This window comes from Achromobacter mucicolens (assembly GCF_902859725.1).
Taxonomy (GTDB): domain Bacteria; phylum Pseudomonadota; class Gammaproteobacteria; order Burkholderiales; family Burkholderiaceae_B; genus Achromobacter; species Achromobacter mucicolens.
Genome location: NZ_CADIJP010000005.1, coordinates 227631 through 282998, shown reverse-complemented (window position 1 = coordinate 282998; position 55368 = coordinate 227631). Strand labels below are relative to the sequence as shown.

The window sequence follows — 55368 nt, the reverse complement described above, 5'->3', positions numbered from 1 at the left end:
TGCCCACCGCATGGAATTCATCGATCAGGTCATAGATGGGCCGCCACGGCAGCACCGCGCTGACCGCAATGCGCAGCTGCACCTCCCACCCCGTTGCGATGCGCTTGACCCGGCTGGCCAGTTCGTCCAGCGACTGCAGCAGATGCCGGCCGTCCTTGAGCAGCGCCTCGCCTGCCGGCGTCAGCAGAGCCCGATGCCCCGAGCGGTCAAACAGCAGCACGTCCAGGCCATCTTCGAGCTTGCGGATGGAATACGTGACGGCGGAGGGCACCTTACCCAGTTCGCGCGCGGCCTTGGCGAAGCTGCCGTGGCGCGCGATGGCATCGACGAGGACGAGGAGTTCGGGCGTGATGGGCTGCATGGAATGGCGCCAAAAGTGTGGATTCAAATAATTTGAACGAAGTCATCAAAATATAGCGCCAAAACCCGTGGCCCGGGCGCGCAGAATATCACTCATGCCGGGGTTGCAGCTAAACGGCAAGGCGGAAAGCCCAGCCAGGACGCAGCCCTAACCATTCATATTATTGAAACAGGAGTTCACCATGCTTACGATCCGCCGCGCTGCTGAACGGGGTCACGCCAACCACGGATGGCTCGATTCGTTCCATACCTTCTCCTTTGCCAACTACTACGATCCGGCTCACATGGGCTTTGGCGCGCTGCGCGTCATCAATGACGACCGCATCGCCGCGGGCCGCGGCTTCGGCACGCATGGCCACCGGGACATGGAGATCATCACGTATGTGCTGGATGGCGCGATCGCTCACAAGGACAGCATGGGCAGCGGCTCGGAAATTCAGCCCGGCAACGTCCAGCGCATGAGCGCCGGCCGCGGCGTGATGCACTCGGAGTTCAATCCCCGCCCCGATGCCGAAACGCACATGCTGCAGATCTGGATCGAGCCCAACGTGACTGGCATTGCGCCGGAGTACGAAGAGCGCGCCTTCAGCGATGCGCAAAAGCGTGGCCGTCTGCAGGCGCTGGTGTCGGGCGACGGCATCGACGGATCGATGAAGATCCATCAGGACGCGCGTCTGTACGCTGGCCTGTTCGATGGCGACGAGTCGGCCTCGCTGCCGCTGGCCGCCGGCCGCCGCGCCTGGGTCCATGTGGCCCGTGGCAGCGTGACCGTCAACGGCGCCGCGCTCAATGCCGGTGACGCCGTGGCGATCACGGACACCGGCAGCGTCGAGCTGTCGGGCGGCAAGGACGCTGAAGTGCTGGTGTTCGACCTGGCCTGACGTCAACCGCCGGGCGGATCCCGGAATCCGCCTGGCTCATCCAATTACCCCCCATTACCTGCACCGAGGCCATTAAGATGGCCCCAGGCCAATCCATTGCGGAGCATTGCACCATGTCGACCCTGTCCCAAGCCGGCGAAAGCCAGATCGAAACCGTCGTGGTGCCGCGCACCAGCGACCTGGGCGGATTCTCCGTCCGCCGCGCCATCCCTTCCATGCAGCGCCGCAGCGTTGGCCCGTTCGTTTTCCTGGACCAGATGGGGCCGGCGGACTTCGACATCGGCGCCGGCATCGACGTGCGGCCGCATCCGCATATCGGGCTGTCCACCGTCACCTACCTGTACGAAGGCTCCATGGTCCACCGCGACGGGGCAGGCAACACGCAAACCATCCTGCCCGGTGAGGTGAACTGGATGACCGCCGGGCGGGGGATCGTCCACTCCGAACGCTCCTCGCCGGAAAGCCGCCTCGCGCCGCAGCGGCTCTCGGGGCTGCAGATCTGGGTTGGCCTGCCCAAGGCGCACGAAGAAACCGATCCGGGTTTCGTGCATTACGGCCTGGATGCGCAGCCGGTGGTCGAAGGCGAGGGCGTGCGCGCCCAGGTCGTCGCCGGTTCGATGTTCGGCAAGACCTCGTCGGTCAAGACGCTGTCGCCCCTGTTCTACGGCGACCTGCAACTTCAGCCGGGGGCCACGACGGTGCTGCCGGCCGAGCACGAAGAACGCGCGGCCTATCTGGCCAGCGGCACGGTGGAAATCGACGGCCAGGAGTACGACAGCGGTCGCCTGGTGGTGTTTGCCCCGGGCAAGCCGGTGCAGATCCGCGCCAAGACCGCCGCCCGCTTCGCGCTGCTGGGCGGCGAACCGCTCGACGGTCCGCGCTTCGTGTGGTGGAACTTCGTGTCCAGCAGCAAGGACCGGATCGAACAGGCCAAGCAGGATTGGCAACGCACGCGCTTCGATCAGATCGTGCCCGGCGACGAGACCGAATACATTCCGCTGCCGGAACCGCGCAACTGAGCGGGGCGGGATGACAATGCGTGATGGGCGGCGTAATGCCGCCCCATGATTGTGTAACTTTTATCGTTTATTTTTAAGGGTTACACTGTCGCCGGAGATCACCATGAACACCAGCCACGCACCCGAATTCCGACAACTGGGCGACCACGTCGCCCTGGACATGATCAACACCGTCGAGCAGAGCAGCGCCGGCCCCGTCGACCGATGGCAGTCGGACGCGGACGTCGCGGGCTGGCTGTCGCTCGCGGGTGTCGCCGCCGCGCAGGGCGCCGCGCCGTCCGGTTTGCTGGAAAGCGCGCGCGGCCTGCGCGAAACCGTCCGAGAGCTGGTCGCCCAGCGCAAGGCGCACGCACCGCTGGTGCTTTCCGCATTGAATCGCGCGCTGGCGGCGGGCGGCAGTCATCTCGAGCTTGCGCCGGCAGACGATGGCAGCCTGGTGGTGTCGCGCCGTTATCCCTCGCAGACGGCGGCGCAATGGCTGCTGCCGGTGGCAGAGGCGGCAGCCGATCTGCTGGCGCATGGCGACTTCGGCCTGGTGCGCAAATGCGAAAGCGATGCGTGCTCGCTCTGGTTCTACGACCGAACGCGCTCGCACAAGCGGCGCTGGTGCAGCATGGCGTTGTGCGGCAACCGGCACAAGGTGGCGGCGTTCCGGCAGCGCGAGGCGGCGGACGCCAGCGCCAAGGCGAAATGACAACGATCGATGGTTTCCAGCCCGGCTCATGCCGGGCTTTTTCATGGCGGCGCCAAATTATCCTTACGTAACCAGTAAAACTAATATTGACAGGTTACTCAAAATGCGTAGACTGTGCCGTGAAGCTTCGAAACCCCATCGTCATTTCTTGCCCGAATAGCGGAGATCCTCATGAACGCCCAGCCCGACCACACCGTCCATTACCGCCATGCGCAAGCCGACGGCCTGCGCTTTTTCTATCGCGAAGCCGGCGACCCGCAAGCGCCCGTACTCCTGCTGCTGCATGGCTTTCCCACGTCGTCGCATCAGTTCCGCAATGTCATCCCGCAGCTGGCCGCGCACTTTCGCGTCATCGCGCCCGATCTGCCCGGCTTCGGCTTCACCGAAGTCCCGGCCGAGCGCGGGTACCGCTACACCTTCGACAACCTGGCCAGATCGCTGGAAGCGTTTGTGGACGAACTGGGGCTGACCCGCTACGCCATGTATTTCTTCGACTACGGCGCGCCAACCGGATTGCGGCTTGCGGTGGCGCACCCCGAGCGCGTGACCGGCCTCGTTTCGCAGAACGGGAACGCGTATCTCGACGGCCTGGGCGACGCGTGGGCGCCCATCCGCGCCTACTGGAACGACCCGTCGCCCGCAAACCGCCAGACCATTCACGACGCCATTCTGAACTTCGAAGGCACCAAGTGGCAGTACGTGCACGGCGTGGCGGATCCGGACAGCGTCGCGCCCGAAGGCTATACGCTGGACGCGGCCCTGCTTGAACGGCCGGGCAACAAGGACATCCAGCTCGATCTGTTTCTGGACTATGCGAACAACCTGACGCAATACCCCACGTTCCAGGCGTTCTTCCGTCAGGCCCAGGTGCCGACGCTGGCAATCTGGGGGCGCAACGATCCGTTCTTCATTCCGCCGGGCGCCGAGGCCTATCGTCGCGACAATCCGGATGCCGTGGTTGAACTGCTGGACACCGGCCACTTCGCGCTGGAAACTCACGGCCGGTACATCGCCCAGCGCATCATCGATGTGTTGGGGCGCTGACCGGCAAGGGCGGCGCCGTCTGGCGATAAGATGCGCTACCCGTGCATCAACAACAAACGGGAGGGAGACATCATGCGTTGCAATACCCATAATGCGCTGCGCGGATTGGCCGCGCTGGCGTTGATCCAATGCGCCATGCCGGCGCACGCCGCCGGCTATCCGGCCAAGCCCATCACTTTCATCGTGCCGTATACCGCCGGCGGGACGACCGATCTGGTCGCGCGCACGGCGGGACAGAAGGTGGCCGAGAAACTCGGGCAGCCCGTCATCGTCGAGAACCGTCCTGGGGCGGGCGGCAACATCGGGATGGATGCCGTTGCCAAGGCGGCGCCGGACGGCTACGTCATCGGCTTTGGCGCGATCTCGACGAATGCGCTCAATCCCTTCGTGTACCCGAAGATGCCGTTCGATCCGACCAAGGATTTCACGGGAATCAGCATGCTGGGCGCCTCGTCCGTGGTACTGGAGGTGGGGCCGTCCGTGAAGGTGGACAGCGTCAAGGATCTGGTGGCCTACGCCAAGGCAAATCCCAACACGTCGTACGGCACGCCCGGCACGGGCACGTCCATGCACCTTGCAGGGGTGATGTTCGACCAGGTGACCGGGGCTGGCATGCAGCACGTGCCCTACAAGGGCAGCGCCCAGGCCTTGAACGATCTGCTGGGCGGGCACCTGCCCGTGATGTTCGACAACCTGCCCGCGTCGCTGCCGCATATCAATGCGGGCAAGATCCGCGCGCTGGCGGTGACGGGCAGCAAGCGTGCGCCGGCGTTGCCAAACGTGCCGACGCTGGCCGAGCTGGGCTATTCGGGGGCGGTGGTGGATCCGTGGTTTGCGGTGTATGGGCCGGCCGGCATGTCGCCCGAGGTGACGCGCGCGTTGAGCGAAGCGTTCCAGGCGGCGCTCGCCATGCCGGACGTCAAGGACAAGCTGGAGAAGGCCGGCTTCATGCCCTATGGCTCGACCCCGCAGGAAGTCGAGCGTCTGACGCAAAGCCAGCACGAGGCCTTCAAGGCCTTGTCGCAGAAGGTGAAGCTGTCGGCGGATTGATCCGCCAGACGCGGCCCCGGCGCGGCTGGCGCCGGGATCACCGCTAGCGGCCGCGCGCCAGCGCCTGTTCGCGCTGCTCTTCAAGCGCCTCGCGGCGGATGAAGTCGCGCACGAAGGCGTCGGCCGGGTGATGGTGCAGGTTGTAGGGCGTGTCCCACTGAGCGATGCGGCCCTTCGCCATCACCCCGATGCGGTCGGCGATGGCGAAGGCTTCGGCCTGGTTGTGGGTGACCAGGATGGCGGTATGGCCCGTGGTCTTCAGGATCTCGCGCACCTCGAAGGCCAGGCGCTCGCGCGTGTCCACGTCCAGGTTCGAGAACGGTTCGTCCAGCAGCAGCAGGTCAGGCGACGGCGCCAGCGCGCGCGCCAACGCCACGCGTTGCTGCTGGCCGCCAGAGATCTCGTGGGGATAGCTGCTGGCGGCATGCGCCAGGCCGACGAGTTCCAGCATTTCCTCGACGCGGCGGGCGCGATCCTGCCGCGACAGCTTGCGCAATCCGAACGCCACGTTCAGGCCAACGGTCAGATGGGGAAAGAGCGCGTAGTCCTGGAACATCATGCCCACGCGGCGCAGTTCGGGCGCAACCTGTTCGGTGGGCGATGAGATGACCGTGCCGTCCAGCAGGATTCGGCCGGCGCGCACCGGCTCGAAGCCGGCAATGGCGCGCAGCACGGTGGTCTTGCCGCAGCCGGATTCGCCCAGCAGGCAGCCGATGTGGCCGGCGGGCAGGCCCAGCGACAAGTCCTGCACGATCGGCTTGACGCCCGCGGGCGTCTCGTAGGCGAGGGAGATATGGTCGATTTCTAACAGATCGGGCACGATGTTCAATGTCCCATTTTCAGATTGGTGCGCGCCAGCAGGATGACCGGCAGCAGGCCGGCCAGGACGATGGCCAGCGCGGCCACGGCGCCTTCTTCGTACGTGCCGCGCGCGGCTTCCGCGTACAGCCACGTGGCGAGGGTGTCGAAATTCATGGGGCGCAGCAGCAGGGTGGCGGGCAATTCTTTCATGGCATCCACGAACACCAGCAGCGCGCTGGCAGCCAGCGCCGGACGCAGCAGGGGCAAATGGACGCGGCGCAGGGTGCCGGCCGACGTTTCGCCCAGGAGGCGCGAGGCCTGCTCGAGCGACGGCGGGATGCGCGCCAGCCCGGCTTCCACCGCCCCGGTCGAAATCGCCAGGAAGCGGATGGCATAGGCGCAGACCAGCGCGCCCATCGAGCCCATCAGGAACAGGCCCGTGCCGCCGAAGACGCGCGCCACGGCGGTGTCGATCCAAACGAACGGGGTGAGAAGGCCAATGGCCAGCACGGTGCCGGGCACCGCGTAGCCCAGGCTGGCGACGCGGGCGCACGCGCGGCCCGGGTTGAACCCGGCGCTTTCGCGCAGGCTGCGGCCCGCCCACGCAACGATCAGGCCGCACAGCAGGGTGACGACCGTGGCGCTGGACGCGACGATGAGGGTGTTGGTCAGGCCGCCGATCAACTGGTCCGAGACGCCGCCCACCAGATGCAGGCGCTTGTAGGTTTCCACGACCAGATACAGCGCCGGCGCGGCGAAGCCCACCAGCACCGGAATCCAGCCCAGCACGGCCGCCACCGCGGCAGCGGCGCCGCGCAGCCGGCGCGGCTGCATCGGACGCATGCGCTGCGTGTTGGCATAGCGCTGCCGCTTGCGGCCGTGGCGTTCCAGCAGGATCAGCCCGATGACGATCGCCAGCATGGTCAGCGCAATCTGCGCCGCGCCGGCCAGGTCCGAACGGGTCACCCAGGTGGTGTAGACGGAGACGGTCAGCGTTTGCACGCCGAGAAATTCGGAGGCCCCGATATCGTTCAGCGTTTCGAGCAGCGCCAGGCTCACGCCCACCACGATCGCGGGACGGGCAAGGGGCAGGGCGACGCGGCAGAACACCGCCACGCGGCCCGCGCCCAACGTGCGGGCCGCTTCAAGCAGGCCGGCCGCCTGCGTCATGAACATGACGCGGGTGCTCAGGTAGACGTAGGGATACAGCACGAAGCCCAGCACGAAGATAGCGCCGTAGATGGAGCGCAAATCGGGCAGGCGAAACTCGCGCGGGCTGTCGTAGCCCAGCAGGGCGCGGATCGCCGACTGGATGGGGCCGATGGGATGCAGCAAGTCCAGGTACGCGAACGCGATGATGTAGGTCGGCACGGCCAGGGGCAGCAACAGCGCCCAGGTCAGCATCCGGCGCGTCGGAAATTCGTAAGCGGTCACCAGCCAGGCGGCCCCGGTGCCCAGCAACGTCACGACGATACCCACGCCGGCCAGCAGCATCACCGTGTTTGCCAGCGCCTGCGGCAGCACATAGGTGGCCAGGTGCTGCCAGTGCCCGAGGCTGCCGCCCAGCGCCCACCAGCCCAGCGTCAAGACCGGCGCAAGCACCGCCAACGCGATCAGGCCGGCGCCAACCAGCCAGCCGGTTCCGCGTTCAGACCAGCGCAGCCGCAGCGGCCTGGGCAAGGATTCTGTATACATGCTTCAAAGTCGGTTGCATCAAAGGCAAGGCCTGTTCCCCCCCAAAAAAGCGGGAACAGGCCCTACGCGCGGCCCCGGTTCAGGGGCACGCGCGTGTTGTTGCCGTGTTCACGCGCTGCACGCCGGCAGCGCGGTGCGGCAGCTTATCAGTTATCGAAGCCGACCTTGTCCACCAGTTCGCTGGCTTGCTTGCGATGCTTGGCGATCTCGGTCAGGGGCAGGGGATCGACCTTCAGTTCACCGAAGCTTGCGATCACCGGGTCCAGCTTCACGCCCTTGCGGACGGGGTACTCATAATTGGCCTGTGCGTACATGGCCTGGGCGGGTTCGGACACCAGGAAGTCCAGCAGCTTGACGGCGTTGGCCTTGTTGGGGGCGTGCGCCGCGACCGCCGCGCCGCTGACGTTCACGTGCGTGCCGCCGCTCTTGGCATTGGCGAACGTCGGGCGGATGACCTTGATGGCGTCGCCCCACTTGCGGGCGTCGGTGCCGGGCTCGGCGTTCTTCATGTGGCCAACGTAGTAGGCGTTGGCCAGGCCGATGTCGCAGATGCCGCCCAGGATGTCGCGCGCCACGTCGCGGTCGCCGCCAGCGGCCTTGCGGGCCAGGTTGGCCTTGACGCCGCGCAGCCACTTTTCGGTGGCTTCGGCGCCGTCATGCGCGATCATGGAGGCAACCAGCGCGGTGTTGTAGGGGTGCTGGCCCGAGCGGATGCAGACCTTGCCCTTCCACTTGGGGTCGGCCAAGTCTTCGTAGCGGAAGGCTTCGAGCTTCAGGTCCTTTTCCACGTACAGCACGCGGTCGCGCAACGACAGGGCATACCATTTGCCATCGGCGCCGCGCAGGTTGGCGGGAATGACCGAATTGAGGGTGTCGGACTTGACGGCTTGCGTCACGCCGCCGTCCACCAGGTCGAGCAGGTTGCCGATGTCCACGGTCATCAGCACGTCGGCGGGCGACTTGGCGCCTTCGGCCTTCACGCGCTCGAGCAGGCCGTCCTTGACGAAGACGGTGTTCACCTTGATGCCGCTTTCCTTGGTGAAGGCATCCAGCAGCGGCTGGATCAGCTTGGGTTCCCGGGTGGTGTACAGGCTGACTTCCTCGGCGGCGTTGGCCGACACGGTGAAGGCGGCGGCGCCAGCCAGCGCGAGCGCGCGCAGCAGCGAATTCAATTGGGGACGATTGATCATGAGGGGAACTCCAGCTAGGGCCGAAACGAATTTTTTGCCGCGCGCCTGCCGCGCTCAGGGCGCCGCCGCCACGCAAAGCAGTCTGCTAACGAAAATGATTATCAAAAGAGAGAGCGACAATAACAGGAAGCATTGCGCCGTTCAACTGCTCGTAAGCCGTCCCTGCAAGACGTTGATCCCCGTCAACTTGGAATAAGGGTATTACGGAATAATGAGAGCAGTTATCAACGAGACCTTGTAGAATAGGGACAACCCTAATGCCGACCGCGGCCTTTTTTTGCGGCTCGGAATGACCTTCGCGGCGCAGCCGGGCCCCGTCCGACCACCGTCCGCCCTTACTGAATACGACATGGCTGCTTTCAACACAGAGCGCGTACTTAGCGTGCACCACTGGAACGACACCCTGTTTTCCTTCACCACGACGCGTGACGCGGCCTTGCGGTTCCACAATGGCCACTTCGTGATGATCGGCCTCGAAGTCGAAGGCAAGCCGCTGCTGCGGGCCTACAGCATCGCCAGCGCCAACTACGAAGAAAACCTCGAATTCCTCAGCATCAAGGTGCAGAACGGCCCGCTCACCTCGCGCCTGCAGCACCTGAAAGAGGGCGACACCATCCTCGTCAGCCGCAAGCCCGTCGGCACGCTGGTCGTCGACGACCTCAAGCCCGGCAAGCACCTGTTCCTGTTTGGCACCGGCACCGGCCTGGCGCCCTTCATGAGCATCATCAAGGACCCGGACGTCTACGAACGCTTCGACAAGGTCATTCTGGTGCACGGCGTGCGCTGGGTCAGCGAGCTTGCCTACGCCGACTACATCGAGAACGAACTGCCGAACAACGAATTCTTCGGCGATATCGTGCGCGACAAGCTGGTGTACTACCCCACCGTCACGCGCGAGCCTTTCCGCAATCAAGGTCGCATCACCGAACTGCTTGAAAACGGCAAGCTCTGCGCCGACATCGGCATTCCGCAGATCAACCCCGAAACCGATCGCGCCATGATCTGCGGCAGCCCGCACATGTTGGCCGACATCAGCGCCATGCTCGACAGCCGCGGCTTTACGGTGTCGCCGGGCGTGGGCCAGCCGGGCGACTACGTCGTCGAACGCGCCTTCGTGGACAAATAAGCCAGACGGCTTTTCGTTCACGGCTTCAACGAAAAACCCATCGCACATCGCGATGGGTTTTTCGTTTTGGCGTGAAACGGCAACGCCGCGCCTGGCGTGTATCACTCGGGCTGGATGCCCGCCTTCTTGATGATTTCGCCCCACTTCTTGGACTCGGCCTGCTGGAACGTCGCCAGTTCCTCGGGCGACGAGCTGGCGGCGTCCGTGCCGGTCTGCGCATAGAACTGTTGGGCGGCCTTGGCCTTGGTGGCATTGACCAGCAGTTCGTTCAGGCGCTTGACCACGTCGGGCGGCGTACCGGCCGGCGCGTAGGCGGCGAACCAGTAGCCCATCTCGTATCCGGGCACGCCGGCTTCAGAGATGGTGGGCACGTCGGGCGCCAGCGGCGAGCGGGCCTTGCCCGTGACGCCCAGTGCGCGAAGCTTGCCGGACTTGACCTGTGGCAGACCCGTGGCCGTGTCGGTGATCATCATGTCGATTTGGCCGCCCAGCAGGTCGGTAACTGCGAGCGGGTTGCTCTTGTACGGCACGTGCAGCAGTTGCACATTCGCCATTTGCTGCAACAGCTCGCCGGCGATGCGGCTGCTGGAGCTGCCGCTGCCAAAGCTCAGCTTGCCCGGCGACTGCTTGGCCTGCGCCAGGAAATCGCCCACGGTCTTGGCGGGCGAATTGGGGTTGACCACCATGATCTGCCCGCCCTTGCCCAGCAGCGTGAGGGGCGCGAAATCCTTGACGGGATCGTAAGTCAGCGACTTGTACAGGTGCTCGTTGGCCGCGTGCGTGGTGTTGGTGGTTATGAGAACGGTGTAGCCATCGGGCGTGGCACGGGCGCCGGCGGCCGCGCCGATCATGGCGCTGGCGCCGGGCTTGTTCTCGATCACGACCGCCTGGCCGGTCTGCTCGGTGACGCCCTGACCGATGGCCCGGCCGATCTGGTCGGTCGCGCTGCCAGCCGCGAACGGCACGATGAAAGTGATGGGCTTGGCGGGAAATTGCGCCAGGGCCGAAAAGGGCAGGGCGGCGGCCAGCAGCAGGGCCAGCCGGCCCTTGGTAGCGATGCGCATGTATGTCTCCTGTGGTGTTTTTTTATCGGAACTGAAATCAGGCGGCCGCGGGACGGTCGCCGGGTATGTCTGGCAGCCGGCTCGCCAGCTCGGGGCTGACCTCCACCGTCATGTCCAGCAATCTGAATGACAGGCTCTTGCCATGGGTGTCCAGGTTCAGCGCGTCGTTGACGCCGCCATCCAGCACACCCTCCAGCACGAAGTTCATGGCATTGAGCATCGGCAGCGCATAACGCGTCACGCGTTTCGGGTGACGGTAGGCGAACCATTGCGCCACGCGCGATTCAGTCACTTGCGCGGTCAGCACGTCAAAGCATTCGGGGTCCCAGGCGATGAGGCTCAGGTTCGAGATATCGCCCTTGTCCCCGGAGCGGCTGTGAGCCAGCCGATACAGCGGCACGGCGAGCAGGGTCTGGTTCATGGCGCGATCTCCTCCAGGAAGGTCCAGCCGCTCTTTACGGCCTCGCGGGGAATGGTGCAGGACATCATGTTCAGGCGCGGGCGCAGGGCGGTGCGCACGCCGCCGCCGCCCGCCGGTCCGCAGGTATAAAGCGCGGTCACTTCGCGCAGCACGCGTTCGGCTTGTGCGCGGTCGGCGTTTTCAGTGGCCAGCCGCAGCCGCACGTCGCGGGCATGGCTGTCGGCAAGCGCGCGGCGCATCTCGCCGGCGTCGTCGCCCAGGATGCTGATGGCGCCAATCAGGTCCGCCCGCAGCTTGAAATCCGCGCCCAGGCGCTTCTGGACGATGTCGGCCGCCAACCGGGCGCGCGCCTCGGCCTGCACGCCTGCATACGAGATTTCCGCTTCGGCCAGCCAGCCGCCGCGATAGCAGACGTTCACCTTCAATTCCGCCGGCCGCGCGTGGCCGGTAATGCCGTGAACCGCGACCCGATTGCCGCCCAGCTCGACCACGTGCGCCTGGCTCAGGTCAGCCACCACGTCGGGCGTCAGGTAGCGCGCCGGGTCGTGCACTTCATAAAGCAGTTGTTCCTTCACCGTGCGCGCATCGACCGCGCCGCCCGTGCCGTCGGCCTTGCCGATCACGAACTCGCCGTCGGCATGGATCTCCGCGATCGGGAAACCGGCCGCGTGCACGTCGGGAACCTCTTTCAGGCCCGGGACGCAGAAGTAGCCGCCGGTCACCTGAAGGCCGCATTCCAGCATGTGGCCCGCCATGGTGGCGCGGCCCAGACGCGGCCAGTCGGCCGGATCCCAGCCAAAATGCGCCAGTGCCGGGCCGAGCGTCAGCGAAGGGTCCGCCACGCGGCCGGCCACCACGATCTGCGCGCCGGCGGCCAGCGCCTCGGCGATCTCGGTGGCGCCCAGGTAAGCGGTGGCGCTCACGATGTCCAGGCCGTCCAGCGCCGCACCCAGGCGTTGCGCCAGCAGGTCGCGGTGTTCGGCGCCATTGAGCGCATCGCCGTGCACCACCGCGATACGTGGCACGGGCAGGCCCTGTTCGTGCGCCAGTTCGGCGATGCGCCGTGCCGCGGCCGGCGGATTGGCCGCACCGAAATTGCTGACGATGTTGATGCCGTGGCGCAGGCAATCGGCCAGGATCGGCCCCACCAGCTCGTCCAGCAGCGGTTCATAGCCGCGGTTCGGGTCGTCGTTGCGAGCCAGCTGCGCCAGCGCCAGCGTGCGTTCGGCCAGCGTCTCGAAGATCAGCGTGCCGCCGCCTTGGGCGGCCAGGGTGCGGACCACGGCCGCGGCGCCATCGCTGCGGTCGCCGGAAAATCCGGAGGCGCAGCCGATGAGCAAGGGAGTTTGAGACATGAGCAGTCCAGGCGCGTTCAGGGTTGGGACGACTATAGGCAAGGCGCGATCATCCGTAAAATAGAAAAATCGGATCGATTAATACAAGAAACCCATGAATCTATCGTCCCGCCAGTTGCGCGCTTTCGTGGCCCTGGCCGATGAACGGCACTTCACGCGCGCCGCGCAGCGCTGCCACCTGACGCAGCCCGCGTTCAGCGCGCTGATCCGGTCGCTGGAAGACGCCGTCGGCGTGCGACTCTTTGACCGCAACACGCGGCACGTGGAGCTGACTGCCGAAGGCCGTGTGCTGGATGCGACCGCGCGCCGCCTGTTGGCGGACATGGACCTGGCAATGGGAGACCTGCGCGACTTGGCGGACCGGCGCCGGGGCAGGGTGACGCTGGCCGCGCTGCCGTCGCTGGCGGCGGGTTGGCTGCCCGATCTGCTGGCGCGGTTCCAGCTGGATCACCCGGGCATCGTGCTGGATCTGCGCGACGCCTTGCTCGATCCGTGCCTGGACATGGTGCAAAGCGGCGTCGCCGATTTTGCCGTGGCCTCGCGGCGGCCGGACATGACGGATCTGGACAGCGAATTCCTGCACGCGGACCGCTACTTTCTGGTGTGCCGCGCAGACCATCCCTTGGCCGGCCAGCCGCGCGTGCGTCTGCGCGACGTGCTGCGCCATCCCATCATCCAGCTTGCGCGCGGCAGCAGTGTGCGCAAACATCTGGACGAAGCGTTGGGCGCCGAAGCGCCGTTGCCGGTTTTCGAGGTCGAACACCTGGCGACCGTCACGGGCCTGGTGCGCGCAGGACTTGGCGTATCGGTCGTGCCCGCCATGACGCTTTTTCATTTCCGCAGCGACGATCTGCGTATCGTGCCGCTGGCGGGCCGCGCATTGACGCGGCCGCTTTACCTTGTGCGCCGCAAGGGCCGCAGCCTGTCGGTGGCGGCGCAGGCGCTAGCCGACTTGCTGATCGCGCATCGGGGCGATATCGGCGGCGCCGGGCATCCGCCGGGTGCGCAGGATCAGACCTAGGCCATCTTTACGGCAATCCGCCACTTTCGCAAACGTCTATTGCTGATTAAACTTCGATAGTTGTAGCTTCTATCCGTCACCAGAAGGATTCCGCCCATGAGCAAGCAAATCATTCATACCGACAGCGCGCCTGCCGCCGTTGGCCCTTACTCGCAAGCGGTTGCCGTCAGCGGCACCAAGACTGTCTACCTCTCGGGCCAGATCGGCCTGGAGCCCGGCACCGGCGACCTGGTCTCTGAAAACTTCGACGCGCAGGTGCGTCAGGCGTTTGCCAACATGCAGGAAGTCATCAAGGCTGCAGGCGGCACGCTGGACAACGTGGTCAAGCTCACGCTGTTCCTGACCGACCTGGGCAAGTTCACGGCGGCCAACGCCATCATGGCCGAAATCATCCCGCAGCCGTTCCCGGCGCGTTCGACGATCGGCGTGGCCAGCCTGCCCAAGGGGGCCCAGTTCGAAGTCGAAGCGATCATGGTCCTGTAAGGCGCGCCCGGACGTTTCATACCAGGGGTTCGTTCCTACATGCCGGCCGCAGCCGTGGCCTCCAAACGTACCGGCGCCGACAAGAACGGCGCCGGCAAAGCGATGACGGATACGGAGCGCAAGCTTCGTAACCTGGGCTTGGTGCTGCCCGAGGATTTCGTGCTGCACCTGCCGCTGCGCTACGAAGACGAAACTCGCGTCATCCCGATCAGTTCGCTGCGCCCGGGCTTTGCCGGCCAGGTCGAAGGCGAGATCACCAAATCCGAGGTCCTGTACCGGCCGCGGCGCCAACTGACCGCCACCTTGGCGGACGACAGCGGCGAACTGCAATTGCGCTGGCTGAACTTCTACCCCAGCCAACAGAAACAAGTCACGGTCGGCAAGCGGCTGCGCGCCCGTGGCGAAGTGCGCGGCGGGTTGTTCGGACGCGAGATGGTGCATCCGCGGCTGACCAACGCCGATTCGCCCCTTCCGACAGCCCTGACGCCCGTCTACCCCACCACTGAAGGATTGCCGCAGCCTGCGTTGCGGCGCGCCATTGCACAGGCGCTCAATACCGCGGACCTGTCCGACACGCTGCCCGACGAGGCGCGCGCCCGCTACGACCTGCCGCCCTTCGAGCCCGCCATCCGTGCGTTGCACACGCCTGCGCAGGGCGAATCCGAACAGGCCTTGCTGGATCGCGTGCACCCGGCGTGGCGGCGGATCAAGTTCGACGAACTGCTGGCGCAGCAGCTGTCGCTTGCCGCCGCCCGCGCGGCGCGCCGCATCAAGGAAGCCGAGTCGCTGCCGGCGCAGAACGGGGCAGGGGGGCTGGTCGCCCGGTTGTACGAAACGCTGCCGTTCAAGCTGACCGGCGCGCAGCAGCGCGTCGTGCAGGAGATCTCGGCGGACCTTGCCAAGCCGTATCCCATGCACCGCCTGTTGCAGGGCGACGTGGGTAGCGGCAAGACCGTCGTGGCCGCCATCGCGGCCGCGCAGGCCATTGCAGGCGGCGCGCAGGTGGCGCTGATGGCGCCCACGGAAATTCTGGCCGAGCAGCACTTTCGCAAACTGGTGTCCTGGCTGCAGCCGCTGGGCGTGAATGTCGCGTGGCTGAGCGGCAGCCTTTCGGCCAAGGCCCGCCGGGAAGCCGCCGCTGCGGCGGCCGACGGCAGCGTCCAGCTTGTCGTCGGCACGCAGGCGCTGATCCAGGACCATGTCGAATTCCACCGGTTGGGCCTGTCCATCGTCGACGAGCAGCATCGCTTCGGCGTCGGCCAGCGCCTTGCCCTCACGCGCAAGGGCGAGACCGTGCGCGGCCGCATCGTGCCGCATCAGCTCAACATGAGCGCCACGCCCATTCCCCGCACGCTGGCCATGACGTTCTTCGCGGATCTTGACGTGTCCGTGATTGACGAGCTGCCGCCCGGACGCAGTCCCGTGGTGACCAAGCTGGTCTCCGACGCGCGCCGGGAAGAGGTCATTGCCCATATCGCGCAGGCGGCGCGCGGCGGCCAGCAGGCCTATTGGGTCTGTCCGCTGGTCGAGGAAAGCGAGGCCCTTGAACTGCAGACCGCCGTCGACACCTACGAGGGGATGCGCGCCGATCTGCCGGACCTGCGGATCGGACTGGTACACGGCCGCCTGCCGCAAGCCGAGAAGGCGTCGGTGATGCAGGCATTCCGCGACGGCGAGATCGATCTGCTGGTCGCCACGACCGTCATCGAAGTCGGGGTCGACGTGCCCAATGCATCGTTGATGGTGATCGAACACGCCGAGCGATTCGGCCTTGCCCAGCTGCATCAGCTGCGCGGGCGGGTGGGGCGCGGCACGGCCGAGTCCGTTTGCGTATTGCTCTATCAGACGCCGCTGTCCCAGGTTGCGCGAGAACGCCTGCGCGCCATGTTCGAGACCTCCGACGGCTTTGAGATCGCGCGGCGCGACCTTGAACAGCGCGGTCCCGGCGAATTTCTGGGAACGCGCCAATCCGGCATGGCGCTCCTGCGCTTTGCGGATCTGGAAACCGACGCCGCGATTGCCGAAGACGCGCGCGATGCCGCCGTGTGGCTGCGCGCCGAGCATCCAGACGCCGTCCAGGCGCATCTGGCCCGCTGGATGCGCGGCCGCGAAGACTTCCTGCGGACCTGACATGCGGCCCGACATTCACCTTGAATCCTCTACCGCCGGCCTCGGAGCCGGCGCATAACCCCGGGGGCGTAGTCCACCATGACTCTCACCGAACTGAAGTACATCGTCGCCGTCGCCCGCGAGCGGCACTTTGGCCGCGCGGCCGAGGCCTGTTTCGTCAGCCAGCCGACGCTGTCCGTGGCCATCCGCAAGCTGGAAGACGAATTGGGCGTGACCCTGTTCGAGCGCGGCGGCTCCGAGGTCGGGGTGACGCCCATCGGCCAGCGCATCGTCGCGCAGGCGCAGAAGGTGCTGGAAGAAAGCGCCAGCATCAAGGAGATCGCCCGGCAAGGCCACGACCCGTTGGCCGGCCCGCTGCGCGTTGGCGTCATCCACACCATCGGTCCGTACCTGCTGCCCAAGCTGGTGCCCGTGCAGATCGGCCGCACGCCGCAGATGCCGCTGCTGCTGCAGGAGAACTTCACGGTGCGGCTGGTGGAACTGCTGCGCCAGGGTGAAATCGATTGCGCCATCATGGCCTTGCCGTTGCCTGAAGCCGGCCTGGTCATGCAGCCGCTCTACGACGAGCCCTTCGTCGTGGCGGTGCCCAACGACCATGAACTGGCCAAGCGCAAGGCCATCGACGCCCAGGATCTGAAGCAGCAGACCATGCTGCTCTTGGGCAGCGGCCATTGCTTCCGCGATCAGGTGCTTGAAGTCTGTCCCGAGCTGTCGCGCTTCTCGGCGGCCAGCGACGGCATCCAGCGCACCTTTGAAGGCTCCTCACTCGAAACCATCCGCCACATGGTCGCGGCCGGGATCGGCGTCACCGTGCTGCCCGTCACTGCCGTGCCCGAGAACCCGCCCTCCAACAGCTTGTTGCGCTACCTGCCGTTCGAAGGTCATGTGCCCGAACGCCGCGTGGTGCTTGCCTGGCGGCGCAGCTTCCCGCGTCTGGCGGCGATCGAAGCGCTGGCGCAGGCCGTCTATGAATGCGACCTGCCGGGCGTGAAGATGCTGGCCGGCGAAGCGGCCGCGGTGCAGGATTGAGCGGCGGCGGCCGCCAGTGCGCGGCACGTCTTCGCGCCGCGTCAATCGGTCGCAGGCCATATTGAGAACGGCTCTGCCGCAACAACCGTTCTGTCGTGTTTGCAGTGGTATTCTTATTTCCGCCTTTTTCCATAGGAGCTAGCAATGGCCAAGTCCACCAAGAAGACCTCGAGCGTTCCGCGCATCAACATCGGTATTTCGGACAAGGACCGCGCCGCGGTTGCCGGTGAACTGTCCAAGTTGCTGGCCGATTCGTACACGCTGTACCTGATGACGCACAACTTCCACTGGAACGTCACGGGGCCCATGTTCAACACGCTGCACCAGATGTTCATGACGCAGTACACCGAAGAATGGACCGCGCTGGACAGCATCGCGGAGCGCATCCGTGCGCTGGGTCACTACGCGCCGGGCACGTACCGCGAATACGCCAAGCTGTCCTCGATCGCCGAGCCGGACTCGGTGCCGGACGCGCTGGAAATGGTGCGCCTGCTGGTCGACGGCAACGAATCGGTCGCCAAGACTGCGCGCGCCGCCTTTGAAAAGGCCGACGCCGCCAACGACCAGCCCACGGCCGACCTGTTGACGCAGCGTCTGGACGTGCATGAGAAGAACGCGTGGATGCTGCGCAGCCTGCTGCAGTAACCCGATGGCCGTCTTCCCGTCAGGGAGGCGGCCGGCGCGATACGCGCCAACATATTGGCCGCCCTGATCGGACGGCCATTTTTTTGCTCACGCGGTTTGCGTCAGAAGTCGTACAGCGGCACGGGCGGAATGCGCTTGGGCGGCGGGGGAATCCGCCATGAGGCCCGGCGTCGAAGCGCCCCGAGCAGCTTCAGGCCCTGCGGCCAGTCGGCGAGCCCGCTTTCGGCATTGATATGGCCCGCGCCAGCCAGCACGACGACGCGGCTGCCCCAGTCCGCGGCGAACGCATGCGCGCGTTCCAGCGTGCAATAGGGGTCGTTGTCGCTGGCCACGACCACGCTTTGAAAGGAAAGCGGCTGGCGCGCGATGGGCGCGAAGCCGCGCAGGCAGGCCGGGGTGTCCGGGCGTTCGACGTCGGCGGGGGCAACCAGCATCGCGCCGGCGACCTTGGCGCGCAGCGGCACCGGCAGCGAAGCGCTGATCACGCAGCCAAGGCTGTGGGCCACGAGCAGGACCGGACTGCGGGCTTCGTCCACCTCGGCCGTCAGACGGGATATCCAATCGGCCGCGCAGGGGTTTTCCCAGTCGTGCTGCTCGATCCGCCGGGCGTTTGGCAACAGGGCCTGCCACCGGGATTGCCAGTGATCGGGACCGGAGTTTTTCCAGCCCGGGACGATTATCGGTTGGAGTCTCATGCGGCACATGATGCCGCCGCGCACTAGTAACTCAAACGAATTAATGGTCTTTTGCATATACGGCGTTTGGAATAAGCCGAGGTGCCCCGCAGCATGCCGCAGTGCATCACAAAACCGCGGAAAACCCTGCGCAAACCCGGCCAAAAGCCGCGATATTTCAGTGTATGCTTGCCGTGCAAATGCACCCGCCAACGGGTATGACATCTACGTTATCCGGCCGTCAGCCCGTTGATGGATCAACGATTACAAGTCATTCGAGGAGTCCACTCATGAAGCCAGTATTCCGTCTGACCCCGGTCATCGCAGCCCTGGGCGTCGCCGCTGGTTTGACGTTTGGCGCGGCCGCGCACGCGCAGACCATCAAGATCGGCGTCGTCGGCCCCACCACCGGTGCGGTCACGCAGTATGGCGATATGGTCCGTGAAGGGGTCGATACCGCGGTCGAGCGCATCAACGCCGCCGGCGGCGTCAACGGCAAGAAGCTGGAAACCGTGGTGATCGACGACGGTTGCGAACCCAAGCAGGGTCCCAACGCCGCCAACCGGGTCGTCAACAGCAAGATCGGGTTCGTCGTGGGCCACGTGTGCTCGGGCGCCACCATTGCCGCCGCCGACATCTACAACAACGAAGGCGTGGTCATGGTCACCCCGTCGGCCACGTCGCCGGCCCTGACCGACGGCAAGAACTACGAGTTCATCTTCCGCACCATCGGCCGTGACGACCAGCAGGGCCCCGCCGCCGCCAAGTTCATCCTGGACAAGATCAAGCCCAAGAAGGTCGCCGTGCTGCACGACAAGCAGTCGTATGGCCAGGGCATCGCCACCGCGGTCAAGAACGACCTGGAAAAGGGCGGCGTGACCGTCGCCGTGTTTGAAGGCATCAACGCCGGCGATAGCGACTACTCGGCGGTCATCACCAAGCTCAAGAGTCAGGGCGTGGACTTCGTCTATTACGGCGGCTACCACCCCGAAATGGGCCTGCTGCTGCGCCAAGCGGCCGAGCAGGGCGTGAAGGCCAAGTGGATGGGTCCGGAAGGCACGGGCAACCCGGACATCAACGCCATCGCGGGCGACGCCGTCGAGGGCATGCTGCTGACGCTGCCGGCCGACTTCACGCAGAACGCGGCCAACGCCGACATCGTCAAGGCGTTCCAGGCGAAAAAGCGCAATCCCAGCGGCGCATTCCAGATGACGGCGTACGCCGCCACGCAAGTCATCGCGGATGGCATCAAGGGCGCGGGTTCCGACGATCCGACCAAGGTCGCCAAGTACCTGCATGCCAATTCCTTCGATACGCCGATCGGCAAGGTGTCGTGGAACAAGCAGGGTGACCTGACGAACTTTGAGTTCGACGTGTTCACCTGGCACAAAGACGGCTCCAAGACCGTCTACAAGTAAAGCGCAGTGCGGCGGGCCGCTACCGGCCCGCTGTCACGCGAACGGCACGTGTCGCGTGTGGGGCATCAGGCTGCACGCATCAGGCGCCGCAAAAAAGAACCGGGCCGCAAGCGATCAGCTTGCGGCCCGGTTTGTTATTGCGCCTTACGGGCAGGGGCAGACGCCCCGCCGCTTACAGGCCCTGGACGCGGCGGCCGGTGTCAGCCTCGAACCAGTGCAGCGCGTGGCGGCCGTCCGGGCCCACGTTGACCTGCATGCCGACCTTGGCGGACGACTCGGACAACTGGCGCGTCGTGCAGCGCACGACCAGCGTGCTCTTGCCGCAGCGGCAGTGAACGAGCTGTTCCGAGCCCAGCGTCTCGACCATTTCGACTTCGGCGGGAATGCCCTGCGTGTTCAGCAGCATGTGCTCGGGGCGCATGCCCATGATGACCTTGCGGCCGCGAACCTGCGAAGGCACCTGCAGCGGCGAGATCTCGAGCTGGTTGCCGTCGGCGGTCTGCACGGTGCCGTCGCCGGACACCTGGACTTCCATGAGGTTCATGGGCGGCGAGCCGATGAAGCCGGCCACGAACGTCGAAGCGGGCTTCTCGAAGACTTCCATCGGGGTGCCGATCTGCTCGGGCACGCCCTGATACATGACGATCATGCGGTGCGCCAGCGTCATGGCCTCGACCTGATCGTGCGTCACGTACAGGCTGGTGGTGCCCAGGCGGCGGTGCAGCTTCATGATCTCAAGGCGCATCGCCACGCGCAGCTTGGCGTCCAGGTTGGACAGCGGCTCGTCGAACAGGAACACCTTGGGTTCGCGCACGATGGCGCGGCCCATGGCCACGCGCTGGCGCTGGCCGCCCGAGAGGGCGCGCGGACGGCGGTCCAAGAGGTGCCCCAGTTCCAGGATCTGCGCGGCGGCGTCGACGCGCTTCTTGATTTCGTCCTTGGAGAACTTGCGGATCTTCAAGCCGTAGGCCATGTTCTCGAACACGGTCATGTGCGGGTAGAGCGCGTAGTTCTGGAACACCATCGCGATGTCGCGCTCGGCGGGTTCCAGCGTGTTGACGACCTTGTCGTCAATGACGATGTCGCCGCTGGTCACGGTTTCCAGGCCGGCGACCATGCGCATCAGCGTGGACTTGCCGCAGCCCGAGGGGCCGACGATGACGATGAATTCGCCGTCTTTGACATCCATGTCGATGCCATGGATGACCGGCACGTTGCCGGCGTAGGTTTTCTTGACGTTGCGGAAGCTGAGAGTAGCCATGAGTTATTCGTGTTCAGAGTCGTGTTCGGGTGGGCGCGGGTGGGGCGGCGTTACTTCTCAGTGTCGACCAGACCCTTGACGAACCATTTCTGCATCAGGATGACGACCAGCGCCGGCGGGATCATCGCGAGCATGGCGGTGGCCATGGTGATGTTCCATTCGGTCACGCTGTCGCCGCCGCTGATCATCCGCTTGATGCCGATGACGACGGGATACATGTCTTCCTGCGTGGTGACCAGCAGCGGCCACAGGTATTGGTTCCAGCCGTAGATGAACTGGATCACGAACAGTGCGGCGATGCTGGTCTTGGACAGGGGCAGCAGCACGTCGCGGAAAAACCGCACGGGCCCCGCGCCGTCGATCCGGGCAGCCTCGATGAGCTCGTCCGGCACCGTCAGGAAGAACTGGCGGAACAGGAACGTTGCCGTGGCCGACGCGATCAGCGGCAAGGTCAGGCCCGCATAGCTGTTGAGCAGGCCCAGATCGGCCACGACCTTGTAGGTGGGCGCGATGCGGACTTCGACCGGCAGCATGAGCGTGACGAAGATCATCCAGAAAAAGAACATGCGGCCGGGGAAGCGGAAGTACACGACCGCGAATGCCGACAGCAGCGAGATCGCGATCTTGCCGATCGAGATTGCCAGCGCCATGATCAGGCTCACGTACATCATGCGGCCGACGGGCGCGCCGGACGACCCGCCCGACGAGCCGCCGAAGAGGGCCTTCATGTAGTTGTCCACGAAGTGCGGACCGGGAATCAGGGACATCGGCGCCTGAGCGACTTCCTGCGCGGTCTGGGTGGACGCGACGAAAGTGACGTAGAGCGGAAATGCCACCATCGCCACGCCGCAGAGCAGAATGACGTGGGCCAGAATATCCAGCCAGGGACGGCGTTCAACCATTGTTATCAGCCTCGAACAAAATCAATACTGCACTTTGCGGTCGACGTAGCGGAACTGCACGACCGTCAAGGCAATCACAATGAACATCAGGACGACGGACTGGGCGGCGGACGAACCGAGGTCCAGGCCGCGGAAGCCGTCGCTGTACACCTTGTAGACCAGGATCGAGGTCGACGTGCCGGGCCCGCCCTGCGTCGTCGTGTCGATCACGGCGAAGGTGTCGAAGAATGCATAGATGATGTTGACCACCAGCAGGAAGAACGTGGTGGGCGACAGCAGCGGGAAGACGATGGTCCAGAAGCGGCGCGCGGGGCTGGCGCCGTCGATGGCGGCGGCTTCGATCAGCGAGCGCGGGATCGATTGCAGGCCGGCCAGGAAGAACAGGAAGTTGTACGACACCTGCTTCCAGACCGCGGCGACGATCACCAGGACCATGGCCTGGTTGCCGTCAAGGCGCGGGTTCCAGTCCACGCCCGACTTGCGCAGGGCCACGGCCAGGATGCCGACGGAAGGCGAAAACAGGAACAGCCACAGCACGCCGACGACGGCGGGCGCCACGGCATACGGCCAGATGAGCAGGGTCTTGTAGAGCCCGGCGCCGCGGATCACGCGATCGGCCATCACCGCCAGCACCAGCGACACGCCAAGGCCCACGCCGGCCACCAGCACCGAGAACACGGCGGTGACGCGGAACGAATCCAGGTAGGCCTGTTGCGAGAACAGGTCCATGAAGTTGTCCAGGCCGACGAATTGCGAGGACAGACCGAAGGGATCTTCAAGGCGCATGGACTGCCACATGGCTTGTCCGGCGGGCAGGAAGAAGAACACCACGGTAATGATCAGCTGCGGCAGGAGCAGCAGATAGGGCAAGGTCTTGTGCCCGAATACAACGCGTTTTTCCATAGGGGGAACCCAAGGTACAGAAAAGCGGCGGTTGAAATAACCGCCGCCTGAAACCGCCAGCACGCATGCCGCGCGTGGCGCCCGGAGCCCGAAAGCACCGGCACTCATAAAAACACGATAGGCTTAAAGCCCCTTAAAAACCAGGGCTTTAAGCCTCGTTTGTCCTTGTCGCAACAGGGTCCTTGTCACGGCATGGAAAATGCCGATTGACAAGGCGGCGGTCAAGCCGCGCGAAAGGGCGTTACTTTACACTCTTCTCGAACTTTTCCAGCAGCTCGTTGCCGCGCTTGACGATGTTCTCGGCGCCGTCCTTGGGGGCAACCTTGCCCGAGACGATGCGTTCGATTTCAGCGTCCTCGATCTCGCGGATCTGGGGCAGGAAGCCCAGGCGCAGACCGCGCGATTGGGCGGTGGTTTCGACGTTCAATTGCTTGACGCCCACTTCGGTGCCCGGGTTCTTGTCGTAGAAGCCTTCCTTCTTGGTCAGCTCGTACGCGGCCTTGGTGACGGGCACGTAGCCGGTCTGCTGGTGCCAGCGGGCGGCGATTTCGGGGCTGGCCAGGAACTTGAAGAACGCGGTCACGCCCTTGTAGGTTTCGGGCTTCTTGTTGGCGAAGACCCACAGCGAGGCGCCGCCGATGATGGTGTTCTGCGGCGCGCCTTTCACGTCGGCGTAGTAAGGCAGGGTGGAGGTGCCGAACTCGAACTTGGCGTTCTTGGCGATGTTGGCGCGCAGGCCGGACGAACCGGTGATCATGGCGCACTTGCCGCTGATGAACAGCGAGTTGGGCTCGTCGCCGCGGCCGCCGTACATGAAGATGCCTTCCTTGCCGAGCTTGGCGAGGTTCTCGAGGTGACGCACGTGCAACGGGGTGTTGATGGCGATGCGTGCATCCAGGCCGCCGAAGCCGTTGTCCTTGGTGGCGTACGGCACGTTATGCCAGGCCGAGAAGGTCTCGAGCTGGGTCCAGGACGGCCACGACGTGGTGTAGCCGCATTCCTGGCCAGCGGCCTTCAGCTTCTGGCCGGCGGCGGCCAGTTCTTCCCAGGTCTTGGGGGGATTGTCGGCGTCCAGGCCAGCCTTCTTGAAGGCGTCCTTGTTGTAGTAGAAGACGACGGTCGAGCTGTTGAACGGCATCGACACCAGCTTGCCGTCGGCCGACGAGTAATAGCCGGCCACGGCGCCGATGAATTCCTTGGGATCGATCGGGTTGCCGGCTTCTTCGGACATCTGCTGCACCGGCTTGATGGCGCCCTTGGCGTACATCATGGTGGCGGTGCCGACTTCAAAGACCTGCAGGATGTCCGGGGCGTTGCCGGCGCGGAACGCGGCGATGCCGGCGTTCATGGATTCACCGTAGTTGCCCTTGTAGATGGCCTTGACCTGGTAGTCGGGGTTCTTCTTGTTGAATTCGTCGACCAGGCCATTGACGCGGTCGCCCAAAGCGCCTTCCATCGAATGCCAGAACTGGATCTCGGTGGCTGCTTGCGCGGAAGCGCCGGCGAAAGCCGTCATGATGGCGGCAAAGGTCAGTGCAATACGATGGGATCGCATAAAGGGTTCTCCAGTTGGGCGTGTTGCGAACGGGTTGTCCGGCCGCATGAAACACGACACCTTATGAATTGTTTGTGACAAAACCGTGACTTTCACATCCCTACAAACGCCTGTCAAATTGCGCGTTTTAGGCGCGAACGAACATTTTGCGATTCCTTGTGCAGGGAGCCGACCGTTTACAATCGCCGCCTATGGAAAACGAACTTTCGATTGCGTTCATTGGCGATGGCTGCGGGACGGCCGCGCGGGCCTCGCGGCAGGCCCGCAGAGAGTATGCGCCGCCAGGGGCGTTCATGTCATTGACATTAACCAGGATGCGCGGGCGCCGCGACCATGCGGGACGCGCTTCGCGCGCGCCTTTGCCGAACGGTCCGCGCGCATCGCGCGTGGCGTGTTCGCGGCCGCGACTCGGAACATGCCAGGTGTTGTGGCCAGGACACGTCAATGTGGGCAAGAAGGGGCCGTGAACGGCCGTTCGGCGGGCGGTCGCCGTCAGCCACGGTTGGCGCCGGAGTGCGCGCGATGACCACGACCGCCGCGCGCTTTCCCGTCATGACCCGCCTGCAGTTCGGCATCTCGGTGCTGTGCATGCTGGCCGTGGTGGTTGGCTCCAACATCCTGGTGCAGGTGCCGCTTAACGATTGGCTCACGTGGGGCGGGCTGTCCTACCCGGTGGCGTTCCTTGTCACCGACGTCCTGAACCGCCGCTTTGGTCCCGCCGCGGCCCGGCGTGTGGTGTGGTTCGGCTTTGCCGCCGCGCTCGCGGTGTCGGTGTGGGTGGCGTCGCCCCGCATCGCGCTGGCGTCGGGATTGGCCTATATATGTGCGCAGCTCGTGGACATCCAGGTGTTCGACCGCCTGCGCGACCAGCGTTGGTGGCGCGCGCCGCTGGCGTCGGGCGTGCTGGGCGCCATCCTGGATACGGCCGTGTTCTTCAGCGTGGCTTTCGCGGCCACCGGCGCGCCCTGGGTAACGTGGATGCTGGGCGACCTGGCCATCAAGCTGGTCGTCAATATCAGCATGCTGGCGCCGTTCCGGGCATTGATGTGGAATCTGGCAAGACCCGCGAACGCCTGATTCCCCCCCGTTTTTGCCCTTGAAGCCGCGCGTTCCTCGCTGCCTGCAGCGCAGGACGCGCGGTTTTATTAATGGCGGCGAGCATTAATTGAAGGGGTTTTAGTAAGTCCTGCGTAAGGACTGTATTTAAATATGCGATTAAACGCCGTATTAATGATTTTTCATATAAATCGGCAAGCATAAATCCCAGCGAAACGCCAGCCAACTTTGCGGCCGGAATTGCGATTTCTTCATTGATTTCACGCCTTTACGCGGCCTATGCGTCACGATTAAATGCCGCGCATGAAATATTGGGGATTACACGCAGTGACAGTATGACGGCTTGCTTTCAGAATACCGGCCACACCGTGTTTTTGCCCAAGAAGCCGGCGACGGGCAATGCGGACAAAGGGGTACTCTCCCGATAAACCGTGTTGGACAGAGCCGCTCAAAACCTCGCTGGAGAACTCCGCATGAAGTTTCTGAATCGCCTTACCCCGGTAGCCATGGCGCTTGGGGCACTTGCCTTGGCTGGCGCCGCGCACGCCGCCGACACGATCAAGATCGGCATTCCCCAGCCCATGACCGGTCCCAACACGCAATACGGCGACCAGATCCAGGCCGGCGCGCTGACCGCCATCGAAACCATCAATGCCAAGGGCGGCGTCAAGGGCAAGAAGCTCGAACCCATCCTGATCGACGACGGCTGCGAACCCAAGCAGGCCGTGCCTGCCGCCAACCGCGTGGTCAACTCCGGCGCCAAGTTCGCCGTGGCCCATGCGTGCTCGGGCGTCACGGTTGCCGCCGTGAAGGTCTACGAGGAAGAGGGCATTGTCGGCATCACCCCGGGCGCCACGTCGCCCCTGGTCACCGACACCATCAAGCCGCATTTCTTCTTCCGCACGATCGGCCGCGACGACCAGCAAGGTCCGTACGCCGCCAGCTACATCGCCAAGACGCTCAAGCCCCAGAAGGTCGCCGTGCTGCATGACAAGCAGACCTACGGTTCGGGCGTGGCCACGCAGGTCAAGGACGCCCTGGCCAAGCAGAACGTCAACGTCGCGCTGTTCGAAGGCATCAACGTCGGCGACAGCGACTACTCGGCCATCATCACCAAGCTCAAGTCGGCTGGTGTCGATCTGGTGTACTTCGGCGGCTACCACCCCGAGCTCGGCCTGTTGCTGCGCCAGTCGCGTGAACAGGGCCTGAAGGTCCAGTTCATGGGTCCGGAAGGCACGGCCAACCAGGACCTGGTGGCAATCGCCGGTCCGGCCATCGAAGGCCTGCTCGTGACGCTGCCCGCTGACTTCACCAAGCTGCCGGGCAACGAAAGCATCGTCAAGGCCTTCAAGGACGCCAAGCGCGATCCGGACGGCGCCTTCCAGATGCCGGCCTACGCCGCGGTCCAGATCCTGGCCGACAGCATCAACGCCGTCGGCGAAGATCCCGCCAAGGTTGCCGACTACATGCACAAGACCACCTTCAATACCGGCATCGGCAAAGTTGAATACGATGCCAAGGGCGATCTGAAGGACTTCGAGTTCGCTGTCTATAAATGGGACAAGGACGGAAAGAAGACCCAGCTGTAAACTCGCGATCCCGCCGGCGTGTTGCCGGCGTGTAGGGCCTGCCGTCTCCGTCTTGCCGAAATCCGCGTAGCGATGCGCCAAAAGCGCTGTGCGGCCGGCAAGGCGGCGACGACAGGCCCTTATAAAATACGCCCAGGTTTCCGGCTCCGGGTCTCTCTACCGGGGCCGGAACCGTTTGGAGCAATAGAATCATGTCTGATCTCATACCCCAACTGACCCAGCAATTCTTCAACGGATTGTCCCTGGGAGCGATCTATGCGTTGATCGCCATCGGCTACACAATGGTCTACGGCATCATCGGTATGATCAACTTCGCCCACGGCGAAATCTATATGATCGGCGCCTATGTGGGCCTGGTCACCTTGACGGCCATCGGCACCAATAGCGGATTGCCGACCCCGTTCATCATTGCGGCCATGCTGCTCGTGGCCATCACGGTCACCGGCATCTACGGCTTTTCGGTCGAGCGCGTGGCGTATCGTCCGGTGCGCGGCAGCCCCCGGCTGGTGGCGCTGATCTCCGCCATCGGGATGTCGATCTTTCTGCAGAACTGGGTGGCTCTGGGGCAGGGTGCGCGCGACATGGCCGTGCCTTCGCTGGTATCCGGCGCCGTGCAGTTCCACATGGGATCGGACTTCGACGTGACGGTGCCGTATTCGCGCATCATGATCATCGTGGTCACCGTGGTGCTGATGATCGGGCTGACGCTATTCATCAAGTACTCCCGCATGGGCCGTGCCTCGCGCGCCTGCTCGCAGGACATGCACATGGCCAATCTGCTGGGCATCGACACCAACCGCGTGATCTCGTTCACGTTCGTGATGGGTGCGATCCTGGCGGCGGTGGGCGGCGTGCTGATCGCCATCACCATCGGCAAGCTCAATCCCTTCATCGGCTTTCTGGCGGGCATCAAGGCCTTCACGGCGGCGGTGCTGGGCGGTATCGGCAGCATTCCTGGCGCGATGCTGGGCGGTGTGCTGCTGGGCCTGGCCGAGACCTTCGCGGCCGCGTACATCTCGTCGCAGTACAAGGACATCGTGGCGTTCTCGCTGCTGGTCCTGATTCTGCTATTCCGTCCCACCGGGCTGCTGGGCAAACCTGAGGTGGAAAAAGTCTGATGTCGACCAACAATCTCAAAAACGCCACGATGGCGGCCGTGCTGACGGCGGTCATCGTCACCCCGGTCTTTGGCCTGCAGCTCATCCGCCAGGGTGCGCGCACGTCGATGGAGTCGAACTGGTCGCTGGTGGCGCTGGCCGCCGCCGTGGTGTTCGTCTTCCAGCTGCTGCGGCCCTGGCTGGCCATTCCGTTCAAAAAGCTCAAGACCGGTCTGCCGACGCTGTCCTCGGCGCCGGCCAGGAACCACAAGCCGCTGATGATCCTGCTGCTGGCCATCGCGGTGATCTGGCCGTTCTTCGCGGGACGCAGTTCCGTGGACATCGCCACGCTGGTGCTGATCTACGTCATGCTGGGCCTGGGCCTGAACATCGTGGTTGGCTTTGCGGGGCTGCTGGACTTGGGCTTCGTGGGCTTTTACGCGGTGGGCGCCTACACCTACGCGCTGCTCTACCACTGGGGCGGCTGGAGCTTCTGGGAAGCGCTGCCGTTCGCCGGCGCCATGTCCGCGCTGTTCGGCTTTGTGCTGGGCTTTCCAGTATTGCGGCTGCGCGGCGACTACCTGGCCATCGTGACGCTGGGTTTCGGTGAAATCATCCGTCTGCTGCTGATCAACCTGAACAAGATGACCGGCGGTCCGGACGGGATTTCCGGTATCCCGAAGCCCACGTTCTTTGGCCTGGAAATGACGCGCCGCCCCAGCACCGAGGGTGGGACGACATTCCACGACTTCTTCGGGCTGACGTTCCAGAACCAGGACATGGTTATCTATCTGTACATGATGGCGCTGCTGCTGGCGCTGGTGACGCTGTTCGTGTCCACGCGCCTGATCCGCATGCCGGTCGGGCGGGCCTGGGAGGCGCTGCGCGAGGACGAGATCGCCTGCCGTTCGCTGGGCCTGAACCCCACGCGCATCAAGCTGTCCGCGTTCACGCTGGGCGCCATGTTTGCCGGCTTTGGCGGCGCGTTCTTCGCGGCGCGCCAGGGCATGGTGAATCCGGAGTCCTTCACGTTCATCGAATCCGCGCTGATCCTGGCGATCGTGGTGCTGGGCGGCATGGGTTCTCAGGTAGGCGTGATCCTCGCTGCCATCCTGCTGACCGTGCTGCCCGAGCTGGCGCGCGAGTTCGCCGAATACCGGATGCTGATGTTCGGTCTGGTGATGGTGTTGATGATGATGTGGCGTCCGCAGGGGTTGTTGCCCATGAAGCGTCCCCACGTGGAGCTGGCTAAATGAGCGAGGCATTGCTGAAAGTATCCGGCCTGACCATGCGGTTCGGCGGCCTCCTGGCCGTCGATAGCGTGGGTTTCGAGGTCATGACCGACGAGGTCTTTGCCATCATCGGCCCGAACGGCGCCGGCAAGACCACGGTCTTCAACTGCGTGGGCGGGTTCTACGCGCCCACCGCCGGCGAGATCATCATGGACGGCAAGCCCATCACGGGTCTTGCCAGCCACAAGGTGGCGCGCCACGGCCTGGTGCGCACGTTCCAGAACGTGCGCCTGTTCAAGCAGCTCACGGTGCTGGAAAACCTGCTGGTTGCGCAGCACACGCAGGTCGAATCGCGCCTGTTGCCGGGCCTGCTCAAGACTAAGGGCTATCGCCAGTCCGAATCCGAGGCTCTGTCCCGCGCGGCGCAGTGGCTGGACTTCATGGGCTTGCGAGAATTCGCCAACCGCGAAGCCGGCAATCTGGCCTACGGCCACCAGCGGCGCCTGGAGATCGCGCGTTGCATGATCACCAAGCCGCGCCTCCTGATGCTGGACGAACCCGCGGCGGGTCTGAATCCGCAGGAAAAGCGCGACCTGCAATCGCTCATCGACCAGCTGCGGCGCGAATTCGGCGTCGCGGTGCTGCTGATCGAGCACGACATGAGCCTCATCATGGGCATTTCGGACCGGATTCTGGTCATGGAACACGGCAAGCCCATCACGACCGGCACCCCCGATCAGGTGCGCAACGACGAGCGCGTCATCAAGGCGTATCTGGGGGAGGAATGATGCTCAAGCTGGAAAACATACACACTTTCTACGGCGCCATCCAGGCATTGAACGGCGTGTCGGTCGAAGTGAACCAGGGCGAGATCGTCACGCTGATCGGCGCCAACGGCGCAGGCAAGACGACGCTGCTGATGACGGTCTGCGGCAATCCGCGTGCGCGCGAAGGCAAGATCACGTTCGAAGGCGAAGACATCACGAACAAGGACACGCACCACATCATGCGCAGTGGCATCGCCATTTCGCCTGAGGGCCGTCGCGTGTTCAAGGACCTGACGGTCGCCGAGAACCTGATGATGGGCGGCTTCTTTTCCAAGCGCGACGAGATCGAGGCGGGCATCGACCACGTCTACGGCTTGTTCCCGCGCTTGAAAGAGCGCGCCAGCCAGCGCGCCGGCCTGATGTCGGGCGGCGAGCAGCAGATGCTGGCCATCGGCCGCGCGCTGATGACCCGGCCGCGCCTGCTGTTGCTGGACGAACCGACGCTGGGCCTGGCCCCGCTGGTGATCGCCCAGATCTTCGACATCATCCGCGAGATCCGGGAGCAGGGCGTGACCGTGTTCCTGGTCGAGCAGAACGCGAACAAGGCGCTGGGCGTGGCGGACCGCGGCTACGTGCTGGAAAACGGCCGCGTGGTCCTGCAGGACACCGGCGCCAATCTGCTGGTCAACGATCAGGTCCGCAAGGCTTACCTGGGCGGTTGACCTCTTCCCCGCGAAGGAAGTGGGCGCATCGAAAGATGCGCCTTTTTTTTGCTGCCCTTACGCGGCGATCCGTTCCGCGGGCTGGTCGGCCTGGTAGTGGGCAATGGCGGCGCGCGCGAGGGCGTCGATGGAGTCCGTGAGGGTCACGCCCAGGCTGGGGCGCAGGGCGTGCGGCACCGCCAGGGGCAGTTCCGTGCAGCCCAGGACGACGGCGTCGGCGCCGCGCGCCTTCAGGCGGGCGATGCACTCGGCGGCGGGGGCGAAGGCGTCTTCGAGCTGGTTGCCCTTGACCGCGCGGATCGAGCCCATGCAGAAGCGTTCGACTTCGTCGTCGTCAGGCACGATGCACTCGTAGCCCTGGGCTTCGAGGTGCCGCTGGTACAGGCCAAGCTTTAGCGTGGCGGCGGTGCCCATCAGGCCGATGCGGCCGCGGGGCAGGCCCAGACGGCGCAGGTCTTCGATGACCGCTTCGATGATGTGCAGGACCGGCAGGCCGGTGGACGCGGCGATCTCGTCGAACCACAGGTGGGCGGTGTTGCACGGGATGGCAATGAGCTGGGCGCCGGCCTGTTCAAGGAAGCGCACGCCGTCGACCATGTGGGGCAGCGGGTTTTCGCCGCCGGCCATGTAGGCGCTGGATCGGTCGGGAATGCGCGGATCGTTGCGCAGCAGGGTGGGGATGTGTTGCTGGTCAACCGTGGCAGGCGTCAGCGCCGCCAGGCGGAGGGCAAAGGCCGCGCCGGCCATGGGCCCCATTCCGCCCAAAACACCCAGGTAGCAGCCCTGGGAAAACGTCTTCACTTTATGTACTCCGTGCTCATGCTTGACCGGGCGACAGGACCTGGCCCGGGCGTTCGGCGCCCGTCCGTTCCCCGTCCCAGACCTGCCTGCCGTTGACCCACACGGCGTGGATGCCCCGGCTTGCCTGAATGGGCGCTGAAAAAGTGGCCACGTCGGTGACGGTGGCGGGATCGAACAGCACCAGGTCAGCATGATACCCCTCCCGTAGCAGGCCGCGCCCGGCCACGCCGTACTGGTCGGCGGCCAACCCCGTCATCTTGTGGATGGCCGATTCCAGGGACAACAGGTTCTGCTCGCGCACCATCGTGCGCAGGACGTTGGTGAAGGTGCCCCATTGGCGGGGGTGCGGATGGGGGTCAAAAGGCAACCCGTCCGAGCCGACCATGGTCAGCGGATGGGCAAAGATGCGGTTGACGTCGGCGGGATCCATCAGGAAGTAGATGGCGCCGGCTGGGGCCAGGCGGGCCACGGCGGCCTCGTCGTCCAGGCCCAGTTCGGCCATCACCTCGCTGAAGTCGCGGCCCGTCGCCTCGGGGTAGCCCTTGGACCAGGTAATCATCGTCCGGCTGGCAAGTCGCGCGCGATCGAGCCGCAACATGGTGGAGGTGGCGGGGTAGGGGTGGCAGTCCAGGCAGACGGGCTGCGAGGCCGCGGCGCGGCTGATGAGGTCCAGCGTTTCGCGGGTGCGCCCGTGGTTGCGTTCGCCCGCCAGCTTGTGGTGCGAGAAGACGACGCGGCAATCGATTTCGCGTCCGATGTGCAGCGCCTCTTCGATGGCCGGCACGATGTGATCGGCCTCGTCGCGCAGGTGGGTGGCATAGATGCCGGCGCGGCCGCGCAGCGGCTGGCACACGTCGACGATCTCGTCCGTGGGCGCGGCGCTGGCCGGCGGATAGAAGGTGCCGGTGGACACGCCGAATGCGCCGGCGTCCAGCGCTTCCTGCATGAGTCCGCGCATGGCGGCCCGCTCGGCGCTATTGGCCGCGCGCGACGTGTCGTCCATGACGGCGACGCGCAAGGTGGTGTGACCCACCAGCGGAATCACGTTGACCGCGGCGGGCGTGTCGCGCAGCGCGTCCATCCATGACCGGAAGGTGCCAAAGCGAAAGAGCGACGGCGGCCCCAGCAGGTCCAGCGGCTGCGGGATCTGCGTGCGGGCCAGCGGCGCCAGGCTGATCCCGCAGTTGCCGGTGACGACGGTCGTGATGCCTTGCGACACCTTGGGCAGCATGTCGGGATGCGCCAGCAGATACCCGTCATCGTGGGTGTGCGAGTCGATGAAGCCCGGCGCCAGGACCAGGCCCCGGCCATCGATGACCGGCGCGCCGGCGGGGTGGGCAAAGCGGCCCACTGCCGCAATGCGCCCGCCGCGCACGGCCAGGTCGCCGCCGGTGGCGGGCCCGCCCGATCCGTCGATGAGCGTGGCGCCCGCGACGATGAAGTCAGCCTGCAAGGTGTCTGCCGTCATGGAGAATGCTCAGTCGAGTTTTTCGATGCCGGCGTTGTCGATGATCTGCTGCCACTTGGCGGTTTCGCGATCGATCAGCTGCTTGAACTCGGCGGGCGAGCCGGATGCCGGTTCGGCGCCCAGCGTGGCCAGGCCCTGGCGCACTTCCGGCGCCTGCAGCGCCTTCTGGATGGCGGCGTTCAGCGTGGCGACCACGTCATCGGGCGTGCCCTTGGGCGCCACGACGCCACCCCAGGCGACCGTCTCGTAACCCTTCAGGCCGGATTCGTCCAGCGTCGGCACGTCGGGCATCAGCGACAGGCGCTTCAGGCTGCTGACGCCGATGGCGCGGACCTTGCCGCTCTTGACGAGCGGTGCGGCTTCCGAGGTGTTGACGAACAGGTAGTCCAGGCGGCCGCCAAGCAGATCCTGGATGGCTGCGGGGCCGCCGTTATAGGGGATGAACATCACGTCCAGCTTGGCCATGCTTTTGAACAGCTCGCCGCCCATGTGGCCCGTGGTGCCCACGCCCGAGGCGCCGTACGACAGGCGGCCCGGCTCGTTGCGGGCGCGGTCGATCAGGTCCTGCACGCTCTTGATGGGCGATTCGGCCGGCACGATCAGCGCGTTGTAGAGGTCGAACATGTGCGCGACCGGCGTCAGGTCCTTGTCCACGTCGTACGGCAGGCGCTTGAAGAGCGAGCGGTTGACCGCCAGCGTGTTGATGTTGCCGTAGCCGACGGTATAGCCGTCCGGGGCGGCGCGCTTGATGAGCGCGATGCCGATGTTGCCGGCCGCGCCGGGGCGGTTCTCGACGACCATCGTGGCGCCGGTGTCGCGGGCCATCTGGGTCGTGATCAGGCGCGACAGCACGTCCGGCGATCCGCCGGCGGCGGACGGAACCACGAAGGTGATGGGCTTGTCGGGATAGCCGGCGGCCGAGGCGGCGCCGATGAAGGCGACGTTGAGCGCCGCCATGGAAAGACTGCGAAGGAGCGTGCTGCGCATGATGGATTTCCCCTGGTTTTGTTTTGTGGAGCGGGCAGATTACACCTGGGCATGCGGCGCTGCGTCATCGAAAAATGTCTCAAACCTATAATCCCCCGTTATCGGAAAAGGGGAAAAAAATGGATGCGGATGCGTATGCCGACGAAGTCGGCCCCAGCGCCGGAAGGCCACTGAACCTGCGTCAGATCGAGGTATTCCGGGCGATCATGATGGCCGGTTCGATCAGCGGGGCGGGGCGCATGCTGCATGTGTCGCAGCCGGCGGTGAGCCGGGTGCTGGCGCTGACGGAAAGCCGCCTGGGCTACCGGTTGTTCGAGCGGGTCAAGAGCCGGCTGTCGCCCTCCGCCGAAGCCCGGCGCCTGTATGCCGAGGTCGAGCAGGTGTATGGCGGCATTCAGCGGGTGAATGACCTGGCCGCCAGCCTCGGCCAGTCGGGCGCGGGGATGCTGAAGATCGTGGCCAGCGCCAGTTTCGGGCAGCGGCTGATCCCGATGGCGCTGGAGCGGTTTCGCGGCCGCAATGCAGGCGCCCGCGTGGATTACCGCAGCGTGACTTTCGACGAACTGGCGGCGTATTTCCTGTCGGGGCAGGCGGACATCGGCATTTCCATGCAGCCGCCGGATCATCCCAACCTGACGTCCGTGCGGCTGGCGCGCGTGCCGGTGGTCTGCGTGCTGCCGCCCGGGCATCCGCTGGCCAGTCATGAGGTGGTGCTGCCGGAAGACTTTTCGTCGGCGGCGTGGATCGGCTATCCGCGCGACACGCCGTTGGGTCGCGCGCTGCAGCCATTTTTTGGAGACGGCCCGCGCTGCGCGGCGGCGGTCGAGGTGCATTCGCCGGTGACCGCCTGTTCGTTCGTGCAACAGGGGCTGGGACCGGCGCTGGTCGATGCGTGGTGCGTCACGCCGGACCAGGCCGCCCACATGGCGCTTCGCCCGATCGAGCCCGAGGCCAGCGTGGAAATCTGGGCGACGCATTCCAACCTGAGCGCGCCGCCCTTGCTGGCGCGGCGCTTTCTGGCCGCCGTGAAAAAGATCCTGGAAAGCGAGACGCTGCCCGGCGTCGCGCCTGGGTAGGCGAGCCGGGGCAGCGGCAGCCGTTACAGGCCTTCGGCCTTCAGCGCGGCCTGCACGCCCGCGTCGGCCTGCATGCGATCGAAGAACGCCTGCAGATGGTTCAGGCCGGACAGGTCGATTTCCTTTGCGTGGGCCCAGCGCAGCACGACAAACAGATACGCGTCCGCCACAGACGGCGCGGCGCCGGCCAGGTAGGACTTGCCCGCCAGTTGCGCATCCAACTGCCCGAACAGCTTGGTCAGAAGCGCCGACGCGGAGGCCGCCAATTCCTTTTGCGCGCCTTCGTCCTTCAGGTAGCGCTGCGCGCCGAACAGCAGCGAGAAGGTCTTGTGGACGTCGGAATTGATGAAGCCGACCCAGCGGCGCACTTCGGCGCGCGAACGCGCGGTGCCGTCGCCCAGCAGGGGGATTTCCGGGGCCTGTTCGGCCAGGTATTCCAGGATGGCGACATTCTGCGTGAGGGTCCAGTCGCCATCGGTCAGCGCGGGCACGGCGCCCAGCGGATTGATCCGCAGAAACTCCGGTTCCTTCAGCGCTTCACGGCTGAGTTTGTGCGTCTCGTACGGCTTGCCGATCCACTCGAGGACGATGTGGGAAGCGAGCGAGCACGCGCCGGGCATGTAGTACAGTTTCATCTGATCGAGTCTCCTGAGAGCAAGAACGGGAGAGCTCCCGTCCGTGGGCGCTATGGTACGCCAACCGGGTGTGCCAATTGCGAGCGGCCCCCGCGTCTCACTGTCATGCCTTGCGCGCCTGCTTTTCAACCTGTCGCCGCCGGAGATGTCCATGCAGTCACGCACCGCCGCGAGCACGCGCGCAATTCCCCTGATCCTGTCCTTGGCCCTGGCCTTTGCGGCCGCGCCCGTCGTTGCACAAGCCTCGCAGGAACCGCCGTCGGCGCCCGCCCGCGTGACGCCCGTCGTCGGCGGTCTGGACCACCCCTGGTCCATGGCGTTCCTGCCCGATGGCGGCATCCTGATCACCGAACGGCCCGGGAACCTGCGGCTGCTGCGCACGCCCGGCGGGCTGTCCAAGCCGCTCTCTGGCGTTCCGCAGGTTGCCGCGCGCGGTCAAGGTGGACTGCTGGACGTGGCGCTGTCGCCTGACTTTGCGACCGACCGCTACGTGTACCTGGCGTATGCGGAATCGGATGGCGACAAGAGCGGCACGGCCGTGGGGCGCGGGCGGCTGGCCGATGACGCCAGCGGCCTCGAGGGATTCAAGGTGCTGTTCCGCCAGGAGCCCAAGCTGTCGTCCGGCCAGCATTTCGGATCGCGCCTGGTGTTCGACGGCAAGGGCTACCTCTACATCGCGCTGGGCGAGAACAATCAGCGCCCGACGGCACAAGACCTGGACAAGCTGCAAGGCAAGGTCGTGCGGCTCAAGACGGATGGCTCCGTGCCGGCGGACAACCCCTTTGTGGGTAAGCCGGGCGCGCGCCCCGAGATCTGGTCGTACGGCCATCGCAATCCGCAGGGCATGGCGCTCAATCCCTGGACTGGCGAACTCTGGGAAAACGAACACGGCCCGCGTGGCGGCGACGAGATCAATGTCGTGAAGCCGGGCAAGAATTACGGCTGGCCGCTGGCCACCTACGGCATCAACTATTCGGGCTTCGCCATTCCGGAAGCCAAGGGCGAAACCCTGCCGGGCATGGAGCCGCCGATCCATTGGTGGCCGAAATCGCCCGCCATCAGCGGTATGGCGTTCTACGACGCGGACCGGTTTCCGGCCTGGCGCAATTCGCTCTTCATCGGCGCGCTGGGCAATCAGAACCTCATCCGCCTGACCGTCGACGGCAATCGCGTGGTCGAGAAGGAACGGCTGCTGGTCGACCGCAAGCGGCGGATCCGGGACGTGCGGCAGGGGCCGGACGGTTATGTGTATGTGCTGACGGACGCCTCGCCTGGCGAATTGCTGCGGGTGGCGCCGGCCGAAACGGGAGGGTGACGGCCATGAAATCCTACGAGCTCATCGGGTCCGCGGGTTGCGGCTCGGCCATCGTCGAGATGGCGCTGGTGCTGGCCAATGTGCCGCACACGCTGACGGATGTGCCTTATCTGAAGCCGGGTCTTCAGCGGGACCGGCTTTTGCATCTGAATCCGCTGGGGCAGGTGCCCACGCTCATCCTGCCCGACGGCGAGGTAATGACCGAAAGCGCCGCGATGATCCTGCACCTGAACGATGTGGCGCCGCAGGCCGGGCTGGCGCCCGCGCCGGACAAACCGGAGCGGGCGCGTTTCCTTAACCTGCTGATGCGGCTGGTGGCTGCGGTGTATCCCACCTTCACCTACGGCGATGAGCCCGCGCAATGGACGACGCCGGGCGCGGGGGCCGACCTGCTGCGTGAGCGCGTGCACACGCGCCGCGCCGAGCTGTGGCAGGAGCTTGAACGCCAGGCCGGCGCGCCACACATGCTGGGGCGGCGCTTTTCGGCGCTGGACCTGTATGTGACGGTCATGACGCACTGGCGTCCGGGACCGTCGTGGTTCGGCGCCATGTGCCCGGCGTTGACGGCGGTGGCGCGCGAGGCCGAACAAGAGCCGAACGTCGCAAAGGTGTTGCAGCGGCACTTTCCGCCGCCCACCGAATAGTGCTGGCGGGCAGGGCGGCCGTCAGCGCGCGGCGCGGCGGCGCGACTTGCCCCGCGCCTCGCGAACGGCGATGTACACGCCGCTGCCTGCAATGAAGACGGCGCCCAGGTACGCGTAGGCGTCGGGCGCCTCCCGCCAGAAGATCCATCCCAGGATCGTGGCCCAGACGAGGCCCGTGTAGTCAAAGGGGGCGACGACGGACGCCGGTCCGATACGGAACCCCTGCGTGATCAGCGTCAGTCCCAACGTGCTGAACAAGGCCACCGCGCCGAAGTACGGCAGGTCTTCGGCGGCCGGCGCACGCCAGACCCACGCCAGCCCCAGCGAGCTCCACACCAGTTGGCCCAGCACGATGTAGAAGGTGATGGTCAGCATGCCTTCGGCGCGGTTGATGCCGCGCGCCGTGATCATCATGACCGCGTAGAGCAGGGCGGTGGTCAGCGGCAGCAGGGTGGCCGCCTGAAAGGCCTGCGTGCCGGGACGCACCACGATCAGCACGCCCGCAAAACCTGCCAGCACGGCCAGCCAGCGCTTGCCGTCCACGCGTTCCTTCAGGATCAGCACGGAAAGCGCCGTGACGAACAGCGGCGCGGCGAATGCGATGGCGGTGGTCTCGGCCAGCGGCAGCGCCTGCAATCCCAGGTAGAAGCAACTGGCCGAGATAACGTTGATGGCGCCGCGCGTCAGGTGCAGTCCGGGATGCATCGTGCGCAGCACGCGGCGGCCGCCCAGCCACAACGCCAGCGCGGTCACGAAAGGCAGCGCGATCAGCGCGCGCATGAAGAGGATCTGCAGCGGGTTGTACGTTGCGCCCAGCCATTTGGCGCTGGCGTCGCTGAGGGTCAGAAAGAAGATGCCGCCCGCCACGCAGGCGATGCCTGCGGCGGCGGAATGTTCACGGACGGCGGGTAATGCGGTGGTTGGGGACATCAGAGACCTGCAAGAGCGGCGGTTCCTGCCGCCGGGAATGAATCACGGGAAGTACGGGTTCAGGGCTGCGCGCGGTAGGCGGCCCAGGCGACCATGGCCCATGCGGCCAGGAAGGCCGTTCCGCCAAACGGCGTGACGGCGCCCAGCCAGCCTTTGCCTGTCAGCGTCAGCACGTACAGGCTGCCCGAAAACAGCACGATGCCGACAAACATCACGACGCCTGCCGCCGACAGCAGGGGCGAGCCGAAACGCGCGCCGAGCAGCGCGATGACGAAAAGACCCAGGGCGTGGACCAGGTGGTACATCACCCCGGTCTGCCAGACGGCCAGCATTTCTGGCGTCAGGATGCGCTTGAGGCCATGCGCGCCGAAGGCACCGGCGCCCACTGCCACCATGAGATTGAGCGCCGCGAGTATCGTGAGCTGCCGGTCCGTCATTGCCTGTCCTTGAGAGAAATGCGAGGGGGGTAAATTTGCCGCCGCCTATGATAGGCCGAAACAGGGGGCGTGACGGGCGGCGCGGCGCGTCCAACGGGAGCGCCGCCGCCTGGCATTGCGATGCCGGGTATGTCCCGAGGAGTCGGCCGGCCCAGCCTTGCGCGGGTATTTCCAAATGGGATATTATAAATTCAATTTGGTAATTCAGCCGCTCATGGCGTGGCCGGTCCCCCGGTTTGCCGCCCGTGCGCGGCGCCCGGAGCAGACCATGACCATCGCCCTTGCCGATAAATCGCCGACCAAGCGCGGCGCCACCGCCAAACGTCCGCCGCGCGCCCGGCAGCTGTTCCGCGGCCTGGTCGACAGCCCCCTGACCGACATCGCGCGCGACGTGCATCGCGGCCTGCCTGCGCAGATGGTCGACGATGCGGCTGATTATCTGCAGGTGCCCAAGGCCGAGATCATGGCCATCACGGAGGTCAAGGCGGCTTCGCTGTCGCGGTGGACGCGTGAAGGGCAGGCGCTACCGCTGGGCGAATCCGACCGGCTTGCCCGCGTCGCCCGGGTGGTCCGCGTCGCGCGCCAGGTGCTGGGCAGCGACGAGGAGGCGGTGCTTTGGCTGAACACGCCCGTGCCCGCGCTGGGCAATGTCAAGCCGCTGTCGCTTCTGACCTCGGACGCCAGCAGCCGCATCGTCGAAGACACGCTTGCCCGTGCCGCAGCGGGCGTCTACGCATGACGGACTACGTTTCGCTCTGGCGCATCGGCACCACGGCGGGCAAATACCGGGCGGACGACCTGAGCGGCGCGGGCGCAGCCGCCGTGGGCGGCCGCTACAACAGCCCCGGCACGCCAGTCGTGTATGCCTCGGCCAGCGTGGCGCTGTCGGTGCTGGAAACGGTGGTGCACTTTGCCGCGCGCGCGTCCCAGGAGGCGAACCGCTACCTGATTGAACTGGCCGTGCCCGCTGCCGTCTTCGAAGCACGCCAGTCGCTGTCGCTGGCGCAGCTTCAGGACGACTATCCGTTCTGGGATGCGGTGCCCTTCGCGGAGGCCTCGCAGGCCGTGGGCGATAACTGGGTGGCGTCGGGCGTATCGGCGCTGCTGGAACTGCCCAGCGCCATCGTCCCGTATCGCGGCGTGCCGGACTGCAACTTTCTCGTCAACCCGGCGCATCCGGATGCCGAGCACATCGTGGTGGTGCGGCGCGAACGCTTCATCTACGATCCGCGCCTGCGGCCCGCATAGCCTTCGACACACGACGCGCCCGATGCCGGGCGCGCCGCGCGGGAAGGACGGCGGATGTGTCAATCGACCGTCAGCACGGCGCGTCCCACGACCTTGCCTTCGCGCAGCGAGGCCAGCACGCTGTCCGCCTCGGCCAGCGCATGGCGGTGCACGGGCATGGGCGGCACCTTGCCGGCCCGCACCAGTTCCATCAGTTCCTTCAGTTCGGCCAGGTTGCCCACGTAGCTGCCGATGATCGACAGCGCCTTCATCGGGATCAAAGCGATCGGCCACGTCGAGCCGCCGCCGAACAGGCCCACGATGATGAGCTTGCCGCCCTTGGTCAGGAAGTCGAACGCGAGCGAGGTGGTGGCCGGTGCGCCGACCAGGTCGATCGCGGCCTGCACCGGCTTGCCGCCCGCGGCCTTGACGATCTGCTGCGCGGCATCGGGCGCGGCGCCGTCGATGGCCGCCAGCGCGCCCGCGTCCAGCGCCGCCAGCGCGCCCGCGTCCAGCGCCGCCTGCCGCTTGGCCGGGTCGATGTCGACCACGATGGCGCCCGCGCCACCCAGTGCCTTGATAAGGGTCAGGCTCATCAGTCCCAGTCCGCCCGCACCAAAAATCACGACGGGATGTTCGCGGTAGACCTCAGCGCCGATCTTCTTCAATGCGGAATACGTCGTGAGACCCGAGCACGCGTACGGCGCGATCTGCGCGGGATCGAGGCCGCCGATGTCGATGAGGTAGCGGGGATGCGGCACCACGATGTGGTCGGCGTATCCGCCGGCGCGATGCACACCCAGGCAGGCCGGCGCGGTGCAGTGGTTTTCCATGCCGGCTGCGCACGAGGCGCACTTGCCGCAACCGATCCACGGATAGACGAGGTAATTGCGATCGGTGGCAAGCCCTTGCGCGTCAGGCCCGGCCGCCACGACGGCGCCGACCGTTTCGTGGCCCATCGTGAGCGGCAGCGACACGCCGCGGTCCTTGAGCGACAGCGTGCGGCCCTGGCCCAGGTCGTAGCCGCCTTCCCACAGGTGGATATCGCTGTGGCACACGCCGGCCGCACGGACCTTCAGCAGCACCTGCGTCCCCTGCGGGGTGGGCGTGGGCTGATCCATTTCCTGCAAGGGTTCGCGGAAATTGACGACGCAATAGCACTTCATGGTTGTCTCCTTTCTATTTCTTGACCAGGGGGCATTCGCTGTCGGCGAGCGACACGAAGACCTTTTCGCCGGGCACCGTGGACAGGATGCGGTAGTAGTCGTTCGGGTATTTGGACTCGGCGGGCTTTTTGACCTCGACCAGGTACAGGTCCATGATGACGCGGCCGTCTTCGGGGCGCACCCGGGCATTCTTTATCAATTTGGTCGTGATGGGCAATTCCCGCATCTTCTGGTTGACCGCCGCGCCGTCGAAGCTGCCCGCGGCCTGCGCGGCCTGCAGGTAGTGGGTGGTGGCCACGTAGCTCAGGGCCTGGACGATGGACGGCGCGCGCGTGACGCCCATCTTCTTCTGCCAGCGCTGCGTCCACGCGCGGGTGTCCTCGTCCGCGTCCCAGTAGAAGCCGGTGGGAAAGGTGAGGCCCTGCGCGACGGGCAGGCCCATCGCGTGGACGTCGTTGATGAACGTCAGGAACGTCAGCATGCGTTGCTTGCCGCCCGCCAGCCCGAACTCCTGCGCCTGCTTGATGAGGTTGACCAGGTCGCCGCCGGCGCTGGCCAGGCCCACGACGTCGGCCTTGGAGGACTGGGCCTGGACCAGGAACGAGGCAAAGTCCATGGCGCCCAGCGGGTGGCGCGTGCTGCCCACGACCTTGCCGCCGGCACGCTCGACGAAGCGCGAGGCATTGCTTTCCAGCGATTTGCCGAACACGTAGTCGGTGGTGATGAAATACCAGCTCTTGCCGCCGCCCTCGACCACGCTCTTGACCACGGCGTTGGCCAGCGCGTAGGTGTCCGGCGCCCATTGCGTGCTGAGATTGCTGCATTGCTTGCCGCTGAAATCGCCGGCAAAGCCGCCGCTGATGAGCGCGGTGCCGCCTTTTTCACGGGCGACGCCCTGGGCGGCGAGCCCGGCCGAACTGGCGCCGCCGTCAACCACCGCGACCAGGTTCTGGGTGTCGAACCAGCGGCGCACCAGGGCGGAGGCCACGTCGGCCTTGTTCTGGTTGTCCGCGCCGACGACCTCGACGGTCTTGCCAGCCACCTTGCCGCCGAAATCTTCCACGGCCATGCGTACGGCCGTCTCGGACCCGAGACCGCCCAGGTCGGAATAGATGCCGGAACGATCGTTGGATACGCCCAGCCGCACGACATCGGACTGGGCCTGCGCCGCGCAGGCGGCCAAAGTGGCGGCCAAGGCCGCCAACACGGGTTTGATACGCATCTGTCTGTCTCCCAACCCTGGAATGGGCCGTTTTATTGATCTGTTGGATGACGCGGTAACTCGGGAAGGCGGCGCCGGTGCTCCAGCCGGCTGAAATTTATTTCATATTGGTGAATGTAAATTCCTGTGCAAGAATTTAGGTACCTGTCCATGAAAAGTCAACACGGTGGAACACCCTAGTCCGGGGGGACAGAATCTGTTGCCACGAAGGAGGGAGACGCCTTGGAAGTCAAGCTGGTTGCCCGCACGCTGGAGCTGCTGGAGCTGTTTGCGCAGACCCGGCGGCCCATGCCGCTCACCGAACTGGCGCAGGGGCTGGGCGCGCCGATGTCCAGCTGTCTGGCCCTTGTGCGCACGCTGGTGGCCCGAGGCTATCTGTACGAGGTCCGGCGCCGCGCCGGGTATTACCCGACGGCCAAGCTGCACGGGCTGGCCGCGCAGATCCTCACGGGCGATCCATGGCTGGACCTGGTGCGTCCGCGACTTGCCGCGCTGCGCGACGCGGTGAACGAGACCGTGATGCTGGGCAAGATCCAGGACGGCGCCGTCGTGTTCCTGGACGTCGTGGAATCCACCCAGCCCGTGCACTATGCCGCGCGGGCGGGCGAGCGGCGGCCGCTGCACACCAGCTCGGTCGCCAAGGCCATTCTGGCGCGCTTGCCCGACGCCGAGCGCGAGCAGGCGCTGGCCGCGGCGCAATACATCCGCTACACGGACCGCACCCTGACCACGCGCGAAGCCTTGCTGGCCGATGTGGAGCGCGCGGCGGCGCAAGGCTGGGCGTCGAATGTGGGCGAGAGCGTCGTCGACCTGACCGGTCTGGCGGTGGCGCTGGATCTGGGGGGCGAATGGTATGCGCTATGCGTGGCGGGCCCGACGCCGCGCGTGTGGGCGCAGCGCGAGGAAAACCTGCTGCGTCTGCGCGAGGCGGCAGAGGCCATCCGGCGCGACCGCGAGGGATAGCGCGCCGGTCCAGTGCGCTCGCGGCCCTTCAGGGCCCCCGGCGCACCAGCGTGGATTTGCCGAACAGGCTTTCGATGAGGTCCACCGCCAGCTCGGCAGTCCGGTTGCGCACGTCGAGCGCCGGATTCAGTTCCACCACGTCCAGCGAACGCATGAGACCGGTGTCGGCAATCATCTCCATACAGAGCTGCGCCTCGCGATAGGTGGGGCCGCCCATCACCGTGGTGCCCACGCCCGGCGCGATCTCGGGGTCCAGAAAGTCCACGTCGAAGCTCACGTGCAGATGCGTCTCGGCGTCCAGGCCGGCCAATGCGGCCTGCATGGTGGCGCGCATGCCCATCTCGTCCAGGTAGCGCATGTCGAAGACCTCGAGGCCGGCCTCGTGCAGCAGGCGCTTTTCGCCCGGGTCGACGCTGCGGATGCCGATCTGGCGCACGCAGGACGGCTCGATGTCCGGGCATTCGCCGGACATGCCGATCAGCGGCGCCGGCCCGTTGCCGCACAGGCAGGCCACGGGCATGCCATGCAGGTTGCCGGTGGGCGTGAGCGCATGGGTGTTGAAGTCGGCGTGGGCGTCCAGCCACAGCACGCGCAGCTTCTTGCCCACGGCGCGGCAATGGCGCGCGACGGCGCTGACGGAGCCGATTCCCAGGCTGTGGTCGCCACCCAGCAGCACCGGCAGGCGGCCCAGCGCCAATTCCTCGTGGACCGCATCGTGCACGGCGCGATTCCACGCCGTCACTTCCTCCAGATGCCGGTAGCCGTCAACGGGCGGCAGCCAGGGGTTGGCGGGGCCGTACAGGTTGCCGAGGTCGCGGACCTGAAAGCCCAGCGCTTCGATGACCGGGCCCAGGTCCGCGACGCGCAGCGCTTCCGGGCCCATCGAGGCGCCGCGGGCGCCGGCGCCGATGTCGGTCGGCGCGCCGATCAGAGTGACGTCGGTGGGCAGAGTAGGGGTGTTCGTCAATTCGCGTGCTCCGTGTTGCGGTTCAAGACTTGCCGTGCGCGGGCGTGAACGTCAGGCGGCCGACAGCACCGCCGCCAGTTGATCGCACGCCCAGTCCACCTCGTCGCGCGTGACGATGAGCGGCGGCGACAGGCGCAGGGTATGCCCGTGGGTGTCCTTGACCAGCAAGCCCCGCGCCTGCAAGCGTTCGCACCACAGGCGGGCGCCGCCCGCGTCCGGCTCCAGTTCGACGGCCAGCATCAGGCCGCGTCCGCGGACCTCGCGCACCGGACCGGGCAGCGCGCGCAGGCGCTCCAGGAAGTGGGCGCCGACCACGGCCGCGTTCTCGATCATGCCTTCCTCGGTCAGCACCCGCAATGCGGCGCGCGCGATGGCGCACGCCAGCGGATTGCCGCCGAAGGTGCTGCCGTGCTGTCCGGGCTGGAACACGCCAAGCACGTCCGCGTTGGACAGCACGGCGGATACGGGATAGAAGCCGCCCGACAGCGCCTTGCCGATGAGGGTGACGTCGGCCTCGATGCCTTCGTGTTCCTCGGCCAGCAACTTGCCGGTGCGTCCCAGACCGGTCTGGATCTCGTCCAGGATCAACGTGATGCCGCGTTCCGTGCAGCGCTGGCGCACGCGGCTGAAATAGCCCGGCGGCGGCAGCACGACGCCCGCTTCGCCCTGGATCGGCTCGACCAGGAAAGCGACCGTGCGGTCGCTGATGGCGGCGTCAAAGGCCTCAAAATCGCCGAACGGCACGACCTTGAAGCCGGGCGCGAACGGACCGTAATGGCCATAGGCGTCGGGATCAGTCGAAAACCCTACGATGCCCAGCGTGCGCCCATGGAAATTGTTGGCGCACACGATGATCTCGGCCTGGCCCTCGGGCACGCCTCGTACCTCGTAGCCCCACTTGCGGACCGCCTTGATGGCGGTTTCGACGGCCTCGGCGCCGCTGTTCATCGGCAGGATCTTGTGGGCGCCCGTCAGGCGCGCCAGGTCTTCGTAGAAGCCCGCCATCTGGTCATGGCGGAACGCCCGCGAGGTCAAAGTGAGCTTTTGCGCCTGCTCGGTCATGGCGGCCAGGATGCGCGGATGGCAGTGGCCCTGGTTGACGGCGGAGTACGCGGCCAGGCAGTCCATATAACGGCGGCCGTCGACGTCATGGACCCAGACGCCGCTGCCGCGCGCCAGCACGACATCCAGCGGATGGTAGTTGTGCGCGCCCAACTGGTCTTCGATGCGGTCGCGGCGGCTGGCCGCTGACTGCGCGCTGGGCTGTGGGGTCATCACGGCACTCATGAACGTCTCCCAAGGGCGTACTGAGGCCATCTTAGCGCCGCCGGGGCGGCTTGGCATTGCCATTGCGTGACAAAGGCCTTTTCGGGGCGCGGTGCGCCAGGTGCTGCACAATAGCGCCTGTGCCGGACCGTCGTCCGGCGTTCCGATTCTGTGGATGGCTGACATGCTTGTGCACCAATTGCTTAAGAAACTGACGCGGGGGGCCGCGGTGGCGGCGCTGGGATTGGCTGTTATTGCGCCCGCTGCCGCGCAGGAACAGCCCCTGCGCATCGGCGTCATCGCCAGCGTGGCCAACGAAGCCACCGAATTGGCAATTGCCCAGGCAAAGCAGCAGGGTCTGGACGTCAAGCTGGTGGAATTCAACGACTGGGTGCTGCCCAACATCGCGGTGGCCGATGGTTCGGTGGACGCCAACTTCTTCCAGCACGCGCCGTTTCTTGAACTCTTCAACCAGCGGCGCGGCGCCAACCTGCAACCCATTGCGTATGGGTATTCCACGACCATCGGGCTCTTTTCCAAGAAGCTGAAGAAGGGCGATCCGGTGCCCGAGGGCGCCACGATCGCAGTGCCCAACGACCCGGTCAACACCGGACGCGCCTTGCTGCTGCTGCAGTCGATGGGGCTCATCACGCTCAAGCCGGGTGTGGCGCATCAGGCCAGCCTTGAGGACGTGGTGGCCAATCCGAAGAAGCTCAAGTTCGTGCAGATTGAAGGCTCGCAGTCGGCCCGCACGTTCGACGATGTGACCGCGTCGGTCACCTACACGACCTTTGCCAAGCAGGCAGGCCTGAACGAAAAGGACGGTCTGGCTTTTGACAATACCGACCCGGACAGCATCCGGCGCTACGCCATCCGCTGGGTGGCCAAACCCGAAAAAGCGCAAGATCCGCGCCTTTTGAAATTCATTGCCATTTATCAGAACTCGCCCGAAGTGAAGGCCACGCTCAAGCGTCTTTACGGCGACCTCATCTCCTTCCCCTGGTAAGGGGGCATTCCCATGTCTGACCTCGATGACCGCGACCGGAAACTCTTGACGCTGTTGGCCGACGACGCCACGCCCAGCTATGCGGAGCTGGGCAAACTGCTCAACCTGTCGGCGCCCGCTGTGCACGAGCGGGTCAAACGGCTCAAGCGCGATGGGCTCATCAAGGGCATTGCCGCCAAGCTCGATGGCGCGAAGATGGGCCGGCCGCTGCTTGCCTTCGTGCATGTGGACACGATCAACTGGACCATCACCCAGCAGGTGCTGGGTCTGGCCGAACTGAACGAAGTCGAAGAGATCCACACCATCACGGGCAAGAGTGCCATGCTGCTGAAGGTGAGGGTGCGCGACACCCAGGCGCTGGAACTGCTGCTGGCTCGCATCCATCAGATCGAAGGCATCAGCAACACCACCAGCGACATCGCGCTGACCAGCTATCTGGAACGCGGACCGCTGCCCGAGGCGGCCTGAGCCACCGCCCTGCGGTCAGCGCGACGAAACGGTGCGCAGCCGCAGCCGCGTGATCTCTGACGGCGCCCACAGGCGCTTTGGCGGCCCCCAGTAACCGGTGCCGCGGCTCGTGTAGACCCACATCTTTCCCAGCCGGTGCAGCCCGGCGGTGAAGGGCTGCTGGAACCGCACGAAGAATCCCCACGGAAAGAATTGCCCGCCATGGGTGTGGCCGGAGAGCTGCAGCGTGTAGCCCGCCGGCTCGGCCGCGGCCGCGCTGCGCGGCTGGTGCGCAAGCAGGATCCGGACCGCGGCGTCGGCGGGCGCGCCGGCCAGCGCCGCCCTTGGATTGCTGCGCTGATGCGGATCGTAGGCCCCGGCGCTGTAATCCGTGACGCCCGCCACCACCACGGGCAGGCCCGACGGATGGATCACGGCGTGTTCGTTCAGCAGGACGCGCAGACCGAGGCGGCGGAATTCCGCAATCCACGGGGCCGCGCCCGAATAGTATTCATGGTTGCCGGTGACCAGGTACACGCCGAAAGGCGCGCGCAGCTCGCCCAGCGGCCGGGACTGGGCGGCAAGCTGCTCGACGCTGCCGTCGACCACGTCGCCCGTGATGGCGATCATGTCGGGCAACTGCTCGTTGACCGCGTCGACGATGGCCTGGACATAGCGGCGCTTGATGGTCGGACCGACGTGGATGTCGCTGATCTGCACGATGGTGAAGCCGTCAAGGTCCTGCGGCAGGCCGGCAATGGGCACGTCAACGTCGACCACGCGTGCGCGTCGCCGCGCGTTATAGAAGCCCGTCAGCGTGCCGGCCAGCGCAAGCACGATGACCGTCCATGCGCTGGCGCGCCGCAGTTCGATCCAGGGCAGGTTGGCGCCCGCCGCGAGGTTGCCCAGCCACAGGATCAGTAGAAGCGCGTCGCGCAACACCGTCAGCACGAACAGCGACGAGAACAGACCCATTGCCAAAAGGCCGACCCAGGCGATGCGGTCGCCCCATGGCGGATTGACGGACGAACGCGCCAGCATGCCCATCGGGATCAGCACGCAGGACAGCACGAGGAAAAGAATGGCCGCGGCGTCGCCTTCGCGGCCAAGCAGCAGATCGGGAATCAGACGGACGCCGACGTACACATGGGCGAGGGCGCCCAGGGTCAGGAACCGCAGGAAGAATGAGGATTGGCGCAGGGACACGGCAGCGGGCAGGCGCGCCGCGGAAGGACGCGCAGGAAACCAGGGAACCGCCATTCTATGCCCCGCCGGCGCGTCGCGTGTTGCACCGCGCGACGGTCTCGTCAGGCCGGCAGCTCGCCTTCCCGGCAGATGAGGCTGGCGTCCATCTCATCAAGCCGGTTGATGCCCAGCATCGCCATGTTGCGGTCGACCTCGGCGCGCAGCAATCCGATGGCGTGCGCGACGCCCTCCTGTCCGCCCACCGCTGCGGCGTAGTTGAACGGGCGGCCGACGAACACGCAGCGCGCGCCCAGCGCCAGCGCCTTGAGCACGTCCGTGCCGCGCCGCACGCCGCTGTCCATCATCACCGTCATCGCGCCTGCTTGCGCCACCACGCCCGGCAGCGCGCGCAGCGGCGAGATCGCGCCATCAAGCTGGCGCGCGCCGTGGTTGGACACGATGATGCCGTCCGCGCCGTGCTGGCGGGCCAGCGCCGCGTCGCGCGGATGCAGGATGCCCTTGATGATGAGCGTGCCCGGCCATTGCCTGCGGATCCGGGCGACATGCTCCCAGCTGAGGTGGTCGCGCGCCGTGAAGTCGCGCAGCACCGACGCGGAGACGATGGGCGCACCGCGCGTGGCAAAGGAGTTTTCAAAGTGCGGCATGCCGTGCGCCAGCAGCGTGCGCAGGAATGTGCCGGCCAGCCAGCGCGGGCGCGCCAGGCCGTCCAGCGCCAGGCGCAGGCTGGGCTTGAGCGGCGTGGAAAATCCCGTGCGCACGTTGTTCTCGCGGTTGGCGGACACGGGGATGTCGACGGTCAGCACCAGCGTCTCGAAGCCCGCGCGCCGCGCGCGTTCGATCAGCGCATCGATCTTGGCGGGATCGCCTGGCAGATAGGCCTGGAACCAGGTGCCGGGCGCTTCTTCAATGACGGCTTCAAGCGGGATCAGCGACGTGCCGCTCAGGATCGCAGGCACATTCTGCTCGCGCGCCGCGCGGGCCAGCACGATGTCGCCCCGGTAGGCCGACAGCGCGCTGATGCCCATGGGCGCGATACCGAACGGCGATGCGTAGGTGCGGCCAAACAGTTCGGTCTGTTGCGTGCGGCGCGAGACATCGACCAGGACGCGCGGGGTGAACGCGTACTGGGCGAACGCATCGCGGTTGCCTTTGAGGGATTGGTTGTCTTCGGCCGCGCCGGCGATGTAGCCGAAGATGGGGCGCGGCAGCCGGCGGCGTGCGGCAGTCTCGAAATCGTCCAGGGACAGCATGCGCCCCAGTGCGCGGGACAGCGGATGGGCAGTGGCGCGAGGCGCGGCGGCGGGCAGGGCGGTTGTGGTCATGGCGGGCCGGTAAAAGCCCGTAATCTAACAACGCCCGTCTGCGGTAGAAAGCGAATAAAACAAAATCTGTTTGTTCGCTTTGAGCGAACAAGCGGATTCTGCAGATTTACACCTGGGCGGGCAACGCCAGCAGTTCGCCCATGCGCACCGGACCCAGCACCGACGGCGTATCGGCCCAGCGGATCTTGTCCGGCCCGAACAGCACGATGGCCGTGGAGCCCAGCTTGAAGCGGCCCATCTCGGCGCCTTTTTCAAGGTGGATGGGCGCGCGGGCGGTGGCGTCGTAGCGCACGGACTTGATACGGCGCTTGTATGGGGTGACCAGACCCGCCCACACGGTTTCGATGGACGCCACGATCATCGCGCCCACCAGCACGACCGCCATGGGACCGTGTTCGGTGTCGAAGATGCACACCACGCGCTCGTTTCGCGCGAACAGGCGCGGCACGTTGCGGGCGGTCAGCGGATTGACGGAAAACAGACGGCCCGGCACATGGATCATTTCGCGCAGCGTGCCGGCGACGGGCATGTGGACGCGGTGATAGTCCTTGGGCGACAGATAGATGGTGGCGAATTGTCCGCCCTGGAAGGGCGCGGCGCGCTCGGTGTCGCCGCCCAGCAGGTCGGCAAGCCCATAGCTGTGGCCCTTGGCCTGGAAAATGCGGCCCTGTTCGATGGCGCCCATCTGGCTGATGGCGCCGTCGGCCGGACACACCACCGCGCCCGGCTCTTCGTCCAGCGGCCGCGCGCCGTCTTTCAGCGCACGCGTGAAGAAGTCATTGAAGCAGTCGTAGGCCAACGGGTCTTCTTGCAGCGCCTCGCTCATGTTCACGCCGTACTTGCGGACGAAACGCGAGATCATCCAGTTCTTCACCGCGGGTTCGCGGCAGTCCGATGCGTATCCGAAGAAGCGCGACACCAGGTGATGCGGCGCGAGATACTGGCTGGCAAGAAAAAGTTGGTCTTTGATAGGCATCTAGGGCGCTAAAAAACGCGTCCCGCATGCAGCGGGACGTGGTTGAAGGTGCCGCGCGGGCCAGGTTGAAGCTGGAGTCCGGCAATTCGGCGCGATTGTAACGCGGGTTGGCCGGGCGCGGCGCGCAAAAACGCGCTCAGGCGGCCTTGGCGGCCAGCTTGGTCTTGTAGAGCCAGTCCTTGTAGTCGTCCAGGTCGCCATCGAACGGGTTGACCTTGCCGTCAGCCACGATGATGAACTGGTCCGTGGTGGCGCGCAGCAGGTGGCGGTCGTGCGAGACGAGCACCAGCGTGCCTTCGAACTGCGCCAGTGCGTCGGTCAGGGCCTCGCGGGTCTCCAGGTCCAGGTGGTTGGTGGGTTCATCCAGCAACAGCAGGTTGGGGCGTTGCCACACGATGAGCGCGAGCGCCAGGCGCGCTTTTTCGCCGCCGGAGAAGGGGGCGATGGAACTGGTGGCCATCGTGCCGTTGAAGTTGAAGCTGCCCAGGAAGTTGCGCAGTTCCTGTTCGCGCACGGTGGGTGCGATCTTGGTCATGTGCCACAGCGGCGATTCATCGTGTCGCAGCATCTCGACCTGATGCTGGGCGAAGTAGCCGATGGACAGACCCTTGTTGAACTGAGTCTCGCCGGCAAGCGACTCGATTTCGCCGGCAATGGTCTTGATGAAGGTCGACTTGCCCGCGCCGTTGATTCCCAACAGGCCGATGCGCTGGCCCGCCTGCAGCGAAAAGTTGATGCCCGACACGATGATCTTGTCGGACACGGCTTCGGTGGCTTCGTCCTCGATGCGATAGCCCGCGCTGACCTTGTCCATCGTCAGAAGTGGATTGGGTGCGCGCAGCGGCTCGCGGAACTCGAACGAGAATTCGGCGGCGGCGCGCAGCGGCGCCACTTCTTCCATGCGCGCCAGGGCCTTGATCCGGCTCTGCGCCTGTCGTGCCTTGCTGGCCTGCGCCTTGAAGCGGTCGATGAACGATTGCAGGTGCGCGCGTTGGCGCATCTGCTTTTCCATCATGCCTTGCGCCAGCTCAAGCTGCGCGGCGCGCTGGCGCTCGAACGACGAGTAGTGGCCGGAGTAGCGCTTGAGCTTGCGTTCGTCGATGTGGACGATCACGTTCACCACGCCGTCCAGGAAATCCCGGTCGTGCGAGATGACGATGAGCGTGCCCGGATAGCGCTTGAGCCAGTCTTCGAGCCAGATGATGGCGTCCAGGTCCAAGTGGTTGGTGGGCTCGTCGAGCAGCAGCAGGTCGGACGGACACATCAGCGCCTGCGCGAGGTTCAGGCGCATGCGCCAGCCGCCGGAAAAACTCGTGAGCGGCAGGTGCATCTGCGCCTGCGTGAAGCCCAGGCCGGTCAGCAACTGCTCGGCGCGCGAATGCACCGTGTAGGCATCGGCGTCGGCCAGCGCGGCATAGATCTCGCCCATGCGCAGACCGTTCTCCGCGCTTTCCGGTTCGGCTTCCAGCGCGGCCAGTTCCGCTTCCAGCTTGCGCAGCGTGGTGTCGCCGTCAATGGCGTATTCGATGGCGGGGCGATCCAGCGCGGGCGTCTCCTGCGCGACGTGCGCCACGCGCCACGACGCGGGGTAGTCCAGGTCGCCCTGGTCGGCGTGCAGCGTGCCGCGCAACAGGCCGAACAGGCTCGATTTGCCCGCGCCGTTGGCGCCGATAAGGCCGATCTTGTCGCCGGGGTTCAGAAGCAGGTCGACCTTGTCGAGCAACGGCTTGACGCCGCGCATGAGTGAAACTTGTTGGAAGCGGATCATGACTATGAAACGGGATGGCGCGACGGGCGCGCGGCAAGGCGCCGGCCAGCGGCGCGGTGCAAAGGGCGGAAAGCGGGGCGGGAGGGCGCGCGCAACGTGCGCGCCGGCGCGAAGAATGAACGGAATGGAAGCGACCCAACTCCGAACGCGAGGGGGGATTGTACCCGGGCGGGCAGCCCTGGGCGGGCAGCTCCGGGCGGGAAGCTTCGGGCGGACAGCTCCGGGCGGGTAGCTCCAGGCGCGCACCTTCGGCCCCGGAGGTCGCGCCACGCAGCCGGCGTTGCCGCAAGGCCGCGCTTAAGCCGCGCCGATCGCCTGCGCCAGCGCCAGCACGCGCTCGGCCTCTTGCGCGTGCAGGTTCTCGACCAATGCGCCGTCGACGACCGCCACGCCCTTGCCCTCGGCCTGTGCCGCGGTCCATGCATCCAGGCGCCGGCGTGCGGTGTCCAGTTCCTCGGGCGTCGGCGCGAAGGCCGCGTTCGCGGCGGCGATCTGGCGCGGATGGATCAGCGTCTTGCCGTCAAAGCCTTGATCGCGGCCTTGCCGGCATGCGTCTTGCAGCCCGGCGTCGTCGTTCAGGTCCAGGTGCACGCCGTCCAGCACGGCCAGGCGGTGCGCGCGGGCGGCCATGACGGCAAGCGAGCGTGCCAGCAGCGTCTCGTCGCGCGAAGGAGTGTGACGCGCGTGCAGGTCCTTGACCAGATCCGATGTGCCGACGACGACGGCGGCCAGCCGCGCGTGGCCGCCCGCAATGGCGTCCAGCCGCAGAAAGCCAAGCGGCGTTTCGGCCATGGCCCACAGCGGCAGGTCGGCGGGCGCGCCTGCCGCGTCCAGCGCTTGCGCCAGCGCCGCCAACTGGGCCGGACTCTCGACCTTGGGCAGCAGCACGGCATGGGCCCCGGCCTGCGCAATGGCGCGCACGTCGTCCAGGCCCCAGGGCGTATCCAGTGCGTTGACGCGCACGATGCACTCGCGCCTCCCGTAGCCGCCTTCCCGGAGCGCCGCGGCAACCTGTGTCCGGGCCTGCGCCTTGGCATCGGGCGCCACCGCGTCTTCCAGGTCCAGAATCAACGCGTCCGCATCGAGCGTGCGCGCCTTGTCGAGCGCGCGCGCGTTGGCGCCGGGCATGTAGAGAACGGAACGGCGGGGGCGGAGCGGGGCGGTCATGGCGGTCTCAGGATTTGGGCAGGCTGCCCACGATGGTGACGGGCGTGGTGCAGACATAGCCCACGCCATAGACGGTGCGTATGCCCAAGTCGCCGCCGGCCAGCGCGCGCAGCTTGCGCCGCAGCCGGTGCATGTGGGCATCCAGCCGATGCGTGTCGTAGGCCTCGACGCTTGCGCCCAGGGCTTCGACTAGGCGCGCGCGCGTCAGCGGCAGCGGCGCGGCCTGGATCAGCGCGCCGATCAGCCGGCTTTCGGTGTCGGTGATGTCGACGCTGATCTGGCTGGGCGTGGTCAACGTGCGGCGCGCCGGGTCAAAACGCCAGGCGTCCGACTGCGCGTCCTCGGTGTCGGCGGCCGGGACGACGCGCAGGCGCCGCGATAGCGCCACCAGGGTGGCCCCCAGCTCGGCCAGGTTCACGGGCTTGGTCAGGTAGTGGTCGGCGCCCAGGCTCAGGCCCGATACCTTGTCTTCGCTCAAGAGCCGCCCGGTGAGCATGATGATGCCCATGGACGGATACGTGGTGCGCAGGTGCGATACCCGGGCAAGCCCGTCGCCGTCCGGCAGCATGGCGTCCAGCACGAGGATGGCGGGGGTGACGGTAAGCAACAGGCTGTCCAGCTCGGCCAGCGAGCCCGCGGTGAGGATGGCTTTGTCCAGGCCCAGGTCCTGGATGTACTCGGCGATGGAATCGCGCCAATCTCCGTGGTCGTCGACGACGATGATCGTCACGGCGCGGCGCGCTTGCGCGCTCCTCGGGCGAACAGGGATGTTCTCGTCATGCTATGAATTCGATAGAGTGCCGCGTGCGCGCGGAAATCAGGGGATGACGGTGTGCGTATCCCGCGTGCTTGCGCGCAGAATATCATCCCCGCCGTTGCGGCGGCGCGTCATGGATCAAGGATGCGATCCAGACCGCGGGCAAAAAGGGGCTGGTCAAAAATTGCGCAGCCCGGTGCGCATCGCCCGAAAGGCCATCAGCCGTGCGTTTGCGTTTTTCTTATCCACAAATTCTGTGGATAAGAAAAACAGCGCGGATACCGTCCTGGTGAACTAAGGGAGTAATTCGACCGGCACGCCATCGGGCACTTTGCGCATCCGATCGCGTTCGATCCGGCCCGGTGCAAAGCGCGTTTTGCGCGCAGCAGCATTTTGCAGCAGCACCGACAGCACCGAACCCTTGTCCTGGA

At 65.9% G+C, this 55368-nt stretch carries 55 protein-coding genes (2 of these 55 running past the window's edge); 26 read left to right on the top strand and 29 right to left on the bottom strand.

Annotated features, from left to right (window positions below):
- Positions 1-361: the 5' portion of a LysR family transcriptional regulator gene (locus HV786_RS08385; protein ID WP_056317499.1), read on the bottom strand. 551 nt of this gene lie to the left of the window's left edge; only the first 361 of its 912 coding nucleotides appear in the window; it begins with the start codon at positions 359-361; its stop codon lies beyond the left edge, outside the window.
- A gap of 181 nt (positions 362-542) precedes the next feature.
- Between HV786_RS08385 and HV786_RS08380 the strand changes: the two genes are divergently transcribed.
- The 5 genes from HV786_RS08380 to HV786_RS08360 all read left to right on the top strand — a co-directional run bounded on the left by HV786_RS08380 (position 543) and on the right by HV786_RS08360 (position 5048).
- Positions 543-1241, top strand: a complete 699-nt coding sequence (locus HV786_RS08380; protein WP_062841145.1) for a pirin family protein — start codon at positions 543-545, stop codon at positions 1239-1241.
- Between the two features lie 113 nt (positions 1242-1354).
- Complete coding sequence (locus HV786_RS08375; RefSeq protein WP_108005655.1) at positions 1355-2260, top strand: pirin family protein; 906 nt, start codon at positions 1355-1357, stop codon at positions 2258-2260.
- Positions 2261-2363: 103 nt separating this feature from the next.
- Complete coding sequence (locus HV786_RS08370; protein ID WP_175210526.1) at positions 2364-2954, top strand: CGNR zinc finger domain-containing protein; 591 nt, start codon at positions 2364-2366, stop codon at positions 2952-2954.
- Positions 2955-3125: 171 nt separating this feature from the next.
- Positions 3126-3998 carry an alpha/beta fold hydrolase gene (locus HV786_RS08365; RefSeq protein ID WP_128829411.1) on the top strand — a complete coding sequence of 291 codons (873 nt, stop codon included), beginning with the start codon at positions 3126-3128 and terminating at the stop codon, positions 3996-3998.
- 72 nt (positions 3999-4070) lie between these two features.
- Positions 4071-5048, top strand: coding sequence for a Bug family tripartite tricarboxylate transporter substrate binding protein (locus tag HV786_RS08360; protein WP_128829410.1), 978 nt, complete (start codon positions 4071-4073; stop codon positions 5046-5048).
- A gap of 43 nt (positions 5049-5091) precedes the next feature.
- Here HV786_RS08360 and HV786_RS08355 read toward each other — a convergent pair whose 3' ends face one another.
- The 3 genes from HV786_RS08355 to HV786_RS08345 all read right to left on the bottom strand — a co-directional run bounded on the left by HV786_RS08355 (position 5092) and on the right by HV786_RS08345 (position 8734).
- Positions 5092-5868 carry an ABC transporter ATP-binding protein gene (locus HV786_RS08355; protein ID WP_056317520.1) on the bottom strand — a complete coding sequence of 259 codons (777 nt, stop codon included), beginning with the start codon at positions 5866-5868 and terminating at the stop codon, positions 5092-5094.
- 5 nt (positions 5869-5873) lie between these two features.
- The gene (locus tag HV786_RS08350) at positions 5874-7544 is read right to left on the bottom strand and encodes an ABC transporter permease (protein WP_175210524.1); all 1671 of its coding nucleotides are present in this window, start codon (positions 7542-7544) and stop codon (positions 5874-5876) included.
- Between the two features lie 146 nt (positions 7545-7690).
- A complete protein-coding gene (locus tag HV786_RS08345) occupies positions 7691-8734 on the bottom strand; it encodes a Fe(3+) ABC transporter substrate-binding protein (protein WP_062841138.1) in 1044 nt (347 codons plus the stop codon).
- 349 nt (positions 8735-9083) lie between these two features.
- Here HV786_RS08345 and HV786_RS08340 point away from each other — a divergent pair, with 349 nt between their 5' ends.
- Positions 9084-9860, top strand: a complete 777-nt coding sequence (locus HV786_RS08340; RefSeq protein WP_056317527.1) for a ferredoxin--NADP reductase — start codon at positions 9084-9086, stop codon at positions 9858-9860.
- Between the two features lie 101 nt (positions 9861-9961).
- On the opposite strand, the gene HV786_RS08335 is transcribed toward HV786_RS08340, so the two are convergent.
- The 3 genes from HV786_RS08335 to HV786_RS08325 are packed head-to-tail and all read right to left on the bottom strand — an operon-like array spanning position 9962 to position 12700.
- Positions 9962-10924, bottom strand: coding sequence for a Bug family tripartite tricarboxylate transporter substrate binding protein (locus HV786_RS08335; RefSeq protein ID WP_128829409.1), 963 nt, complete (start codon positions 10922-10924; stop codon positions 9962-9964).
- A gap of 37 nt (positions 10925-10961) precedes the next feature.
- Complete coding sequence (locus HV786_RS08330; protein WP_056317531.1) at positions 10962-11345, bottom strand: AtuA-related protein; 384 nt, start codon at positions 11343-11345, stop codon at positions 10962-10964.
- Positions 11342-12700: an acyclic terpene utilization AtuA family protein gene (locus tag HV786_RS08325; protein WP_175210522.1), complete on the bottom strand. Its 1359-nt coding sequence runs from the start codon at positions 12698-12700 to the stop codon at positions 11342-11344. The genes HV786_RS08330 and HV786_RS08325 overlap by 4 nt, the downstream gene beginning before the upstream one ends.
- A 94-nt stretch (positions 12701-12794) precedes the next feature.
- Between HV786_RS08325 and HV786_RS08320 the strand changes: the two genes are divergently transcribed.
- From HV786_RS08320 to HV786_RS08300, 5 genes are all read left to right on the top strand, one after another.
- Entirely contained in the window at positions 12795-13721 is a 927-nt protein-coding gene (locus HV786_RS08320) for a LysR family transcriptional regulator (protein ID WP_128830055.1), read from the top strand.
- Positions 13722-13817: 96 nt separating this feature from the next.
- Entirely contained in the window at positions 13818-14204 is a 387-nt protein-coding gene (locus HV786_RS08315; protein WP_056317538.1) for a Rid family detoxifying hydrolase, read from the top strand.
- Between the two features lie 39 nt (positions 14205-14243).
- Positions 14244-16334, top strand: coding sequence for an ATP-dependent DNA helicase RecG (gene recG / locus HV786_RS08310; RefSeq protein ID WP_128830054.1), 2091 nt, complete (start codon positions 14244-14246; stop codon positions 16332-16334).
- 78 nt (positions 16335-16412) lie between these two features.
- Entirely contained in the window at positions 16413-17363 is a 951-nt protein-coding gene (locus HV786_RS08305) for a LysR substrate-binding domain-containing protein (protein WP_056317544.1), read from the top strand.
- A 144-nt stretch (positions 17364-17507) separates the two neighbouring features.
- Positions 17508-18008: a Dps family protein gene (locus HV786_RS08300; RefSeq protein WP_056317547.1), complete on the top strand. Its 501-nt coding sequence runs from the start codon at positions 17508-17510 to the stop codon at positions 18006-18008.
- Positions 18009-18109: 101 nt separating this feature from the next.
- Here the strand turns inward: HV786_RS08300 and HV786_RS08295 are convergent, their stop codons facing one another.
- On the bottom strand, positions 18110-18703 hold the full coding sequence (locus HV786_RS08295) for an RBBP9/YdeN family alpha/beta hydrolase (protein WP_175210520.1): 594 nt from the start codon (positions 18701-18703) through the stop codon (positions 18110-18112).
- A 269-nt stretch (positions 18704-18972) separates the two neighbouring features.
- On the opposite strand from HV786_RS08295, the gene HV786_RS08290 reads away from it, so the two are divergent.
- Positions 18973-20100, top strand: a complete 1128-nt coding sequence (locus HV786_RS08290) for a branched-chain amino acid ABC transporter substrate-binding protein (RefSeq protein ID WP_056317555.1) — start codon at positions 18973-18975, stop codon at positions 20098-20100.
- Between the two features lie 172 nt (positions 20101-20272).
- Here HV786_RS08290 and HV786_RS08285 read toward each other — a convergent pair whose 3' ends face one another.
- From HV786_RS08285 to ugpB, 4 genes are all read right to left on the bottom strand, one after another.
- Positions 20273-21361: a sn-glycerol-3-phosphate import ATP-binding protein UgpC gene (locus HV786_RS08285; RefSeq protein ID WP_056317560.1), complete on the bottom strand. Its 1089-nt coding sequence runs from the start codon at positions 21359-21361 to the stop codon at positions 20273-20275.
- A 50-nt stretch (positions 21362-21411) separates the two neighbouring features.
- Positions 21412-22263 carry a sn-glycerol-3-phosphate ABC transporter permease UgpE gene (gene ugpE / locus HV786_RS08280; protein WP_056317563.1) on the bottom strand — a complete coding sequence of 284 codons (852 nt, stop codon included), beginning with the start codon at positions 22261-22263 and terminating at the stop codon, positions 21412-21414.
- Positions 22264-22284: 21 nt separating this feature from the next.
- On the bottom strand, positions 22285-23166 hold the full coding sequence (gene ugpA, locus HV786_RS08275) for a sn-glycerol-3-phosphate ABC transporter permease UgpA (RefSeq protein ID WP_056317567.1): 882 nt from the start codon (positions 23164-23166) through the stop codon (positions 22285-22287).
- Positions 23167-23407: 241 nt separating this feature from the next.
- Complete coding sequence (ugpB, locus tag HV786_RS08270) at positions 23408-24721, bottom strand: sn-glycerol-3-phosphate ABC transporter substrate-binding protein UgpB (protein ID WP_128829267.1); 1314 nt, start codon at positions 24719-24721, stop codon at positions 23408-23410.
- A gap of 522 nt (positions 24722-25243) precedes the next feature.
- Here ugpB and HV786_RS08265 point away from each other — a divergent pair.
- The 6 genes from HV786_RS08265 (at position 25244) to HV786_RS08240 (ending at position 31184) form a co-directional block, all read left to right on the top strand.
- Positions 25244-25798, top strand: coding sequence for a queuosine precursor transporter (locus HV786_RS08265; protein WP_128829266.1), 555 nt, complete (start codon positions 25244-25246; stop codon positions 25796-25798).
- Between the two features lie 452 nt (positions 25799-26250).
- Positions 26251-27366, top strand: a complete 1116-nt coding sequence (locus HV786_RS08260; protein WP_063954948.1) for a high-affinity branched-chain amino acid ABC transporter substrate-binding protein — start codon at positions 26251-26253, stop codon at positions 27364-27366.
- Positions 27367-27557: 191 nt separating this feature from the next.
- Complete coding sequence (livH, locus tag HV786_RS08255) at positions 27558-28484, top strand: high-affinity branched-chain amino acid ABC transporter permease LivH (RefSeq protein WP_056317577.1); 927 nt, start codon at positions 27558-27560, stop codon at positions 28482-28484.
- Positions 28484-29719, top strand: coding sequence for a high-affinity branched-chain amino acid ABC transporter permease LivM (locus HV786_RS08250; protein ID WP_175210518.1), 1236 nt, complete (start codon positions 28484-28486; stop codon positions 29717-29719). The genes livH and HV786_RS08250 overlap by 1 nt, the downstream gene beginning before the upstream one ends.
- Positions 29716-30483 carry a high-affinity branched-chain amino acid ABC transporter ATP-binding protein LivG gene (livG, locus tag HV786_RS08245; RefSeq protein ID WP_062841126.1) on the top strand — a complete coding sequence of 256 codons (768 nt, stop codon included), beginning with the start codon at positions 29716-29718 and terminating at the stop codon, positions 30481-30483. Before HV786_RS08250 ends, livG begins: the two co-directional genes overlap by 4 nt.
- Entirely contained in the window at positions 30483-31184 is a 702-nt protein-coding gene (locus HV786_RS08240) for an ABC transporter ATP-binding protein (RefSeq protein ID WP_128829264.1), read from the top strand. The genes livG and HV786_RS08240 overlap by 1 nt, the downstream gene beginning before the upstream one ends.
- A gap of 57 nt (positions 31185-31241) precedes the next feature.
- Here the strand turns inward: HV786_RS08240 and cuyB are convergent, their stop codons facing one another.
- From cuyB to HV786_RS08225, 3 genes are read right to left on the bottom strand one after another with little or no spacing between them, the layout of a single operon-like run.
- Positions 31242-31985 carry a cysteate racemase gene (cuyB, locus tag HV786_RS08235; RefSeq protein ID WP_128829263.1) on the bottom strand — a complete coding sequence of 248 codons (744 nt, stop codon included), beginning with the start codon at positions 31983-31985 and terminating at the stop codon, positions 31242-31244.
- A 16-nt stretch (positions 31986-32001) separates the two neighbouring features.
- Positions 32002-33453 carry an N-acyl-D-amino-acid deacylase family protein gene (locus tag HV786_RS08230; protein ID WP_175210516.1) on the bottom strand — a complete coding sequence of 484 codons (1452 nt, stop codon included), beginning with the start codon at positions 33451-33453 and terminating at the stop codon, positions 32002-32004.
- A 9-nt stretch (positions 33454-33462) separates the two neighbouring features.
- A complete protein-coding gene (locus HV786_RS08225; protein WP_128829262.1) occupies positions 33463-34440 on the bottom strand; it encodes a Bug family tripartite tricarboxylate transporter substrate binding protein in 978 nt (325 codons plus the stop codon).
- Positions 34441-34559: 119 nt separating this feature from the next.
- On the opposite strand from HV786_RS08225, the gene HV786_RS08220 reads away from it, so the two are divergent.
- Positions 34560-35516, top strand: coding sequence for a LysR family transcriptional regulator (locus HV786_RS08220; protein ID WP_128829261.1), 957 nt, complete (start codon positions 34560-34562; stop codon positions 35514-35516).
- 23 nt (positions 35517-35539) lie between these two features.
- Here HV786_RS08220 and HV786_RS08215 read toward each other — a convergent pair whose 3' ends face one another.
- Positions 35540-36151 (bottom strand): glutathione binding-like protein, encoded by a 612-nt coding sequence (locus HV786_RS08215; RefSeq protein ID WP_128829260.1) that lies wholly within the window; start codon positions 36149-36151, stop codon positions 35540-35542.
- 151 nt (positions 36152-36302) lie between these two features.
- On the opposite strand from HV786_RS08215, the gene HV786_RS08210 reads away from it, so the two are divergent.
- Both HV786_RS08210 and HV786_RS08205 read left to right on the top strand, forming a co-directional pair.
- On the top strand, positions 36303-37466 hold the full coding sequence (locus HV786_RS08210) for a PQQ-dependent sugar dehydrogenase (RefSeq protein ID WP_128829259.1): 1164 nt from the start codon (positions 36303-36305) through the stop codon (positions 37464-37466).
- Between the two features lie 5 nt (positions 37467-37471).
- Entirely contained in the window at positions 37472-38110 is a 639-nt protein-coding gene (locus tag HV786_RS08205) for a glutathione S-transferase family protein (protein ID WP_175210514.1), read from the top strand.
- Between the two features lie 21 nt (positions 38111-38131).
- On the opposite strand, the gene HV786_RS08200 is transcribed toward HV786_RS08205, so the two are convergent.
- Together HV786_RS08200 and HV786_RS08195 are read right to left on the bottom strand one after the other, a co-directional pair.
- Positions 38132-39040: a DMT family transporter gene (locus HV786_RS08200; RefSeq protein ID WP_152384387.1), complete on the bottom strand. Its 909-nt coding sequence runs from the start codon at positions 39038-39040 to the stop codon at positions 38132-38134.
- Positions 39041-39099: 59 nt separating this feature from the next.
- The gene (locus HV786_RS08195; RefSeq protein ID WP_062841117.1) at positions 39100-39477 is read right to left on the bottom strand and encodes a DUF423 domain-containing protein; all 378 of its coding nucleotides are present in this window, start codon (positions 39475-39477) and stop codon (positions 39100-39102) included.
- Positions 39478-39745: 268 nt separating this feature from the next.
- On the opposite strand from HV786_RS08195, the gene parS reads away from it, so the two are divergent.
- Both parS and HV786_RS08185 read left to right on the top strand, forming a co-directional pair.
- Entirely contained in the window at positions 39746-40216 is a 471-nt protein-coding gene (gene parS / locus HV786_RS08190) for a type II RES/Xre toxin-antitoxin system antitoxin (RefSeq protein ID WP_128829258.1), read from the top strand.
- Complete coding sequence (locus HV786_RS08185; RefSeq protein ID WP_128829257.1) at positions 40213-40725, top strand: RES family NAD+ phosphorylase; 513 nt, start codon at positions 40213-40215, stop codon at positions 40723-40725. Before parS ends, HV786_RS08185 begins: the two co-directional genes overlap by 4 nt.
- Positions 40726-40784: 59 nt before the next feature.
- On the opposite strand, the gene HV786_RS08180 is transcribed toward HV786_RS08185, so the two are convergent.
- Both HV786_RS08180 and HV786_RS08175 read right to left on the bottom strand, forming a co-directional pair.
- The gene (locus HV786_RS08180) at positions 40785-41870 is read right to left on the bottom strand and encodes an alcohol dehydrogenase (protein ID WP_175210512.1); all 1086 of its coding nucleotides are present in this window, start codon (positions 41868-41870) and stop codon (positions 40785-40787) included.
- Positions 41871-41883: 13 nt separating this feature from the next.
- The gene (locus HV786_RS08175; RefSeq protein ID WP_128829256.1) at positions 41884-43092 is read right to left on the bottom strand and encodes an ABC transporter substrate-binding protein; all 1209 of its coding nucleotides are present in this window, start codon (positions 43090-43092) and stop codon (positions 41884-41886) included.
- A gap of 222 nt (positions 43093-43314) precedes the next feature.
- Here HV786_RS08175 and HV786_RS08170 point away from each other — a divergent pair, with 222 nt between their 5' ends.
- Positions 43315-44055, top strand: coding sequence for an IclR family transcriptional regulator (locus HV786_RS08170; protein ID WP_175210510.1), 741 nt, complete (start codon positions 43315-43317; stop codon positions 44053-44055).
- 28 nt (positions 44056-44083) lie between these two features.
- Here the strand turns inward: HV786_RS08170 and rocF are convergent, their stop codons facing one another.
- Positions 44084-45022, bottom strand: coding sequence for an arginase (gene rocF / locus HV786_RS08165; RefSeq protein ID WP_128829255.1), 939 nt, complete (start codon positions 45020-45022; stop codon positions 44084-44086).
- Between the two features lie 51 nt (positions 45023-45073).
- Complete coding sequence (gene rocD / locus HV786_RS08160) at positions 45074-46309, bottom strand: ornithine--oxo-acid transaminase (protein ID WP_217472106.1); 1236 nt, start codon at positions 46307-46309, stop codon at positions 45074-45076.
- Between the two features lie 163 nt (positions 46310-46472).
- On the opposite strand from rocD, the gene HV786_RS08155 reads away from it, so the two are divergent.
- Positions 46473-47294 carry a MetQ/NlpA family ABC transporter substrate-binding protein gene (locus tag HV786_RS08155; protein ID WP_128829286.1) on the top strand — a complete coding sequence of 274 codons (822 nt, stop codon included), beginning with the start codon at positions 46473-46475 and terminating at the stop codon, positions 47292-47294.
- A 12-nt stretch (positions 47295-47306) separates the two neighbouring features.
- Complete coding sequence (locus HV786_RS08150; protein WP_056317626.1) at positions 47307-47762, top strand: Lrp/AsnC family transcriptional regulator; 456 nt, start codon at positions 47307-47309, stop codon at positions 47760-47762.
- Between the two features lie 15 nt (positions 47763-47777).
- Here HV786_RS08150 and HV786_RS08145 read toward each other — a convergent pair whose 3' ends face one another.
- From HV786_RS08145 to HV786_RS08115, 7 genes are all read right to left on the bottom strand, one after another.
- Positions 47778-48947 (bottom strand): metallophosphoesterase, encoded by a 1170-nt coding sequence (locus HV786_RS08145; RefSeq protein WP_128829254.1) that lies wholly within the window; start codon positions 48945-48947, stop codon positions 47778-47780.
- A 101-nt stretch (positions 48948-49048) separates the two neighbouring features.
- Entirely contained in the window at positions 49049-50269 is a 1221-nt protein-coding gene (locus HV786_RS08140) for an alpha-hydroxy acid oxidase (protein ID WP_175210508.1), read from the bottom strand.
- A gap of 106 nt (positions 50270-50375) precedes the next feature.
- Positions 50376-51245: an archaetidylserine decarboxylase gene (asd, locus tag HV786_RS08135; RefSeq protein WP_128829253.1), complete on the bottom strand. Its 870-nt coding sequence runs from the start codon at positions 51243-51245 to the stop codon at positions 50376-50378.
- Positions 51246-51381: 136 nt separating this feature from the next.
- A complete protein-coding gene (locus tag HV786_RS08130; RefSeq protein WP_056318739.1) occupies positions 51382-53013 on the bottom strand; it encodes an ATP-binding cassette domain-containing protein in 1632 nt (543 codons plus the stop codon).
- 297 nt (positions 53014-53310) lie between these two features.
- Positions 53311-54180, bottom strand: coding sequence for an HpcH/HpaI aldolase/citrate lyase family protein (locus tag HV786_RS08125; RefSeq protein ID WP_175210506.1), 870 nt, complete (start codon positions 54178-54180; stop codon positions 53311-53313).
- A gap of 7 nt (positions 54181-54187) precedes the next feature.
- A complete protein-coding gene (locus HV786_RS08120) occupies positions 54188-54910 on the bottom strand; it encodes a response regulator transcription factor (protein ID WP_056317634.1) in 723 nt (240 codons plus the stop codon).
- Positions 54911-55231: 321 nt separating this feature from the next.
- On the bottom strand, positions 55232-55368 hold the final stretch of the coding sequence (locus tag HV786_RS08115) for a hypothetical protein (RefSeq protein WP_128829285.1). The gene runs 355 nt beyond the window's last position; the window shows 137 of its 492 coding nt (coding positions 356-492); its start codon lies beyond the right edge, outside the window; it ends in the stop codon at positions 55232-55234.

Excerpts from the sequence above, each read along its gene's own strand:
- HV786_RS08380 (WP_062841145.1), top strand. The coding sequence starts at position 543 with ATGCTTACGATCCGCCGCGCTGCTGAACGGGGTCACGCCAACCACGGA.
- HV786_RS08375 (WP_108005655.1), top strand. The coding sequence starts at position 1,355 with ATGTCGACCCTGTCCCAAGCCGGCGAAAGCCAGATCGAAACCGTCGTG.
- HV786_RS08370 (WP_175210526.1), top strand. The coding sequence starts at position 2,364 with ATGAACACCAGCCACGCACCCGAATTCCGACAACTGGGCGACCACGTC.
- HV786_RS08365 (WP_128829411.1), top strand. The coding sequence starts at position 3,126 with ATGAACGCCCAGCCCGACCACACCGTCCATTACCGCCATGCGCAAGCC.
- HV786_RS08360 (WP_128829410.1), top strand. The coding sequence starts at position 4,071 with ATGCGTTGCAATACCCATAATGCGCTGCGCGGATTGGCCGCGCTGGCG.
- HV786_RS08350 (WP_175210524.1), bottom strand. The coding sequence starts at position 7,544 with ATGTATACAGAATCCTTGCCCAGGCCGCTGCGGCTGCGCTGGTCTGAA.
- HV786_RS08345 (WP_062841138.1), bottom strand. The coding sequence starts at position 8,734 with ATGATCAATCGTCCCCAATTGAATTCGCTGCTGCGCGCGCTCGCGCTG.
- HV786_RS08340 (WP_056317527.1), top strand. The coding sequence starts at position 9,084 with ATGGCTGCTTTCAACACAGAGCGCGTACTTAGCGTGCACCACTGGAAC.
- HV786_RS08335 (WP_128829409.1), bottom strand. The coding sequence starts at position 10,924 with ATGCGCATCGCTACCAAGGGCCGGCTGGCCCTGCTGCTGGCCGCCGCC.
- HV786_RS08330 (WP_056317531.1), bottom strand. The coding sequence starts at position 11,345 with ATGAACCAGACCCTGCTCGCCGTGCCGCTGTATCGGCTGGCTCACAGC.
- HV786_RS08325 (WP_175210522.1), bottom strand. The coding sequence starts at position 12,700 with ATGTCTCAAACTCCCTTGCTCATCGGCTGCGCCTCCGGATTTTCCGGC.
- HV786_RS08320 (WP_128830055.1), top strand. The coding sequence starts at position 12,795 with ATGAATCTATCGTCCCGCCAGTTGCGCGCTTTCGTGGCCCTGGCCGAT.
- HV786_RS08315 (WP_056317538.1), top strand. The coding sequence starts at position 13,818 with ATGAGCAAGCAAATCATTCATACCGACAGCGCGCCTGCCGCCGTTGGC.
- recG (WP_128830054.1), top strand. The coding sequence starts at position 14,244 with ATGCCGGCCGCAGCCGTGGCCTCCAAACGTACCGGCGCCGACAAGAAC.
- HV786_RS08305 (WP_056317544.1), top strand. The coding sequence starts at position 16,413 with ATGACTCTCACCGAACTGAAGTACATCGTCGCCGTCGCCCGCGAGCGG.
- HV786_RS08300 (WP_056317547.1), top strand. The coding sequence starts at position 17,508 with ATGGCCAAGTCCACCAAGAAGACCTCGAGCGTTCCGCGCATCAACATC.
- HV786_RS08295 (WP_175210520.1), bottom strand. The coding sequence starts at position 18,703 with ATGAGACTCCAACCGATAATCGTCCCGGGCTGGAAAAACTCCGGTCCC.
- HV786_RS08290 (WP_056317555.1), top strand. The coding sequence starts at position 18,973 with ATGAAGCCAGTATTCCGTCTGACCCCGGTCATCGCAGCCCTGGGCGTC.
- HV786_RS08285 (WP_056317560.1), bottom strand. The coding sequence starts at position 21,361 with ATGGCTACTCTCAGCTTCCGCAACGTCAAGAAAACCTACGCCGGCAAC.
- ugpE (WP_056317563.1), bottom strand. The coding sequence starts at position 22,263 with ATGGTTGAACGCCGTCCCTGGCTGGATATTCTGGCCCACGTCATTCTG.
- ugpA (WP_056317567.1), bottom strand. The coding sequence starts at position 23,166 with ATGGAAAAACGCGTTGTATTCGGGCACAAGACCTTGCCCTATCTGCTG.
- ugpB (WP_128829267.1), bottom strand. The coding sequence starts at position 24,721 with ATGCGATCCCATCGTATTGCACTGACCTTTGCCGCCATCATGACGGCT.
- HV786_RS08265 (WP_128829266.1), top strand. The coding sequence starts at position 25,244 with ATGACCACGACCGCCGCGCGCTTTCCCGTCATGACCCGCCTGCAGTTC.
- HV786_RS08260 (WP_063954948.1), top strand. The coding sequence starts at position 26,251 with ATGAAGTTTCTGAATCGCCTTACCCCGGTAGCCATGGCGCTTGGGGCA.
- livH (WP_056317577.1), top strand. The coding sequence starts at position 27,558 with ATGTCTGATCTCATACCCCAACTGACCCAGCAATTCTTCAACGGATTG.
- HV786_RS08250 (WP_175210518.1), top strand. The coding sequence starts at position 28,484 with ATGTCGACCAACAATCTCAAAAACGCCACGATGGCGGCCGTGCTGACG.
- livG (WP_062841126.1), top strand. The coding sequence starts at position 29,716 with ATGAGCGAGGCATTGCTGAAAGTATCCGGCCTGACCATGCGGTTCGGC.
- HV786_RS08240 (WP_128829264.1), top strand. The coding sequence starts at position 30,483 with ATGCTCAAGCTGGAAAACATACACACTTTCTACGGCGCCATCCAGGCA.
- HV786_RS08230 (WP_175210516.1), bottom strand. The coding sequence starts at position 33,453 with ATGACGGCAGACACCTTGCAGGCTGACTTCATCGTCGCGGGCGCCACG.
- HV786_RS08225 (WP_128829262.1), bottom strand. The coding sequence starts at position 34,440 with ATGCGCAGCACGCTCCTTCGCAGTCTTTCCATGGCGGCGCTCAACGTC.
- HV786_RS08220 (WP_128829261.1), top strand. The coding sequence starts at position 34,560 with ATGGATGCGGATGCGTATGCCGACGAAGTCGGCCCCAGCGCCGGAAGG.
- HV786_RS08215 (WP_128829260.1), bottom strand. The coding sequence starts at position 36,151 with ATGAAACTGTACTACATGCCCGGCGCGTGCTCGCTCGCTTCCCACATC.
- HV786_RS08210 (WP_128829259.1), top strand. The coding sequence starts at position 36,303 with ATGCAGTCACGCACCGCCGCGAGCACGCGCGCAATTCCCCTGATCCTG.
- HV786_RS08205 (WP_175210514.1), top strand. The coding sequence starts at position 37,472 with ATGAAATCCTACGAGCTCATCGGGTCCGCGGGTTGCGGCTCGGCCATC.
- HV786_RS08200 (WP_152384387.1), bottom strand. The coding sequence starts at position 39,040 with ATGTCCCCAACCACCGCATTACCCGCCGTCCGTGAACATTCCGCCGCC.
- HV786_RS08195 (WP_062841117.1), bottom strand. The coding sequence starts at position 39,477 with ATGACGGACCGGCAGCTCACGATACTCGCGGCGCTCAATCTCATGGTG.
- parS (WP_128829258.1), top strand. The coding sequence starts at position 39,746 with ATGACCATCGCCCTTGCCGATAAATCGCCGACCAAGCGCGGCGCCACC.
- HV786_RS08185 (WP_128829257.1), top strand. The coding sequence starts at position 40,213 with ATGACGGACTACGTTTCGCTCTGGCGCATCGGCACCACGGCGGGCAAA.
- HV786_RS08180 (WP_175210512.1), bottom strand. The coding sequence starts at position 41,870 with ATGAAGTGCTATTGCGTCGTCAATTTCCGCGAACCCTTGCAGGAAATG.
- HV786_RS08175 (WP_128829256.1), bottom strand. The coding sequence starts at position 43,092 with ATGCGTATCAAACCCGTGTTGGCGGCCTTGGCCGCCACTTTGGCCGCC.
- rocD (WP_217472106.1), bottom strand. The coding sequence starts at position 46,309 with ATGAGTGCCGTGATGACCCCACAGCCCAGCGCGCAGTCAGCGGCCAGC.
- HV786_RS08155 (WP_128829286.1), top strand. The coding sequence starts at position 46,473 with ATGCTTGTGCACCAATTGCTTAAGAAACTGACGCGGGGGGCCGCGGTG.
- HV786_RS08150 (WP_056317626.1), top strand. The coding sequence starts at position 47,307 with ATGTCTGACCTCGATGACCGCGACCGGAAACTCTTGACGCTGTTGGCC.
- HV786_RS08140 (WP_175210508.1), bottom strand. The coding sequence starts at position 50,269 with ATGACCACAACCGCCCTGCCCGCCGCCGCGCCTCGCGCCACTGCCCAT.
- asd (WP_128829253.1), bottom strand. The coding sequence starts at position 51,245 with ATGCCTATCAAAGACCAACTTTTTCTTGCCAGCCAGTATCTCGCGCCG.
- HV786_RS08130 (WP_056318739.1), bottom strand. The coding sequence starts at position 53,013 with ATGATCCGCTTCCAACAAGTTTCACTCATGCGCGGCGTCAAGCCGTTG.
- HV786_RS08125 (WP_175210506.1), bottom strand. The coding sequence starts at position 54,180 with ATGACCGCCCCGCTCCGCCCCCGCCGTTCCGTTCTCTACATGCCCGGC.